General features: G+C 73.0%; 56 protein-coding genes (2 of these 56 cut by a window edge). 29 read left to right on the top strand and 27 right to left on the bottom strand.

What is annotated here, in order from left to right; translation table 11 throughout:
• The 3 genes in view from KBX26_RS13190 to KBX26_RS13200 are tightly spaced (at most 37 nt apart) and all read left to right on the top strand, a layout consistent with a single transcriptional unit that may run on beyond the window.
• A protein-coding gene (locus KBX26_RS13190; protein WP_030335052.1) for a TIGR03885 family FMN-dependent LLM class oxidoreductase crosses the window boundary here: on the top strand, positions 1–296 show its 3' portion. It extends 670 nt beyond the left edge of the window; 296 of the gene's 966 nt are visible here — the last part of the coding sequence; its start codon lies beyond the left edge, outside the window; it ends in the stop codon at positions 294–296.
• A gap of 37 nt (positions 297–333) precedes the next feature.
• On the top strand, positions 334–1,905 hold the full coding sequence (locus tag KBX26_RS13195) for a Na+/H+ antiporter (protein ID WP_030335050.1): 1,572 nt from the start codon (positions 334–336) through the stop codon (positions 1,903–1,905).
• The gene (locus KBX26_RS13200; protein WP_210864001.1) at positions 1,902–2,159 is read left to right on the top strand and encodes a UBP-type zinc finger domain-containing protein; all 258 of its coding nucleotides are present in this window, start codon (positions 1,902–1,904) and stop codon (positions 2,157–2,159) included. The genes KBX26_RS13195 and KBX26_RS13200 overlap by 4 nt, the downstream gene beginning before the upstream one ends.
• A gap of 3 nt (positions 2,160–2,162) precedes the next feature.
• Here the strand turns inward: KBX26_RS13200 and KBX26_RS13205 are convergent, their stop codons facing one another.
• From KBX26_RS13205 to KBX26_RS13215, 3 genes are all read right to left on the bottom strand, one after another.
• Positions 2,163–3,407, bottom strand: coding sequence for an MFS transporter (locus KBX26_RS13205; RefSeq protein ID WP_210865529.1), 1,245 nt, complete (start codon positions 3,405–3,407; stop codon positions 2,163–2,165).
• Positions 3,408–3,625: 218 nt separating this feature from the next.
• Positions 3,626–4,876: an HNH endonuclease signature motif containing protein gene (locus tag KBX26_RS13210; protein WP_210865530.1), complete on the bottom strand. Its 1,251-nt coding sequence runs from the start codon at positions 4,874–4,876 to the stop codon at positions 3,626–3,628.
• Between the two features lie 182 nt (positions 4,877–5,058).
• Positions 5,059–5,973, bottom strand: coding sequence for a hypothetical protein (locus KBX26_RS13215; RefSeq protein ID WP_210860170.1), 915 nt, complete (start codon positions 5,971–5,973; stop codon positions 5,059–5,061).
• 242 nt (positions 5,974–6,215) lie between these two features.
• Here KBX26_RS13215 and KBX26_RS13220 point away from each other — a divergent pair, with 242 nt between their 5' ends.
• A complete protein-coding gene (locus tag KBX26_RS13220; protein WP_210865531.1) occupies positions 6,216–6,872 on the top strand; it encodes an HAD family hydrolase in 657 nt (218 codons plus the stop codon).
• Positions 6,873–6,937: 65 nt separating this feature from the next.
• Here KBX26_RS13220 and KBX26_RS13225 read toward each other — a convergent pair whose 3' ends face one another.
• Positions 6,938–9,547 (bottom strand): glycoside hydrolase family 9 protein, encoded by a 2,610-nt coding sequence (locus KBX26_RS13225; RefSeq protein WP_210865532.1) that lies wholly within the window; start codon positions 9,545–9,547, stop codon positions 6,938–6,940.
• Between the two features lie 273 nt (positions 9,548–9,820).
• Between KBX26_RS13225 and KBX26_RS13230 the strand changes: the two genes are divergently transcribed.
• The gene (locus tag KBX26_RS13230) at positions 9,821–10,546 is read left to right on the top strand and encodes a PP2C family serine/threonine-protein phosphatase (RefSeq protein ID WP_030335040.1); all 726 of its coding nucleotides are present in this window, start codon (positions 9,821–9,823) and stop codon (positions 10,544–10,546) included.
• Positions 10,547–10,554: 8 nt separating this feature from the next.
• Here the strand turns inward: KBX26_RS13230 and hrpB are convergent, their stop codons facing one another.
• Genes hrpB through KBX26_RS13245 form a run of 3 tightly spaced genes read right to left on the bottom strand, consistent with a single transcriptional unit; the run spans position 10,555 to position 14,232 of the window.
• Positions 10,555–13,095 carry an ATP-dependent helicase HrpB gene (hrpB, locus tag KBX26_RS13235; protein WP_210865533.1) on the bottom strand — a complete coding sequence of 847 codons (2,541 nt, stop codon included), beginning with the start codon at positions 13,093–13,095 and terminating at the stop codon, positions 10,555–10,557.
• A 28-nt stretch (positions 13,096–13,123) separates the two neighbouring features.
• Positions 13,124–13,324 carry a DUF397 domain-containing protein gene (locus KBX26_RS13240; RefSeq protein WP_210865534.1) on the bottom strand — a complete coding sequence of 67 codons (201 nt, stop codon included), beginning with the start codon at positions 13,322–13,324 and terminating at the stop codon, positions 13,124–13,126.
• Between the two features lie 41 nt (positions 13,325–13,365).
• Positions 13,366–14,232: a helix-turn-helix transcriptional regulator gene (locus tag KBX26_RS13245; protein ID WP_280940610.1), complete on the bottom strand. Its 867-nt coding sequence runs from the start codon at positions 14,230–14,232 to the stop codon at positions 13,366–13,368.
• Positions 14,233–14,372: 140 nt separating this feature from the next.
• On the opposite strand from KBX26_RS13245, the gene KBX26_RS13250 reads away from it, so the two are divergent.
• From KBX26_RS13250 to KBX26_RS13260, 3 genes are read left to right on the top strand one after another with little or no spacing between them, the layout of a single operon-like run.
• Complete coding sequence (locus tag KBX26_RS13250) at positions 14,373–14,999, top strand: GPP34 family phosphoprotein (RefSeq protein WP_030335033.1); 627 nt, start codon at positions 14,373–14,375, stop codon at positions 14,997–14,999.
• A 48-nt stretch (positions 15,000–15,047) separates the two neighbouring features.
• Positions 15,048–16,559 (top strand): APC family permease, encoded by a 1,512-nt coding sequence (locus tag KBX26_RS13255; protein WP_210865535.1) that lies wholly within the window; start codon positions 15,048–15,050, stop codon positions 16,557–16,559.
• Entirely contained in the window at positions 16,556–17,146 is a 591-nt protein-coding gene (locus KBX26_RS13260) for an N-acetyltransferase (protein WP_210865536.1), read from the top strand. The genes KBX26_RS13255 and KBX26_RS13260 overlap by 4 nt, the downstream gene beginning before the upstream one ends.
• A 108-nt stretch (positions 17,147–17,254) precedes the next feature.
• On the opposite strand, the gene KBX26_RS13265 is transcribed toward KBX26_RS13260, so the two are convergent.
• Positions 17,255–18,079: a SigB/SigF/SigG family RNA polymerase sigma factor gene (locus KBX26_RS13265; protein WP_030335027.1), complete on the bottom strand. Its 825-nt coding sequence runs from the start codon at positions 18,077–18,079 to the stop codon at positions 17,255–17,257.
• Positions 18,080–18,456: 377 nt separating this feature from the next.
• Between KBX26_RS13265 and KBX26_RS13270 the strand changes: the two genes are divergently transcribed.
• Positions 18,457–19,206 (top strand): hypothetical protein, encoded by a 750-nt coding sequence (locus KBX26_RS13270; protein WP_030335025.1) that lies wholly within the window; start codon positions 18,457–18,459, stop codon positions 19,204–19,206.
• Here the strand turns inward: KBX26_RS13270 and KBX26_RS13275 are convergent.
• Positions 19,155–20,744, bottom strand: coding sequence for a phospholipase D-like domain-containing protein (locus KBX26_RS13275; RefSeq protein WP_030335024.1), 1,590 nt, complete (start codon positions 20,742–20,744; stop codon positions 19,155–19,157). The genes KBX26_RS13270 and KBX26_RS13275 overlap by 52 nt on opposite strands.
• Positions 20,745–20,878: 134 nt before the next feature.
• Here KBX26_RS13275 and KBX26_RS32740 point away from each other — a divergent pair, with 134 nt between their 5' ends.
• Entirely contained in the window at positions 20,879–21,007 is a 129-nt protein-coding gene (locus KBX26_RS32740) for a hypothetical protein (protein WP_256443318.1), read from the top strand.
• Positions 21,008–21,071: 64 nt separating this feature from the next.
• Here KBX26_RS32740 and KBX26_RS13280 read toward each other — a convergent pair whose 3' ends face one another.
• Entirely contained in the window at positions 21,072–22,058 is a 987-nt protein-coding gene (locus KBX26_RS13280; RefSeq protein ID WP_030335023.1) for a pirin family protein, read from the bottom strand.
• An 11-nt stretch (positions 22,059–22,069) separates the two neighbouring features.
• Positions 22,070–22,552 carry a MarR family winged helix-turn-helix transcriptional regulator gene (locus tag KBX26_RS13285; RefSeq protein WP_030335021.1) on the bottom strand — a complete coding sequence of 161 codons (483 nt, stop codon included), beginning with the start codon at positions 22,550–22,552 and terminating at the stop codon, positions 22,070–22,072.
• A gap of 157 nt (positions 22,553–22,709) precedes the next feature.
• Between KBX26_RS13285 and KBX26_RS13290 the strand changes: the two genes are divergently transcribed.
• Positions 22,710–23,243 (top strand): GNAT family N-acetyltransferase, encoded by a 534-nt coding sequence (locus KBX26_RS13290; RefSeq protein ID WP_030335019.1) that lies wholly within the window; start codon positions 22,710–22,712, stop codon positions 23,241–23,243.
• 61 nt (positions 23,244–23,304) lie between these two features.
• On the opposite strand, the gene KBX26_RS13295 is transcribed toward KBX26_RS13290, so the two are convergent.
• Entirely contained in the window at positions 23,305–23,793 is a 489-nt protein-coding gene (locus KBX26_RS13295) for an FBP domain-containing protein (RefSeq protein ID WP_030335017.1), read from the bottom strand.
• A gap of 48 nt (positions 23,794–23,841) precedes the next feature.
• Here KBX26_RS13295 and KBX26_RS13300 point away from each other — a divergent pair, with 48 nt between their 5' ends.
• Entirely contained in the window at positions 23,842–24,411 is a 570-nt protein-coding gene (locus KBX26_RS13300) for a TetR/AcrR family transcriptional regulator (RefSeq protein ID WP_030335014.1), read from the top strand.
• A gap of 33 nt (positions 24,412–24,444) precedes the next feature.
• On the top strand, positions 24,445–25,032 hold the full coding sequence (locus tag KBX26_RS13305) for a DUF1684 domain-containing protein (RefSeq protein WP_210865537.1): 588 nt from the start codon (positions 24,445–24,447) through the stop codon (positions 25,030–25,032).
• A 46-nt stretch (positions 25,033–25,078) separates the two neighbouring features.
• Here KBX26_RS13305 and KBX26_RS13310 read toward each other — a convergent pair whose 3' ends face one another.
• Positions 25,079–25,666 (bottom strand): general stress protein, encoded by a 588-nt coding sequence (locus KBX26_RS13310; protein ID WP_030335011.1) that lies wholly within the window; start codon positions 25,664–25,666, stop codon positions 25,079–25,081.
• A gap of 112 nt (positions 25,667–25,778) precedes the next feature.
• Between KBX26_RS13310 and KBX26_RS13315 the strand changes: the two genes are divergently transcribed.
• The gene (locus KBX26_RS13315) at positions 25,779–27,608 is read left to right on the top strand and encodes a glycoside hydrolase family 15 protein (RefSeq protein WP_210865538.1); all 1,830 of its coding nucleotides are present in this window, start codon (positions 25,779–25,781) and stop codon (positions 27,606–27,608) included.
• Between the two features lie 102 nt (positions 27,609–27,710).
• Positions 27,711–28,211, top strand: coding sequence for a metallophosphoesterase (locus KBX26_RS13320; RefSeq protein ID WP_210865539.1), 501 nt, complete (start codon positions 27,711–27,713; stop codon positions 28,209–28,211).
• A gap of 9 nt (positions 28,212–28,220) precedes the next feature.
• On the opposite strand, the gene KBX26_RS13325 is transcribed toward KBX26_RS13320, so the two are convergent.
• Positions 28,221–28,433, bottom strand: a complete 213-nt coding sequence (locus KBX26_RS13325) for a DUF3072 domain-containing protein (RefSeq protein WP_030335005.1) — start codon at positions 28,431–28,433, stop codon at positions 28,221–28,223.
• 84 nt (positions 28,434–28,517) lie between these two features.
• On the opposite strand from KBX26_RS13325, the gene KBX26_RS13330 reads away from it, so the two are divergent.
• Positions 28,518–29,471, top strand: coding sequence for an NAD(P)/FAD-dependent oxidoreductase (locus KBX26_RS13330; protein ID WP_210865540.1), 954 nt, complete (start codon positions 28,518–28,520; stop codon positions 29,469–29,471).
• A 54-nt stretch (positions 29,472–29,525) separates the two neighbouring features.
• Here KBX26_RS13330 and KBX26_RS13335 read toward each other — a convergent pair whose 3' ends face one another.
• The 3 genes from KBX26_RS13335 to KBX26_RS13345 all read right to left on the bottom strand — a co-directional run bounded on the left by KBX26_RS13335 (position 29,526) and on the right by KBX26_RS13345 (position 33,766).
• Complete coding sequence (locus KBX26_RS13335) at positions 29,526–30,821, bottom strand: cation:proton antiporter (protein ID WP_210865541.1); 1,296 nt, start codon at positions 30,819–30,821, stop codon at positions 29,526–29,528.
• 106 nt (positions 30,822–30,927) lie between these two features.
• Positions 30,928–31,605 carry an HAD family hydrolase gene (locus KBX26_RS13340; protein WP_210865542.1) on the bottom strand — a complete coding sequence of 226 codons (678 nt, stop codon included), beginning with the start codon at positions 31,603–31,605 and terminating at the stop codon, positions 30,928–30,930.
• Positions 31,606–31,636: 31 nt separating this feature from the next.
• Positions 31,637–33,766 carry a SpoIIE family protein phosphatase gene (locus tag KBX26_RS13345; RefSeq protein WP_210860688.1) on the bottom strand — a complete coding sequence of 710 codons (2,130 nt, stop codon included), beginning with the start codon at positions 33,764–33,766 and terminating at the stop codon, positions 31,637–31,639.
• A gap of 198 nt (positions 33,767–33,964) precedes the next feature.
• On the opposite strand from KBX26_RS13345, the gene KBX26_RS13350 reads away from it, so the two are divergent.
• Complete coding sequence (locus KBX26_RS13350) at positions 33,965–34,774, top strand: hypothetical protein (protein ID WP_051708712.1); 810 nt, start codon at positions 33,965–33,967, stop codon at positions 34,772–34,774.
• Positions 34,775–34,847: 73 nt separating this feature from the next.
• Here the strand turns inward: KBX26_RS13350 and KBX26_RS13355 are convergent, their stop codons facing one another.
• The gene (locus KBX26_RS13355) at positions 34,848–35,201 is read right to left on the bottom strand and encodes a DUF6401 family natural product biosynthesis protein (RefSeq protein WP_210860689.1); all 354 of its coding nucleotides are present in this window, start codon (positions 35,199–35,201) and stop codon (positions 34,848–34,850) included.
• A 163-nt stretch (positions 35,202–35,364) separates the two neighbouring features.
• Between KBX26_RS13355 and KBX26_RS13360 the strand changes: the two genes are divergently transcribed.
• Entirely contained in the window at positions 35,365–35,814 is a 450-nt protein-coding gene (locus tag KBX26_RS13360) for a hypothetical protein (RefSeq protein ID WP_210860698.1), read from the top strand.
• On the opposite strand, the gene KBX26_RS13365 is transcribed toward KBX26_RS13360, so the two are convergent.
• A complete protein-coding gene (locus KBX26_RS13365; protein ID WP_030334989.1) occupies positions 35,811–36,020 on the bottom strand; it encodes a hypothetical protein in 210 nt (69 codons plus the stop codon). The two genes, KBX26_RS13360 and KBX26_RS13365, sit on opposite strands and share 4 nt — an antisense overlap.
• Positions 36,021–36,178: 158 nt before the next feature.
• Here KBX26_RS13365 and KBX26_RS13370 point away from each other — a divergent pair, with 158 nt between their 5' ends.
• Entirely contained in the window at positions 36,179–37,477 is a 1,299-nt protein-coding gene (locus KBX26_RS13370) for a sugar MFS transporter (RefSeq protein ID WP_210865543.1), read from the top strand.
• Here the strand turns inward: KBX26_RS13370 and KBX26_RS13375 are convergent.
• From KBX26_RS13375 to KBX26_RS13390, 4 genes are all read right to left on the bottom strand, one after another.
• Entirely contained in the window at positions 37,435–37,695 is a 261-nt protein-coding gene (locus tag KBX26_RS13375; protein WP_030334986.1) for a hypothetical protein, read from the bottom strand. The two genes, KBX26_RS13370 and KBX26_RS13375, sit on opposite strands and share 43 nt — an antisense overlap.
• Positions 37,696–37,792: 97 nt before the next feature.
• Positions 37,793–38,254 (bottom strand): SRPBCC family protein, encoded by a 462-nt coding sequence (locus KBX26_RS13380; protein WP_030334984.1) that lies wholly within the window; start codon positions 38,252–38,254, stop codon positions 37,793–37,795.
• A gap of 52 nt (positions 38,255–38,306) precedes the next feature.
• Entirely contained in the window at positions 38,307–38,723 is a 417-nt protein-coding gene (locus tag KBX26_RS13385) for a DUF2795 domain-containing protein (RefSeq protein WP_030334982.1), read from the bottom strand.
• A 100-nt stretch (positions 38,724–38,823) separates the two neighbouring features.
• Positions 38,824–39,810: a YihY/virulence factor BrkB family protein gene (locus tag KBX26_RS13390; protein WP_210865544.1), complete on the bottom strand. Its 987-nt coding sequence runs from the start codon at positions 39,808–39,810 to the stop codon at positions 38,824–38,826.
• A 178-nt stretch (positions 39,811–39,988) separates the two neighbouring features.
• Here KBX26_RS13390 and KBX26_RS13395 point away from each other — a divergent pair, with 178 nt between their 5' ends.
• Positions 39,989–40,390 (top strand): ChaB family protein, encoded by a 402-nt coding sequence (locus tag KBX26_RS13395; RefSeq protein ID WP_030334978.1) that lies wholly within the window; start codon positions 39,989–39,991, stop codon positions 40,388–40,390.
• Between the two features lie 70 nt (positions 40,391–40,460).
• On the opposite strand, the gene KBX26_RS13400 is transcribed toward KBX26_RS13395, so the two are convergent.
• Positions 40,461–41,894 carry an aldehyde dehydrogenase gene (locus KBX26_RS13400; protein ID WP_210865545.1) on the bottom strand — a complete coding sequence of 478 codons (1,434 nt, stop codon included), beginning with the start codon at positions 41,892–41,894 and terminating at the stop codon, positions 40,461–40,463.
• A gap of 72 nt (positions 41,895–41,966) precedes the next feature.
• Here KBX26_RS13400 and KBX26_RS13405 point away from each other — a divergent pair, with 72 nt between their 5' ends.
• Positions 41,967–43,580 carry an NAD(P)/FAD-dependent oxidoreductase gene (locus KBX26_RS13405; protein ID WP_210865546.1) on the top strand — a complete coding sequence of 538 codons (1,614 nt, stop codon included), beginning with the start codon at positions 41,967–41,969 and terminating at the stop codon, positions 43,578–43,580.
• Positions 43,581–43,686: 106 nt separating this feature from the next.
• Here KBX26_RS13405 and KBX26_RS13410 read toward each other — a convergent pair whose 3' ends face one another.
• The 3 genes from KBX26_RS13410 to KBX26_RS13420 form a co-directional block, all read right to left on the bottom strand.
• Positions 43,687–44,454 (bottom strand): polyprenol monophosphomannose synthase, encoded by a 768-nt coding sequence (locus KBX26_RS13410; protein WP_030334974.1) that lies wholly within the window; start codon positions 44,452–44,454, stop codon positions 43,687–43,689.
• Positions 44,455–44,603: 149 nt separating this feature from the next.
• A complete protein-coding gene (locus KBX26_RS13415; protein WP_210865547.1) occupies positions 44,604–45,605 on the bottom strand; it encodes an SDR family oxidoreductase in 1,002 nt (333 codons plus the stop codon).
• Positions 45,606–45,607: 2 nt separating this feature from the next.
• Positions 45,608–46,048, bottom strand: a complete 441-nt coding sequence (locus KBX26_RS13420) for an SRPBCC family protein (RefSeq protein WP_030334971.1) — start codon at positions 46,046–46,048, stop codon at positions 45,608–45,610.
• Between the two features lie 154 nt (positions 46,049–46,202).
• On the opposite strand from KBX26_RS13420, the gene KBX26_RS13425 reads away from it, so the two are divergent.
• The 8 genes in view from KBX26_RS13425 to KBX26_RS13460 are tightly spaced (at most 16 nt apart) and all read left to right on the top strand, a layout consistent with a single transcriptional unit that may run on beyond the window.
• Positions 46,203–47,879 carry an HAD-IIIA family hydrolase gene (locus tag KBX26_RS13425; RefSeq protein ID WP_210865548.1) on the top strand — a complete coding sequence of 559 codons (1,677 nt, stop codon included), beginning with the start codon at positions 46,203–46,205 and terminating at the stop codon, positions 47,877–47,879.
• Positions 47,876–48,850, top strand: coding sequence for a glycosyltransferase (locus tag KBX26_RS13430; RefSeq protein WP_030334967.1), 975 nt, complete (start codon positions 47,876–47,878; stop codon positions 48,848–48,850). Before KBX26_RS13425 ends, KBX26_RS13430 begins: the two co-directional genes overlap by 4 nt.
• Positions 48,835–50,052 carry a glycosyltransferase gene (locus KBX26_RS13435; RefSeq protein ID WP_210865549.1) on the top strand — a complete coding sequence of 406 codons (1,218 nt, stop codon included), beginning with the start codon at positions 48,835–48,837 and terminating at the stop codon, positions 50,050–50,052. Before KBX26_RS13430 ends, KBX26_RS13435 begins: the two co-directional genes overlap by 16 nt.
• A complete protein-coding gene (locus tag KBX26_RS13440; protein ID WP_210865561.1) occupies positions 50,049–50,735 on the top strand; it encodes an SIS domain-containing protein in 687 nt (228 codons plus the stop codon). Before KBX26_RS13435 ends, KBX26_RS13440 begins: the two co-directional genes overlap by 4 nt.
• A 16-nt stretch (positions 50,736–50,751) precedes the next feature.
• On the top strand, positions 50,752–52,212 hold the full coding sequence (locus KBX26_RS13445) for a PfkB family carbohydrate kinase (RefSeq protein WP_210865550.1): 1,461 nt from the start codon (positions 50,752–50,754) through the stop codon (positions 52,210–52,212).
• The gene (locus KBX26_RS13450; protein WP_030334959.1) at positions 52,209–52,910 is read left to right on the top strand and encodes an SDR family oxidoreductase; all 702 of its coding nucleotides are present in this window, start codon (positions 52,209–52,211) and stop codon (positions 52,908–52,910) included. The genes KBX26_RS13445 and KBX26_RS13450 overlap by 4 nt, the downstream gene beginning before the upstream one ends.
• Positions 52,907–53,860: a glycosyltransferase family 9 protein gene (locus KBX26_RS13455; protein WP_210861111.1), complete on the top strand. Its 954-nt coding sequence runs from the start codon at positions 52,907–52,909 to the stop codon at positions 53,858–53,860. The genes KBX26_RS13450 and KBX26_RS13455 overlap by 4 nt, the downstream gene beginning before the upstream one ends.
• Positions 53,844–54,553, top strand: the 5' portion of a protein-coding gene (locus KBX26_RS13460) for a DNA topoisomerase IB (RefSeq protein WP_030334955.1). 274 nt of this gene lie beyond the right edge of the window; 710 of the gene's 984 nt are visible here — the first part of the coding sequence; the start codon lies at positions 53,844–53,846; its stop codon lies beyond the right edge, outside the window. Before KBX26_RS13455 ends, KBX26_RS13460 begins: the two co-directional genes overlap by 17 nt.

The following is a 54,553-nucleotide window of genomic DNA, read 5'->3' on the forward strand; positions in this document are numbered from 1 at the left end:
CACAGGCCGAGGCGATCGCGTACGACCAGTGGCGCAGCAACGTCTTCCCCCCGCCGGTCTGCTGGGACCTGGAGACCGCCGAGCACTTCGACGTGGTCTCCGCCGACGTGCCGGCGCAGCGCGTCGCCGAGGTGGTGAACGTCTCCTCCGACCTGGGCCGGCACGTCGGCTGGCTGGAGGAGTACCTGGAACTCGGCTTCGACCAGATCGCCCTGCACCACGTCGGGCAGGAGCAGCGCGGATTCATCGACGCGTTCGGCGCGGAGGTGCTGCCGAAGCTGCGCCCGGGCGGCTGAGCAGAGCGGTGTTCACGTACCCCTAGGCTCGTACCCCATGGAAAGCCTGTTCCCGGTCGTCGTCTTCCTGGCGATCGCCACCCTGGGCGCCGCGTTGGCCCGCCGGCTCGGCCTGCTCGCGCCGATCGTGCTGGTCGTCCTCGGCCTGGCGCTCTCATTCGTGCCGGGCTTCCCGCAGGTGCACCTGGAGCCGGAGCTGGTGCTGATCGGCATCCTGCCGCCGCTGCTCTACGTGGCCGCGCTGGAGACCTCGGTGCCGGCGTTCAAGAACAACATCCGGCCGATCCTGCTGCTCGCTGTCGGCCTGGTGTTGTTCACCGCGTTCGTGGTCGGGTTGGTGCTGCACCTGCTGTTGCCCCAGGTGCCGTTCGCGATCTGCCTGGCCCTCGGCGCGGTGGTCGCCCCACCGGACGCGGTGGCCGCCACGGCCGTCGCCCGCCGGGTCGGGCTGCCCCGCCGGGTCGTCACCATCCTGGAGGGCGAGAGCCTGGTCAACGACGCCACCGCCCTGGTGCTGCTGCGGGTTGCGACGATGGCCACCGTCGGCTCGGCCGTCGGCACGGCGGAGGTCGCCGTCGAGGTGCTGCGGGCCACCGGCGGCGGCATCCTGATCGGGGCGCTCGGGGCGCTGGTGTTCGGCTTCCTGCACCGGCGCATCACCGACCCGCTGCTGGACAACGCGCTGTCGCTGATCATTCCGTTCGCGGTGGTGTTCACCGCCGAACACCTGCACGCCTCCGGCGTGGTCGCGGTGGTCGTCACCGGTCTGGTGCTCGGCCACAAGCTGCCGCAGCTGCTGTCGGCGGCGTCCCGGTTGCAGATCGGCGCGTTCTGGCGACTTGTTCGGTTCCTGCTGGAGGGCCTGGTCTTCCTGCTGGTCGGGCTCCAACTGCGGGACGTGCTACGCGAACTCGACGAGCCGATCGGCTCGCTCACCCTGATCACCCTCGCGGTGCTCGCCACCGTCTTCCTGACCCGGTTCGTCTGGCTCTTCCCGGCCACCTACCTCGCCCGGTTGGTCCCCCGGGTCCGCCGCCGTGACGCCCGGCCGTCGCCGAAGGTCCCGATCATCATCGGCTGGGCCGGCATGCGCGGCGTGGTCACCCTGGCCGCCGCGCTCGCGCTGCCGCTGACCCTGGCCGGCGACGAGCCGTACCCCAGGGCGTTGTTCATCTGGCTGGCCTTCGCCGTGATTGTTTTCACCCTGGTCGGCCAGGGCGCCACCCTGCCACTCGTCGCACGCCGGTTGAAGCTGCCGCCGGACGACGCGGTGCAGGACGCGCTCTCCGCGGCCGGGGTGCAGCAGCAGGCCAGCAGGGCCGCCCAGGAACGCCTGGACGAGTTGGCCGACACCGCCCCGGACCCGGTGGTGGCCCGGCTGCGCCGAGCGGTGGAGGACCGCACCAACATGGCGTGGGAACGACTCGGCGGCGACGAGCGGGAGACCCCGTCGCAGGCGTACGGTCGGCTGCGACAGGAGATGATCGACGCCGAGCGGGAGGTGTTCCGGGCTGCCCGGGACTCCGGTCGGATCCCTGAGGAAGTGCTGGTGCAGGCCTACCGCGACCTGGACCTGGAAGAGTCGTTGCTGCGAGAGGTTGAGAAGTGAGCTGTCAGCACCTGACCGAGGCCGGTGCCGCCGCACCACGCACCCCCGACGAGTGCGCCGACTGCGTCGCCATCGGCGACACCTACTGGGTGCACCTGCGCACCTGCCTCAGCTGCGGGCAGGTCGGCTGCTGTGACTCGTCGCCCAATCAGCACGCGAGCAAGCACTACGCGTCCACCGGCCACCCGGTGATCCGCTCGGCCCAGCCGGGCGAGGCCTGGCGCTGGTGTTTCGTCGACGAGGAGATCGGCTGACGGTCAGCCTGGGTGCGGTGACCGGCTGGCCAGGGCGCGGCGGGTGAGTGGCGGCACGGCGAGGCCGGTGAGTGCGAGCAACCCCGCCAGCGCCAGCCAACCGATCGGGCCGCCGTCGATGATCAACCAGGTCAGCAGGGCAGGGCCGGCCGCGCGGGCCAGCCCGGCGAGCAGTCCGTCGACCCCCTGGTAGGCGCCGAGGGCGTCCGGGGCGGCGAGGTCGTAGGCCAGCGCCGCCCCGGCCCCGGCATGCCACAGGTCGCCCATGGTGTAGATCACCGTCGCGGCCAGCAGCAGGCCGATCGCCGCAGCGGTGGGCACGACGGCGGTCGCGGCCCAGAGCAGCATCCCGGCCGCGAGCACCAGCCCGGCCCGGCGCATCGTCGCCGCCGCCGGCACCGCGTGCCGGGAGCTTTCGCTGAGGCGTACGGCGAGCAGCACTGTGAGCAGCGTGTTGACCAGCAGCGCGGCGGCGACCGTCACCGTCGGCGCGTCGGTGCGGCTGACCACCCACAGCGGCAGGATCAGCGACAGCACCACCCCGTGCACGGAGAGCACCGCCGAAGCGCCGGCCACCGCGAGGAAGCGCCAGTCGCCCAACGCACGCGCCGGACGCGGCCGGACCGCCCGCCGCGCCGGCGGATACGACGGCAGTCGCATGATCAGCGCCGCCGAGACCAGGTAGGTCGCGACGTTGCCGAGCACCAGCAGCCGGTACGCCCACCCGGTGTCCGCCACCAACGCGAACGCGGCCAGCCCCGCGCCGAACGTCACGCCCAGGTTCGCCACAGCGCGCAGGGTGGCGAACGCGTGCACCCGGCCCTGCGGGCCAGCGACCGCGGCGACCAGCGCGGCGCGGACCGCCAGGTTGCCGGAGACCAGCAACGCGTCCAGAGTGGCCACCAGCAGGAAAACCGGGAACGAGCCGACCAGCAGGTACGCGGCGGCGACAACGGCCTGGGCCAGTTGCAGCACCGCGCGTAGCGCCCGGGGATCACGCCGGTCGGCGAGCCCACCGAGCGGCACGCTCGCGGTCAGCCCGACCAGACCCGCGATAGTGAGCCCCAGCCCCACTTCGGTCGGTGTCAGCCCCACCGAACGGGTGAAATAGAGCGCCGCGCCGGTCACCCACAGCCCGGTGCCGACCGTGTTGGCCATAGTGGCCAACGACAGGGTGCGCAGCCGACCAGGCGGCGGCAGCGGCAACAGTGATCGCCAGCGGCCGCGAACCTCCGCCGTGGTGCCCATCCACCGACCCTAGGGTCGCCGCCTGCTCATCGATGCCCCGCGCGGTGCGGTGCCCGTCACAGCCCGTGCCCAGGTCAATCTCGGGTGGGCTCAGCACAAAGATTCGTTTCGCCTCGCCTTGACCACAGCCGTCACCTGTGTTCGGTGATCGGTGCCGGCAGTCCTTCCCGCGCTGTCCTTCCCGGCCGTCCTGAGCGGAGCTGGCCGCCTTGGGGAGGTCACGTCCGCCGGTGGTACTGGTTGCGGCGAGGGAGTCGGTCCGGGTCGAGCCAGGCCGGCGGGACGAACTCCGGGTGACCGTCGCCGCCGAGCCGAACCGTCCAGTCGCCATGATGGAGATGTCGGTGATGGTGGGCACAGAGCAGTACGGAGTTGGCCAGGCTGGTGCTGCCGCCGTCGGCCCAATGGCGGATGTGGTGGGCGTCGCACCAGCGGGGCGGGCGGTCACAGCCCGGGAAGGCGCAGCCGCGGTCGCGCAGGACCAGGGCGCGTCGCAGGGGGCCGGTGACCAGTCTGCGTTGCCTGCCCACGTCGAGCGTCTGGCCGCTGCCGTCGAGGACGGCCGGCAGGATCGCCGCGTCGCAGGCGAGACGGCGTACCGCCTCCGGGGTCACCCGTGGCCCGGTGTCGAGGGTGCCGGCGTCGAGTTGCCGGGTCAACACGTCGAAGCTGGTCGTGACGACGATCTGGGCGGGCTCGCCGCCGTGCTCGGGTAGCTCACCGGTGCGCAGGGCGAGCCGACAGAGGTCGGCGAGCGCGTCGTGGCGGCGTTGCCCTGGAGAACGCGGGTCGTCCGGACCGGACGGTGCGGTCAGTGGGTCGAGCGCCGCGCGCAGCAGCCCGGCCGCCTCCGCATCTAGGTTGCCGGACAGCCGTAGCCGGCCGTCGCGCAGCTCGGACAGCGTGACGTGACGGTCCCGGTCGGCTCGACGCGCCTCGGTGTCGAGTGCCGCCCGCGCCGCGGCGTCGGCGACCTCCGGGGCGACATGGTCGAGGACTCTGCTGCCCAGCTTGCGCAGCAGCGCCGGCTCGAACTGCCCGGCCCACTCGACAAGCACGCCGACCGCCTTCTCGGCCGCCTCGGCGCCGGCGGCCGTGTGCACTGTGCGGACCGTGTCGCTGATGACCCGGGCCTGCTCCACGGTGATGGCTCCGCTGGCCAGAGCAGCCCCCACCCCGGACGTTCCGGCGTCCAACGCGCCGGCGAGATCGACCAGTCGGCGGGCGGCGGGAATGCTCAGCCGCAACCGGTCGCGCAACCACACGGCCGTCGATGACGCGCCCTGCGTCCTGACCGTGCCACGACCGTCGAGCTCGCGCACCAGGACCAGTTGCACGGCCGCCAGGCGCTGCGCGAGCCGGTGCGCGGCGTCGAGCGCCGCGACGAGGTCCTGCTCCGGAAGAGCCCACACCGGGGCGCCGAGGCAGTCGGCGACCGCCGCCTCCGCCTGCGCCAACTCCTCCACCATGGACCGAAAATAGAACAGGTGTACGACAGTTTAGCCCGACCGCACCCTGCTACTCCCCAACTCCAAGGCCCAGCTCGACCCAGCCCAGACCTACCCGCGCCGACCGGAACGGTGTCGGTCGACCAAGCGGCCAGTTCGGAGTGCGGAGGTCGGCCGGAGAATTCGAGCATCGCGCAAGCCTGTCAGCGGGCCACGTGGTCGGCGAGGCGCTCGGTGGCGAGGCAGGAGACGAGGCAGCGTTCCTTCGCGTCGCCGGTCAGCCGGGCGGTCCAGTCGGTGAGGCCACCATCACCGATCTCCAGGTCGCCACCGAGGAGGCTGATCCGTAGGGCGCACCCGGTGTAGTAGCCACGACCACGGGTGCGCTCCGGCTCGTCCACGAGCGGCACCGCACCCCCGGCGAGCGCCGGTCGGACGGTGTCGGCCAGCCGTTCCCGGACGGCCTGGTCGTCGAAGTGGGTGACGTGCAACTGCGGGACGGCCGCCGGGGCCAGCTCGGCGAGGACGGTCCGCCAGTAGGTGAGGTGCCGGACCAGCAGCCGGGCCTCGGTGCCGCCGGCGCCGGTGTCCCGGGCGCTGGACACGAGGGCGAAGAGCCGGAAATGTGCCGACGCGTCGCTGCCGAAATCCTGGGCCCGCAGCACCCGGTGGGCGGCGGCCAGGTGCACCTCGTCCTGCCGACGGCGACGCACGGCTGCCTCAACGGCGAGGGCGTTGGTGGGATCGCTCAGCACCTCGCTGGCGCGCATCGTGGTGAGGATCCTGTTCTGGCTGACCGGTGCGACGACCGAGCAGGTGCCGACCGGTACGACCGGCGACAGCTCCACCCCGGCCACGTCGGCGGGCAGCAGCTGCCACATCCGGGCCTCCACCTGAGCGAGCAGGCGCGGGTCGGCACGGGCCGGACGGACGAAGCGGTCCTCGCGCCAGCGGCGTACCACCTCGGGCGGACGTACGGTCGCCGCCCGGTCGCGGGCCACACCCAGCAGAAGAGTACGTAGGTCTGCCCCGGACAGCCCGGCCAGAGCGGCCCGCGTCCCCGTCGGCATCGCCGTCCACACCCGACGCTCCGCGCCGGCCAGATCGTCGCCATCCATGGGCCTCACCTTGGCTGACGCGGCACTACCGCTCCACCGCTTTTGCCGCCGGTGCCAGTAATTCGTCCACGTCATCAGCTCGACAGCGTTGCCGGGAGGGACGCCGACTGCCGGCAACCCCACCTAGGCTCCAGCGACACCGCGGCGACACGACAGCGGCGGCGGCGACACGACAGCGACAGCGGCGACCGACAGCGACAGCGGCCGCGCCTCAGCGACCGCGACGAGGAACGGGGACAGAGATGATCAGCGCAGTCTTCTTCGATGTGGGCGGCACCATTCTCGACGAGTCCCGCGAGTTCGCCGACTGGGCCGACTGGCTCGGCGTGCCCCGGCACACGTTCTCGGCGGTCTTCGGCACGGTGATCGCCAGGGGTCTGGACTATCAGGAGGTGTTCCGGGTCTTCCGGCCCGACTTCGATCTCACCACCGAGCTGGCCCGTCGGGAGGCCGCCGGCCGGCCGGAGTCGTTCGCCGAGGAGGACCTGTACCCGGACGCGCGTGAGTGCCTGACGTCCTTGAAGGACCAGGGCCTGTTCGTGGGCCTGGCCGGCAACCAGCCGGCTCACGCGGAGGCGACCCTGCGCGATCTCGACCTTCCCGTGGACGTGATCGGCACGTCGCACGGGTGGGGCGTGGCGAAGCCGGCATCGGCGTTCTTCGAGCGGGTCGTCGACGCGGGCGGCGGGGTCGCGTCGTCGATCCTGTACGTCGGGGACCGACCCGACAACGACGTCCGCCCGGCCCTGGAGGTTGGCATGAAGGCGTGCCTGATCCGGCGGGGTCCGTGGGGGTACATCCTCGACCCCTCCGAGGTGGCCGAGCGGTGCCTGTTCCGGATCGACTCGCTTGTCGAGTTGCCGAGCCTCGTCGCGACGCACAACGCGGTCGGCGGTTGACCCGCCGACCGCGTGTTCGTGCCGTCCTGGTGGCCGCCTTCCCCGGGCGGCCACCAGGACGGGGATCAGGTCAGCGAGCAGGCCGCGCCGTTGACGGTGATCAGGCCAGGGCTCGGGTTGGCGCCGCCGCTGGTCGTCGCATTGAAGCCGAACATCACCGAGCCGCCAGGCGCGATCTTGGCGTTGTGCGACTCGTTGCGCGCGGTCACCGTCGCGCCGGACTGGGTGACCTTCGCCAGCCACGCCTCGCGGACCCGCTGACTGCCGGTGAACGCGAAGCGCACGTTCCAGCCGTTGACGGCGGTGGACCCGGTGTTGCGGATGGTCAGCTGGGCGGTGAACCCGGTGCCGCCCTGCCAGGCGCCGTAGTTGGTGTACGCCACCGAGCAGGTGGTGGCCGGTACCGCGCCGGCGTCACCCTGGTCGGCCAGGAACGAGGCGATCCAGGTCAGCGCCGAGTTCCAGTTGATCGCCACCTCGTTGGTCGAGTACGAGTTGATGTCGTCGACGTAGCAGAACATCGGCTCGCAGCCAGCCAGCAACTGCGCCACGAACGGGTCCTGGAGGGCCGCGTTCGGGCCACCGGCGAGGGAACCGGCCGGCGGTCGGGGCAGGCTCGGGTCGAGCTGGTGGCCGAAGATCCGGCTGTGCTGGTTCTCCGCGGCGTGCTCGCCCCACCCGGTGACGTAGGAGATGTTCAGGGCGTTGCGACCGAGGATGTAGTCCATCGCCTGCACGGCACCGTCGCGGTAGGCGGCGTTGCGGGTCAGGTCGAACGCGGTGGCCAGCACCACGGCGTTGTTGATGACGTTGCTGTTGCCGCCCCAGAAGTAGCTGTTGGCGTCACCGGGCATCGGCAGCCCGTACGCCTGGCGGCGCAGCTCGGCCAGGTACGTGTCGGCCGCGGCCGTGACCGACGCGCGGACCCGGGCCAGATCGGCGGCGGGCAGCCCGTTCGGCACGGTGGCCAGGTCGAGGCGGCCCAGCGCGGCGACGCTCTGCCAGCCGAAGCCCCGCGGGTCGAACACGTTGCCGGTGTGGTGCGGTGAGGCGGTCAGGTCGGCCAGGTAGGTCTGCGCGCCGGTGGTCAGGTACAGCTCGGCCGTCGCCCAGTAGAACTCGTCGGTGACGTTGCTGTCGTCGTACGCGCCGCCGCCGGTGCCGTCGGTCGGGCTGGCGTACACCGCGGGGTGGGCCTTGGCGGCGGCGTAGGCCGTCTTCGCGGCGGTGTCGCAGCGGGCCGCGAAGGTCGCGTCGTACGGGGCGAAGAGCCGGGCGCACTGGGCGGCGGTGGCGGCGAGGTTGAGGGTTGCCGCCGTCGACGGTGCGTGCAGCTCGCGCGGCTGCGGGTCGTCCTGCGGGGCGAGTGGCAGCCCGGTCCAGTTCTGGTCGTGGATCTTGTGGTGGACCATGCCGGCGAGCGGCTTGCCGGCGGGCACCTGCATGCGCAGCAGGAACTCCAGCTCCCAGCGGGCCTCGTCGAGGATGTCCGGCACCCCGTTGTCGCGCTCGGGCACCCGCAGCGTGCCGTCGGCGAGTTCGGCGCCGCCGTTGGCGGTGGCCGCCGTCTTGGTCCGCTCGAAGGTGTTCAACAGCTGGTAGGTGGCGATGCCGCCGTTGACCACGTACTTGCCGTGGTCGCCGGCGTCGTACCAGCCGCCGCGCACGTCCAGCGAGTAGTCGCAGACCCCCGGCTGGCAGGGCACGTTGGTGTCGCCCTGGTTGGGTGCGACGCCGAGGTGGCCGGCGGGTCGGGCGTACTCGTCGCCGATCAGGTCGCCGTCGATGGCGATGCCGCTGCGCTGGGCGTAGAAGAACTGCAACGAGTCGGAGCGCAGCTGGTCGTAGAGGGCGCCGGAGACGTCGAACGGGTGGCTGGTCTCGCCGTCCACGGTGAGCGTGAGCCCGGTGCCCGGGGTGCGGTAGCTGGAGAAGTCGACGGTGTGCACGTTCTGCCCGGAGGCGGCGTCGACACCGCGAGCGGTGGTGGTGCCACTGGCCACGACGGCGCCGGCGGCGCTGCGCAGCTGCCAGGGCAGCGCTTCGGTGGCCTCGGTGACGACTGTGGCGTTCTTCGGGCCGCCCGGCAGGTAGCCGACCTGGTTGACGCGCACCCGTGGCCCGGTGTCCGGCACGTACGGCTCGGGCGGCTCGCCGCCGCGCAGCGAGACGTCGTCCAGGCAGATGGTCTGCGCCTGGGCGGCACCGCCGACCTGGAAGATCAGTTGGGCGTTGGGGTTGGTGTCCGGGACGGTGAAGGTCTGCTCGACCCGCTGGGCGGTGCCGGTCGCCGTGGCGTCCACCGCCGCGTACGTGGTGTAGGGGGCGCTGCCGAGCTGCAACACGGCCTTGACCGCGGCGCCGGGGGTGGCGGAGACATCGAAGCCGAGGGTGTATTCGGCGCCGGCGATCAGCGGTACGCCGTCCTGGCCGATGCCGGCGTCCCACGGGTTGGCCAGCCCGCCCGCCACGGTGGTGCAGAGCCGGCCGTCGGTGACCGCCAGCGGGCCGGTGCCGAAGGAGAACCAGGGGCTCACCCCGGCGCTGAAGTCGCCGTTGTCGATCTGCTCGGGGGCGTCCGGTGGTGGGTCGGCGTGGGCCGCGCCGGCGCCCGCGCCGGTGAGGGCCAGAGTGGTCGCCGCAGCCAACAGGAGGCGGCGTCGGGATGGCGTCACGGGGAGTCCTTCCGGGACGGGAAGTGGGACGTGGTGGTGGCACTGTGGGGCGACGAATTCTGGGAGCGCTCCCAGTTGTCGGCTCGATGTTTCCAGCGTCGGTACCTCATGTCAATTGATCTGATTGGATGGGTTCCGGCGTGCGACGAGGGCGGTCACCCCGGCGGGTGCTCCGCGACGCGCCGCCACCCGAACGTGAGATTGGCCGCGCCACGCGCCGTCGTCCTGATCTCCTAGAGACAACTGCGCCCTTCGCCTGGCAGGCTGCCTCCCATGACCCTGAAGCTGCGTTCCGTAGGAACGAGCGACCGTGGGCTGATCCGCAGCGGAAACCAGGACGCCCTGCACGCCGGCACCTGGCTCGTCGCCGTCGCCGACGGCATGGGCGGGATGGCCGCCGGCGACCTGGCCAGCGCCCTCACCATCGACGCGGTCGCCCCGCTGGACGTCGAGACACCCGAGGACGCCCTGGTGGCCGCGCTGGAAGGCGGCATCGCGCTGGCCACCTCCCGGATCCGGCAGGCGGTCGCCGAGGATCCTGAGCGCCAGGGCATGGGCACCACGCTGACCGCCCTGCTCTTCGCCCGTACCGGCAGCTGCCTGGCCCTCGCGCACGTCGGCGACTCCCGCGCCTACCTGTTCCGTGAGGGCGTGCTCAAGCAGGTGACCCGGGACGACACGTTCGTCCAGATGCTGGTGGACCAGGGTGTGATCACCGCCGACCAGGCCAGCAGCCACCCGCGCCGCGCCGTGGTCACCCAGGCCCTGCAGGGTGACGAGGTCTCCCCGTCGTACGCGACGATGGTGCCCCGGGCCGGCGACCGGTGGCTGTTGTGCAGTGACGGCCTCTCCAACGTGGTCCGCCCGGACACCCTCACCGAGGTGCTCGGCGGCTATCCGGACCGGGGCGCCTGCGCCAGCAAACTGATCGACCTGGCCCTGCACGCCGGCGCGCCGGACAACGTCACCGTCGTGGTGGCCGACGTGGTCGAGGAGTAGGCCGGCGCTCAGCGTCGACGTGGCGTGGCGTGCCGGGTGGGCGTCGCCGTGGCCGGGTCCTCCGGCCACGGGTGCCGGGGATAGCGCCCGCGCAGCTCCGAGCGGACCTGCGGGTAGCCGGTGCGCCAGAACGACGCCAGATCGGCGGTGACCGCCACCGGCCGGCCGGCGGGGGAGAGCAGGTGCAGCAGCACCGGCACCCGACCGTCGGCGATGCGGGGGGCCGCCGGCCAGCCGAACGTCTCCTGCAGTTTCACGGCGAGCACCGGCGCGGCCGGGTCGCCGTAGTCCAGCCGGATCCGGGAGCCGCTGGGCACGTCGATCCGTTCCGGGGCCAGCTCGTCCAGGCGGGCGGCCTGCGCCCAGGGCAGCAGCCGGCGCAGCGCCGACGGCACGTCCACCCGGGCCAGGTCGGCCCGGCGTCGCGCGGCGGCCAGCTCCGGGCCCAGCCAGCTCGGCGCGGCGTCGAGCAGCGAGGTGTCGTCGACCTCCGGCCACGGATCACCCAGGTGGTGCCGCAGGAACGCGAGCCGCTCCCGCAGCGCCCGCGTCGCCGGCGTCCACTGCAGCAGCCCGAGGCCGTCCTGACGTAGGCCGGCGAGCAGCGCGGCGGCCACCTCCGCCCGGTCCGGCCGGTCCAGCCGTTTCTGGACCAGCTCGATCGCGCCCAGCCGGGTCACCTCCCGGGCCACCACGTCCCCGTCGAACCAGCCGACCTCCCGGTCGGTGCGCAGCAGCGGGCCGGCCGCCTCCCGGGCCGTCGCCTCGTCCACCGGGCAGGCCCGGCGGACGCGGGCCGACGGCGCGCCGGGGGTGCGGTCCGCGACCGCCACCGCCAGCCAGTCGGACCCGGTCAGCCCCGAGCCGGCGGCCAGCTCCGCGGCGGTCCCGCCGGTCATCAGGTACGCCGAACCGCCCGGCCGCCGCACCCGGGCCAACCGTTCCGGGTACGCCAGACCGACGAGCAGCCCGGCGGCGAGATCGTCGCTCAGCCCACCCGCGCCGCGGTGACCGGTGGCGTCGACGCGACCCGTCGCCGGGGCACCGGTCGGCAGCGCGGCGCGCAGCCGGCGTACCTCGGCACGCCAGCGGGCCGTCGCGCCCGCGTCCACGCCGGTGCGCAGCCGACGCCAACCGGCGACCAGATCGTCACCGGGGCCGGCCGCGCTCTCCTCGGCGAGCACCGCCACCACCTCGGCGGCCCGGTCGGCGCCGACCCGGCCGGCACCGTCGAGCAGCGCCCGGGCCAGCCGCGGATGCGCCCCGGCGGCGGCGATCGACCGCCCCCGTGCCGTGATCCGACCGTCGGTGTCGACGGCGCCCAGGGTCCGCAGGGTGTCCCGGGCGACAGTCATCGCGGCGGCCGGCGGCGCGTCGGGCCGCGCGAGCCCGACGCCGTCCGGTCGGCCCCAGGCGGCCAGCTCCAGCGCGAAACCGGTCAGGTCGGCGGTGGCGATCTCCGGTTCGGCGCGGGCGGGCAGCCGCTCGTGGGTCGCCGCCGACCAGCAGCGGTAGACGTACCCGGGGGCCTCCCGGCCGGCCCGGCCGGCCCGTTGGGTGGCGGCGGCCCGGGAGACCGGCACGGTGACCAGCGCGCCCAACCCACGGGCCAGGTCGATCCGGGGCACCCGGGAGAGCCCGGCGTCCACCACGATCCGCACGCCCGGGACGGTCAGACTGGTCTCGGCCAACGCGGTGGCCAGGACGACCCGCCGTCGGTCCGCGCGGCGCAGGGCGGCGTCCTGCTCGGCGCCGCGTTGACGGCCGTGCAGGGGCAGGAGCGCGACAGTGTCCCGCAGGTCGGTCAGTCGGCCGGTGACCGCCGCGATCTCGCCGGCCCCGGGCAGGAAGACCAGCACGTCGCCGTCGTGCTCGCGCAGCGCCCGCCGGACGGTGGCGGCGACGTGGTCGAGCAGGGCCCGGTCCACCGGCCCGGCCCCGGGCGCGGCGATCGGGCGGGTCGGGGGCGCCCAGACCCGCTGCACCGGATGCGATGCTGAGTCGGCGCGGACCACCGGGGCCGGGGTGGGCCCGCCCAGCAGCGCGGCGAACCGGTCGGTGTCCGGAGTCGCCGACATCGCCAGCAGCCACAGATCCGGCCGGAGGGTGGCGCGCGCCTCCACGGTGAAGGCCAGCGCGAGGTCGGCGTCGAGTTGGCGTTCGTGGCACTCGTCGAGCAGCACGGCACCCGTGCCGGGCAACTCCGGGTCGTGGTGCAGCCGGCGGACCAGCAGGCCGGTGGTGACCACCTCGATCCGGGTGGCCGGGCCGACCCGGCGTTCGCCGCGTACCGCGTAGCCGACCCGCTCACCGACCCGTTCGCCGAGCAGCTCGGCCATCCGCCGGGCAGCGGCCCGCGCCGCCACCCGGCGGGGCTGGGCGATCACCACCCGACCGGTCACCCGGTCGGCCATCGCCAGTGGCGCGAGGGTGGTCTTGCCGGTGCCCGGCGGGGCCACCAGCACGCCGGCGCCGGCCTCGTCCAGTGCCGCGACCAGCGCCGGCAGCACCGGACGGACCGGCAGATCGAGGGTTACGTCGGAGAGCACGGCCCAGTCTCGCACCGGCCCGGGTGGGTCAGGGGCGACGGACCTCGCCGACGCCGCGTACGAACGCCTGCCAGGGCGCCGCACCGAAGGCGAGCACCGGGCCGGAGCGGTCCTTGCTGTCCCGGACGGCGACCTGACCGTCGACTGTCGCGACCTCCACGCAGTTGCCGTTGCCGCTGCTGCGCGTGCTGGTGCGCCAGTCCACTCGGGTCAGGTCGTACGCCGTCATCCGCGGTACCTCTCGTCTGCGTCGGCGTGCCGCAGGAGCGGTCACGCAAAGTTACGAGAAGCATGCTCAAGACGGGTCAACGACGCCGCCGGATCGAGCGCCATCCGGCACAGCTCCTCGTGCAGAAGGCTATACCCGAGCACATGATCGGCTTCCTCCAGAGCCAGCCCCATCGTGAGGTTATCCAGGTAAACCACTGACGCGTCGCCGGCGTCGGCAAAGTGGAGGATCACGTACGGGGTGCTCATCGCCGGATGTCCGCCGGCCGCGAACGGAAGTACCTGAATTGTCACGTTGGGTAGTTGCGCGATCCGGCTCATGTGGATCAGTTGTTCGGCCATCACCGCGGTGCCGCCGACCGGGCGCAGCAGCACCGCCTCATTGATCACCACCGACAGGTCGACCGGGTCGTCGCGGCGCAGCACCTCCTGCCGGCGCAGTCGGGCGGCGACCTTGCGCTCCAACCCGTCCTCACCAGCGGTACGCCGGAAGATCTCCCGGGCGTACGCCTCGGTCTGCAGCAGTCCGGGCACCGACTCGGCCTCGTACGTGCGCAGCGTCGCCGCCTCGGCCTCCAGCCCGACGTAGAACTCGAACCACTCGGGGAGCACGTCGCTGTAGTTCTGCCACCAGCCCCGCTGTTGGGCACCTCGGGCGATCTCGATGAGCGCCTCGGCATCCGAACCGGTCACCTCGTAGAGCGCGAGGGCGGCCCGGACATCGCGTGGCTTGATGCCGATCTGCGCGGTTTCGATCCGGGAGAGGTTGCTCTTCGACATGTCGAGCTGACGGGCGGCCACATCGAGGGTCATGCCCGCGCGTTCCCGAAGTTGGCGGAGTTCCCGCGCGATGCGGCGTCGCCGGACGGTCGGGCTGGCAGCGGGTCGGATGGCGGGGGTGGCGGTCACCGTCCGAGTCTGCCACGACAGATTCGCAGGTCGCGCCTGCACGGAGTGCAACTTTCAAATCTGGGAGTTGCGTTGCAGTAGCTGTCGGTGCATCCTTTCCCGGTCGCGATCACTGTGGACACACCTGTGCGGGAGGACCGTTGCTCATCGCCGACGAGTTCTTCCTGATCGCACACAACGACAGTCGCGGCAAGGCCAAACTGCACCCGGCGGCGACGGGGCTCGGGCTCGCCGGCGGGCTGCTCGGCGAGCTGATCCTGTATGGACACATCACCGTGCTGGGCGGGCAGGTCACCGTCATCGACCGTCGCCCGCCGGCCGACGCGCTGGCGCACACCGTGCTGGACCAGCTGGTCGGCGAGTCGCAGCACCGGGAACTGAACACCTGGCTGAGCTTCCTGGCGCAGAGCGCGACGACCTCGGTGGGGGAGCGGCTGGCCCGCTCCGGGGTGCTGCGCCGGCAGGAGAGCCGCCGGCTGCTGCGTACCACAGTCACCTACCTGCCGATCGACCTCAACGCGGTGGCCTGGCCGGCCACCCGGCTGCGGGCCCTGCTGGACCGGCCGGACCCGCCGGGCGTGCCGGACGCGCTGCTGCTCGGCCTGGTCGTGGCCGCCGGGCTGACCCGCGAGGTGCTGTGGAGCGCCGGCCCCCGGGCCCACCACCGGTTGAACGTCCTCATCCCCGCGCTGCCGGCCCCGCTCAAGGAACTCGTCGGGCACACCGAGGCCGCCGTCGGCGCCGCCGTGCTGCGCGGCATCCCCTGACCCGTCCCGGTAACCCCCAACCCTCCCCTCGACAACCGGAGTAGTCGTATGCCCCCGACATCGACAGTCGACCGACCCAGCAACGTCTCCGAAGCCCTGGCCCGAGGTCGCCTCGGCATCCCGTCGGTCATCTTCTTCGTCCTCTCCGCCGCGGCGCCGCTGACCGTGGTGGCCGGCGTCGTCACCACCGGCTACGGCGTCATCGGGGTGACCGGAATCCCGCTGGCCTTCCTGCTGATCGCCGCGGTGCTCGCGCTCTTCTCGGTGGGTTACGTGGCGATGTCGCGCCGGGTGGAGAACGCCGGCGCCTTCTACGCCTACATCTCCCGGGGTCTCGGCCGACCGGCCGGCGTGGGCGCCGCCTGGGTCGCGCTGATCGCGTACAACGCGTTGCAGGTCGGGCTGTACGGCACCATCGGGGCGGCGGCCCAGCCGGTGCTGGACCGGCTCTTCGGGGGGCACCCGCACTGGGCCGTCGTGGCCCTGGTGGCCTGGGCGTTGGTCGGCCTGCTCGGCCTGCTCCGGGTCGACCTCAACGGCATGGTCCTGGCCGCGCTGCTGGTCGCCGAGATCGTGGTGGTCCTCGTCTTCGACCTCGGACAGATCAGCAACCCGGCCGACGGTCAGGTCGGCTTCGCCTCGTTCTCGCCGGACAACCTCTTCGTGCCCGGCGTCGGCGCGGTGCTGGTGCTGGCCATCCTCGGCTTCGTCGGCTTCGAGTCGGCGGTGGTCTTCAGCGAGGAGAGCAAGGACCCGAAGCGGACGGTGCCGCTGGCCACCTACCTCTCGGTGGCGATCATCGCCGGGCTGTACGCGCTGTCGTCCTGGACCATGACGGTCGCCGTCGGGCAGGACCAGATCGTCGCCGCGGCCGGCGAGCAGAGCATCGAGCTGATCTTCAACCTGGCCGCCGCGCAGCTCGGCGACACCGTGGTCACCATCGGGCAGGTGCTCTTCCTGACCTCGGTCCTGGCCGCGATGATCTCGTTCCACAACACCACGGCCCGCTACACGTTCGCACTCGGTCGGGAGCGGGTGCTGCCGGCGGTGTTCGGGCAGACCTCGGCCCGGACCGGGGCACCGCGGGCCGCCTCGGTGGCGCAGAGCGTCCTCGGGCTGCTGGTCATCCTGCTGTACGCGATCAACGACTGGGACCCGGTGGTCCAGTTGTTCTTCTGGGTCGGCACCACTGGCGGTTTCGGCGTCCTGCTGTTGATCGCCACCACCTCGGTGGCGGTGATCGCCTACTTCGCCCGCTCGGCCAGCGGTGAGAACCTCTGGCGGCGGGCCATCGCGCCCGGCCTGGCCACCATCGCGCTCTTCGTGATCATCTGGTTGGCCGTGTCGAACTTCGCCAACCTGCTCGGCGTCTCTCCGGACTCCACCCTGCGCTGGGCGCTGCCCGCCGCGTACCCGGTGGCGGCCCTGCTGGGCATCGGCTGGGCCCTGCTACTGCGCAGCAACCGTCCGGACACGTACGCCCGGATCGGCCTGGGTGCGGCGAGCGCCGCCGCCGCCGTCACGTCGCCGCCGCCGGCCGCCGTGGAGGTGACCCGATGAGCGTGGTCATCGAGCGGCTCGGACCGGAGGAGACCAGCCTCGTGGCGGGTCGGATCGCCGAGGCGTTCACCGTCCTGGAGGTGACGACGTGGCTGGTCCCGGACGCGAGTAAGCGGGAGGCCGTGCTGGCCGGGGACTTCGAGATCCTGGTCGGGCACGCGATGCGGCACGGCATGGTGCACGCCACGGCGGATCGCGCCTCGGTCGCCGTCTGGTTTCCGTCGGTCGGCGAGCCGGCGCCGCCGCCGGCGGACTACGACGCCCGACTGGCTGCCGCCTGCGGCGAGTGGACCGACCGGTTCCAGCACCTCGACGAGCTGTTCGCGGCGAACCATCCGCATCCGGATCACCACCACCTCGCCTTCCTGGCGACCCGGCCGGACCGGCAGGGGCAGGGGTTGGGTAGCGCGTTGATGCGCCACCACCACGCCTGGCTGGACGCCAACGGGATGCCGGCGTACCTGGAGGCGAGCAGCCCGCGCAGCCGGGACCTGTACGCGAAGCACGGCTATCTGGCCGGCGAGCCGTTCCGGGTGCCCGACGGCACGCCGTTCTGGCCGATGTGGCGGGAGCCGGTCACGCCCTGACGGGGTTCACCGCTACGCCCCGCGGTCGAACTGTCACGCACGCGTGACAGGAGCGGGCAGAAAGGAGGGCCGGGTCCACGGACCCGGCCCTCCCTTTCCGTCAGCTGGTCAGTACGTGCCGTCGAGCTGGCCGCGCAGCTTGGTCAGCGCCCGGGTCAGCAGCCGCGAGACGTGCATCTGCGAGACGCCGATCTGGTCGGCGATCTGCGACTGGGTCAGGTTGCCGTAGAAGCGCAGGGTGAGGATCTTCTGCTCGCGCTCGTCGAGGGTGGCCAGTGCCGGGCCGAGGGCGACCCGCAGCTCAGCCAGCTCGAACTCGCTGTCCTCGCCGCCGAGCATGTCGCCCAGCTCGGTGGCGCGCTCGCCGTCGCCGGTCGGGGTGGACAGCGACACCGCGTTGTACGCGCGGGCGCCCTCCAGGCCCTCCAGCACCTCTTCCTCGGTGAGCTTGAGGTGCGCGGCGATGTCGGCGACCGTCGGCGAGCGGCCGAGGGTCTGCAGGAGCGAGCTGTTGGCGTCGGAGATGGCCAGCCGCAGCTCCTGGAGCCGGCGGGGCACCCGGATGTCCCAGGTGCGGTCGCGGAAGTGGCGCTTGAGCTCGCCGATGATGGTGGGGATCGCGTAACCGGCGAAGTCGACACCGCGCGAGGGGTCGAACTTGTCGATGGCCTTGATCAGGCCGATCGCGGCGGTCTGCGCCAGGTCGTCGTTCGGCTCGCCGCGCCCGCTGTAGCGGTGGGCCAGGTGGTTGGCGAGCGGCAGCCACGCCTCGATCGCCCGGTCTCGCAGCGCGGGGCGCGACGGGTGGTTGGCGGGCAGCGCCGCCATCGCGTTGAGCACGTCGGCAGCGCTGTCGGTGAGAGCGCGCGGGTCGAGCTTGGCGCTCGCCTTGGCGGCGGTGCTCGGCTGCTCGGTGATCGTTGGCGCGGTCATGGGTGGTCCTCCCTGCACCTCGTCCACGGACAAAGAGACGTGACGCTTTGGTTTAAGTTCCAATGGGCCGTTCGGGAGTCACCTTAACCTGATCGTCTCCCCGAAATCTAGCCGAAAGGTTGATGTACTTAGGGGATGTCGAGCAGCAAAACGGGCAAACAGGCAGGAAGTTGAGGTCGCTGTGAGAAGCCTTACCCGCTTTCTCGCCCGCAGAAGCGCTGCCCGGTCGTCCGACCGGCTCCACCGATCGGCCCCCGGGTTATGGCGACTGGTCAACACGAAATCCGACAAGTCGGCCGGAGTGTCGACTATCCGTCCTTGTCCCGCTGGCGGGACCGGCCGTAGCGTCGCCTGTACACACCCGGTTCGGAGGCACCGTGCTCGATCCAACCGCTCCCCAGCTCGTCGTGAACAGCCGCACCCTCTACTTCAGCTGGCTGCCGGCGGATCCCGACGCCGTCGCCGCCCTGGTCCCGCCGGGGCTCAGCCCCCGCCCCGACCGGCAGGTCTTCCTCAATCAGTACGTCGTCGACGACGAGACGCAGACCTCCGGCTTCGGCGCGTACTCGCTGACCTACCTCGGTGTCTCGCTGCTGGGCGTCGACGCGCCCGGCGGCCTCAACGCGGGTGGCTGGTGGACCCACTACGTGGCCTCCAGCCGACTGGTCCGTGAGTACGCCGTCGCCCGCGGCGCGCCGGTGTTCGCCGGGCGCACCCGGATCGAGGTGACCGGCGAGGACCTGCTCGCCGAGACGGAGATCGACGGCACGACGGTGATCCAGGCGCGGTGCCGGGTGGGGGAGACCGGGCACGCGATCAGCAGTGGGCACCACCGCTACTTCACCCGACGCGACGGCCAACTGCTCAGCTCGGCCTACCCGTTCGTCGCCGAGCCGGTCGCCCCGTTCGAGATCGAGTCGGTGGAGTTCCTCCAGCGCGGCCACCCGATGTACGCGCTGCGCCCGGCCAACCCGCTGACCATCGGCTTCGGCTACTACTCACCCCGCTCGTCGTTCGCCTACCCCGGTGGGTTGAACGTGTACCGGGCCCCCGCGCCCGAGCCCACCCGGCCGCTTCACCAGGTGCCGGCCAGTCTCGCGCGCAGCGGCCTGCCGTCCGGGTCGTAGACCAACCGGTACATTGGCAGCGCCCACGCCCTGGTGTACCACGGCAGCCGTTCGGGGCGGTGCGGGCGTAGTCGCCCGGGCGGCCGGTCACCCACCTGGCCGTCGTCGTACCACTGCTGTAGCGCGTCGGCGGCGGCGGTGACAGCCGCGACGGCGTCCGCCGGGTCCAGCAGGTCCGCGTCGTCCCGGCCGTCCGGGTCACGGTCCAGGTGCTCGCGCCACAGCCGCAGTCGCAGGTCCCGGGCGAAGCTGCGCGCGCCGTCGCCCCGCCCCGCCGGGTCGGTGGGCTCCCGCTGGTCCGGCGTCTCGTCGAGCACCGCACAGGACAACTCACTGTCGTGCGTCCAGGACCGCCGGTTGAAGTTGTCGCTGCCGACACTGGCCCACACGTCGTCGACCACACACACCTTCGCGTGCACGTAGACCGGGCCGCCGGCCTGGTTCTCCACGTCGAACACGTGCACCCGGTCCGGTGCGGCCCGTTCACACAGCGACAGCGCCTGCTCGCGCCCGACCATGTTCGGTGGCAACGCCAGTTTGCCGTCCACGTCCGGGTGGCGGGGAACGACGGCGATCAGGTGCAGTTCCGGGTTGTCCCGCAGCGCGTGCGCGAACAGGTCGGCGACCTCGGCCGACCAGAGGTACTGGTCCTCCAGGTAGATGAGTCGGCGGGCACGACGGACCGCCTTGGTGTAACCCCGGGCCACGGTCCGCTCCCCGTCCGGTGCGAACGAGTAGCGGGGACGGACGGCCGGATAGGTGCGCAGCACCTGGATCTGGTGCGGACCGCAGGGCGGCGGATCCGCCGGCTGCTCGGGCAGCGGGTCGGGGCGCAGGTCTGAGCCGCGCAGCCGATCCCGCAGGTAGGCCATCGGGTTCTCCGAGTCCAGCGGCATCGGGTCGGTCCAGCGTTCCCGGAACAGGGTGTCCAACGCGCCGACCACCGGACCGCGCACCGCGAGCTGCACGTCGTGCCAGGGCGGATTGGGCCCGTACCGCTGGGACATCTGCACCGGCTGCGGATCCCCGTGGTGCGCGGCGTCATCGCGGCGGCTGTGGCACAGGTCGATCCCGCCGGCAAAGGCGATGTCCCGCTCGGGTGCGCCCGGGTGTCGCAGCACCACGAGCTTCTGGTGGTGCGAGCCGCCGCGCCGGACCCGTTGGTCCAGCAGCACCTCCCCGCCGGCGGCCGAGATCGTCTCGCTGAGGTCGCGGTTCTCCGCCTCGCTGTACGCCAGGACATCGAGGTGCGACCGCCAGATCAACCCCTTGACCACCACGCCGCGTTGGGCGGCCTGCGCGAAGAGCTGGGCCACGGTCGGGCCGTCCGGGCGCAGCCGCTGGTCCGGGTCACCCCGCCAGTCGGTGAAGAACAGGTGGTCCCCGGCGCCCAGCGCCTCGACCTCGTCGACCAGCCGGTCGAAGTAGGCGGCACCGTGAATCAACGGCTCAGCGAGGTTTCCCGTGGTCCACACGGGTATGCCAGAGACCGGGTTGGCGCGTTCCTCAGCGGTGAGAAACCAGTCCTGCAACGGCACCGTCCAGCCCTCCTGGAGGTCGGCAACGTCCTCACGGTAGGACCCCCGCCGCGGGTCCGCACGCCAGGCGAACCGAGCGGTGACCTGGCCAACGCCATCGCAAGTGACGCGACAACAGCCGAGGAGGCCACACGATGCCCCGCGACACGACGAACCCCATGACCGAGAACCGCGAGCCGGCGGTGGAGAGCGAGCGGGGTGCGCTGGTAGCGGTGTTGGTGATGGTGATTCTGGGTGTCGCCGGGATTTTTGCGGTCTCCTGAGGCGGCGCCGACGCCCCCGGGGTGAACCGGAGGCGTCGGCGCCGATCTCAGTGGTCGATCGTGGTCAGGGCCGGGCGCCCTGGCCGCCGGTGTGCGGGAGCCGCTCGGTGGGGATAACGCCGAGGCGGCCGGCCTGGAAGTCCTCGAACGCCTTGAGCAGCTCGTCGCGGGTGTTCATCACGAACGGGCCGTACTGTGCCACCGGCTCCCGGATCGGCTGACCACCCATGATGTAGAGGTCCAGCGCCGGGGTGTTGCTGTCCTGCGTGGTGTTGGCGCCGAACCGCAGCGCGTCACCCGGGCCGTGCACCGCGAGCTGGCCGGTACGCACCGGCCGCCGGTCGGCGCCGACGGTGCCGCGACCGCCCAGCACGTACACCAGGGCGTTGAAGTCGGGGCGCCAGGGCAGGTCGACCTGCGCGCCCGGCTGCACGGTGACGTGCGTGATGGTGATCGGGGTGAAGGTCGAACCCGGGCCGCGGTGCCCGGCGACCTCGCCGGCGATGACCCGGATCAGCGCGCCGCCGTCAGGCGTGGTGAGCAGCGCCGACTCGCGCCCCCGGATGTCCTGGTAGCGGGGCGGGTTCATCTTGGCCGAGCGGGGCAGGTTGACCCACAGCTGGGTGCCGTGGAAGAGCCCGCCGCTGACCACCAGGTGCTCCGGTGGGGCCTCGATGTGCAGCAGGCCGCTGCCCGCCGTCATCCACTGGGTGTCGCCGTCGGTGATGGTGCCGCCACCGCCGTTGGAGTCCTGGTGGTCGAAGACGCCGTCGATGATGTACGTGACGGTTTCGAAGCCGCGGTGCGGGTGCCACGGTGTTCCCTTGGGCTCGCCCGGCGCGTAGTCGACCTCGCCCATCTGGTCGAGGTGGATGAACGGGTCCAGGTCGGCGGTCGACACCCCGGCGAAGGCACGGCGGACCGGGAAGCCCTCACCCTCGAAGCCGCTGGGCGCGGTGGTCACCGTGCGGACCGGTCGGATCGTGGTGGCCTCGTCGAGTCGAGGCAGGCGGGGCAGGACGAGAACATTGTCAACGGTGATCGCGGGCATGTCGAAGGCTCCTAACGTGGGGCAGGGGTGGTCGAGCCGTCCCGCGATGCCCGCAGGCGCTCGCCGAGCCGATCGAAGACCCGGGTGAGGCAGGCGACCTCGGCGTCGTCGAGGTCGTCCATCAGATGGGTGCGCACCGACGCCAGATGGTGGGGTGCGGCTTCCCGTAGCGCGAGCAGCCCGGCCGCGGTGAGCACCGCCTCGCTGCCGCGCCGGTCGTCCGGGCAGGGCTCCTTGCTGACCAGGCCACGACGCTGCATGGAGGAGACCTGATAGGTGAGGCGGCTGGGCGAGAAGATCAACCGGCTGGCCAGCTCGCCCATCCGGAGCCGCTGCGCCGGTGCCTCGGAGAGCAGGACCAGCACGTGGTAGTCGGCGAAGCTGAGGTCGCAGTCGGCCCGCAGCTCCTCTTCCAACTGGGTGTAGAGACGCTGGCTGGCCTCGATGTAGGCCCGCCAGGCGGCCTCTCGGGTGCTGTCCAGGCTCTCGGTCATGCCCACGACGATAGCACTACTTCAAAACTTAACTACTGCGGTTGGGCGTTGTCTGGGTCACTTTCCTCGCGTCCCACGGGTGGCTCGTGCAGTTTTGAAGAAAAGGTGGGGTAATCCGGCGGCGCGAAGGCGGTGCGATGTGCCAGACTCCGGCCTCGTGGAACACGTGGAACTCGCTGCCGGCGAGCTGTTGCTGCGGCCCTGGCGGGACGAGGACGCTCCGGCGGTGCGTGACGCCCTTCGTGACCCGGCCATCGCCCAGTGGAACCCGCAGGGTGACGGCCTGATCGACGACGAGGTGGCGCTGCTCTGGGTACGCCGCCGCGCCGACTGGTCCGCCGGGGACCACGCCTCCCTGGCGGTGACCTCGGCGGTCGACGGCGGCCTGCTGGGTTCGGTGTCGCTGCACCACATCCGGCACGGCGACGCCTCCATCGGCTACTGGACGACGCCGGCGGCGCGCGGGCGTCACGTGGCGCTGCGCGCCGTCGTCCGGCTCACCGACTGGGCGTTCGCGGACCTCGGGCTGCACCGGGTGGAGCTCTGCCACGCGGTGGCCAACCCGGCGTCCTGCCGGGTCGCGGAGCGGGCCGGCTACCCGGCCGAGGGGACCCTGCGCGAGTCGTACCGGTACGGCGACGGCCGCCGCTACGACGAGCACCTGCACGCCCGCCTCGCCACCGACCGCTAACCGGGACGGACGGCCGCCGACCGCTAGCCGGGGACGGGCGAGCGCCGTCGGCGCGAAACCGTCACTCGGTGACCTTGCGAAGGAACGCCGTGAGGGTGGCAGTGGTGCGGTCGATCTTCTCCGCCACTGTCAGCGTCTCGTGCATGCGGGGCCCGGCGTGCTTCTTGCCCCGCAGGTAGAGCGAGCAGGCCAGGTCGGAGCAGACGTACACGCCCACCGAGTTGCCCTGCCGTCCGCCGGAACCGGCCTTGCGCGCGGTCATCAGCGAGACGCCGTCGCCGGTGTGCGTGGTCAGGCAGAGCGAGCACATGCTGCGTCGCACCCGCCCGGTCTGCTGCGGTGCGACCCGCAGCGCGACGCCGACCAGCTCGCCGTCGGTCTCGGTGACGAGATAGGCCCGCTGCGGCGCGGCGGGGTCCCGCCAGCCGAGGAAGTCGAGGTCGCTCCAGGATCGCGCGTCAAGATCATGTGGTAGGGCCAGCCGCTTCGCCTCGCCCTGGGTGGTGTTGACGAAGGACGCGCGGATGGCGGACTCGGTTGGGGCTAACATAGGTGCCAGCCTAGTCCTACTAGGCAAAAAACTAGAGGGGTGTGTTGGATGGCACGTGCCGGAGTGACCGCCGAGCGCCTGACGCTGGCCGCAGCCGAACTGGCCGACGAGGTGGGCGTGGAGAACGTGACTGTCGCCGCGCTCGCCCGCCAGTTCGGGGTGAAGGACGCCAGCCTGTACTTCCACCTGAGGAACGCGCACGAGCTGCGGGTCAGGATCGCTCTGCTGGCGCTGGCGGAGCTGGCCGACCGGGTCGCCGACGCGCTCGCCGGCCGGGCCGGCAAGGACGCGCTGGTGGCCTTCGCCAACGCGTACCGCGACTATGCGCGCGAGCACCCGGGCCGGTACGCCGCCATGCAGATCGACCTCGACCCGGAGACCGCCGCCGCGAGCGCGGGCGTCCGGCACGCCGAGATGACCCGGGCGATCCTGCGCGGCTACCGACTCTCCGAGCCCGACCAGACCGACGCGGTGCGGATGATGCACAGCACGTTCCACGGGTTCGTGAGCCTGGAGCGGACCGGCGGGTTCCGGCACACCCCGCGCCCCACCGACGACTCGTGGTCGCGCGCCCTGGACGCCCTCGACGCCGTGCTCACCAACTGGCCACCGCGCTGAGCTGCCGTGGCGGCACGGCATAGGCTCGGTGCTGTGGGTGATCTGGAGTTGGCCGACTGGCGGGAGCGGGTCGCCCGGCTGTACCTGTCCGACGTCGACCTGATCGGCTTCCGGGCCGGCCGCGACGAACTCTTCGCCACCCACCCGCAGAGCCCGATCCCCGTGGCGCAGCGGCCCGGCTTTCCCGGGGTGCGTTACTTCCCACCCAATCCCGAGGCCGTGGTCGAGGCGCCGCTGCGCCCGGCCAGCGGCGAGCTGCGCATCGACACCGGCGGCCCGGACGGGGTGGTCGCGTACCGGCGGGTCGCGGTGGCCGAGACGACGTGGGGGTCGCTGACCCTCTGGTGGATCGAGGCGTACGGGGGTGGGCTGTTCGTTCCGCTGCGCGACGGCACCTGCGGGCGGGAGAGCTACGGGGGTGGGCGGTACCTCACCGACACGGTGAAGGGCACCTTCGGCCGGGGTGTCGAGCTGCTGCCCGGCGACCGGGTCCGGCTCGACGCGAACTACCTCTACAACCCCAGCTGCGCCTACGACGACCGTTGGGCCTGTCCGCTGGCGCCCCCGGAGAACCGGGTCGACGTGCCACTGCGCGCCGGCGAGATGGCGTACCACGACTGACCGGCCGCCCCCGGCGTGCTGCCGGGACGGCCGGTCGATCGTTCGCTCAGCGGGCGTTCGCCGCCGAACCGGGCATCTGCATCCGACCGAGCAGCTGTCGCGCCTGGTCGGCGAGCTGGGCGTCGACGGTCACCGCGTACTGGCCGGCCCGCAGTGAGCTGGCCGAGGTGAAGTCCCGCTGCCCGCCCGTCATGGCATGCGCGACAGCGCCGAACACGGCACCCCAGATCGCACCGATGACCAGCCCGACCAGGATCACCGCCAGCCAGTTGCCGACGGTGAAGATGCCGAACAACAGGCCGATGAAGAGCCCGAACCAGGCGCCGGTGCCCGCGCCGAGCAGAGCGGCCCGACCGGTGGTCATCCGCCCGAGCACCGTCTCCACCAGGGTGAGGTTGGTGCCGACGATGGCGCTGTGCTCCACCGGAAAGCGGTTGTCGGCCAGATAGTCGACGACCCGCTGCGCGCTCGGATAGTCCGGGTACGAGCCGATCGTCACGGTCGGCGGGCCGGTCTGCGGCCCGTGGCCGTCCCCGGCCGGTGTCGACAGGCGGCCGGCCGGCCCGGATGGAAGCAGGTCGCCACCCTGTGTGCCGGGCCGCCAGGCGGCGGCCGGCCCCGAAGCTGACGTCATGAGCATCCTCCCTCGTCAGCTCCCCGGGTTCCCCGCCAGGCCGACCGGTAACGCGGCCGGCGCCGTCCCGGCGGCAGGGGAATGCCACCTGACTGCCCGGGTAGGCAGTCAGGTGGAGAGCGGACAGATCAGCGACTACGGTTTCCTCGCCGACGGGCGCAGCGCGGCGCTGGTGGACCCCACGGGCTCGGTGAACTGGTGGTGCCCGGGCCGGTTCGACGCCCCGTCGGTGTTCGCGCGGCTGCTCGACGACAACGCCGGGCACTGGTCCATCCAGCCCGAGGGCGACTACCGCGTCGACCGCAGCTACCTCGACGACACCCTGGTCCTGCGAACGGTCTTCCGCACCACGAAGGGGGAAGTCGCGCTCACCGACGCGCTGGCCTTCGAGCCCGGCTCGCGCGGTCACGACATCGGCCTGCACTCGCCGCAGGTGCTGGTCCGTTCGGTGGAGGGGCTGTCCGGTTCGGTGCCGATGCGGGTGCACTACCGGCCGCGCTTCGAGTACGGCCGCACCGTCGCGTACCTGATCGAGCGGGAGGACATGCTGGAGGCCATCGCCGGGGCCGCCCGACTCACCCTGCGCGGCAGCGTGCGGTTGACCGCCGGCGACGGCGAGGCCACCGGGACGTTCACCGCCCGCGCCGGCACGAAACACACCTTCACCCTCGGGTACGCCCCGACCTACGACGCCCCGCTGCCCGAGGTGCCGGATGCCGACCAGACCATCGCCGACACCGTCGCCGGCTGGCGCTCCTGGTCGGACGAGCACCCGTACGACGGGCTCTACGCCGACCAGGTGCGGCGCAGCCGGCTGGTGGTGCAGGGCATGACGTACCGGCCCAGCGGCGCGGTGGTGGCCTCGGTGACCACGTCGCTGCCGGAGAAGCTCGGCGGGGACCGCAACTACGACTACCGCTACGTCTGGGTGCGGGACTTCAGCCTGACCCTGCGGGCGCTGTGGCGGACCGCGTGCCTGGACGAGGTGCAGCGGCAGTTCGCCTGGTTGGGCCGGGCGATGGGTCGCGTCGACGACCGGCCGGTGCCCATCATGTACGGGGTGCTGGGGGAGCGGGACCTCACCGAGCACCGACTGGAACAGCTCGGCGGCTACCGCGACAGCCCACCGGTGGTGATCGGCAACGACGCGTGGCAACAGCGGCAGACCGACATCTTCGGCGAGGCGATGGACGCCGCCTGGTTGATGCGCGACAAGCTGGAGCCGTTCGACCCGGAGGTGCGGCACGTGCTCCGGGTGCTCGCCGACCAGGCCGAGCGGGACTGGTCGTTGCCCGACGCGGGCATGTGGGAGGAGCGTGGCATCCAGCACCACCACGTGTCCTCGAAGGTGCAGTGCTGGGTCGCCCTGGATCGGGCGGTCCGCTTCGGTGACACGCTCGGCGAGCCGCAGGACGTGGCCCGCTGGGCGGCCGCCCGTGACGCGGTGCGCGCGGAGGTGCTCGAGCGGGGCTGGAACGAGCGGCTCCAGTCGTACACCGGGAGTTTCGAGACCGACGACCTGGACGCGTCGGTGTTGGTGATGCCGCTGGTCGGGTTTCTGCGGGCCGACGACCCGCGGATGCGCTCGACGATCCGCGCGGTGGAGCGGCGGCTGTCCCACGACGGCCTGCTGCGGCGCTGGGACGGCGACCCGGCGGGGTTTCTGATCTGCTCGTTCTGGCTGGTGTGCTGCCTGGCGCTGGCCGGTGAGCGGGACCGGGCGCACGAGTTGTTCCGGCGGCTGGCGGAGCGGGTCAACGACCTCGGCCTGTTCGCCGAGCAGATCGACCCGTTGACCGGGGAGCAGCTGGGCAACTTCCCCCAGGCGTTCTCGCACATCGGCCTGATCAACGCGGCCGGTGTGCTGACCGACGTCGAGCGGGACCCGACGGTGCGGCAGACCGGCATGCCCCCGGCGTACTTCTCCCCGGTGGACCGCTGAGCCGCGCCGTCACCGGTCTGTCGCTGCTGCCCGGCGCTCCTGGTGGCGCCGGTGCGTCCGTGTCGCCGGGTGGACGGTCAGGGCCCGGGGGACAATGCGGGTATGCGGCTGGTGCTCACGGCGGACACCCACGTACCGAAGCGGGCCCGGGACCTACCCGGTCCCCTCTGGGCGGCCATCGAGGCGGCCGACGTGGTGGTGCACGCCGGTGACTGGGTGGACGAGACACTGCTCGACGCCATGACCGCGCGCTCGCGCCGACTGATCGGGGTGTACGGCAACAACGACGGCCCGGCGCTGCGCGCCCGGCTGCCCGAGGTGGCCCGGGTCGAGCTCGACGGTCTGCGGGTCGCGGTGGTGCACGAGACCGGGCCACGGACCGGCCGGGAGAAGCGGTGCGCGGCCCGCTTTCCCGACATCGATCTGCTGGTCTTCGGGCATTCGCACATCCCCTGGGACAGCGTGGCGCCCGGTGGGCTGCGCCTGCTCAACCCGGGCTCACCCACCGACCGCCGCGCCCAACCCCAGGCCACCTACCTGACGGCCACCGTGCACAGGGGCGAGCTGAGCGAGGTGCAGCTCCACCCGCTGCCCCGCCCCTGACCGCCCCGGTTACCGGCCCCGGCCCGTCTCGGCCTGGAGTTCGTCGATGCGCTTGGACGCCTCGGCCTTGGTCAGGTCGTCCGGGAGGTCGGCATGGGCCTCCCGGGCCAGCGTGCTCAGGTAGGACTCCTGGGCGGCGGTTGGCGGTTCGTCGCCGGTGACCCACTCGTCCGGGTCCTTGATCGCGGCGTTCTGGTCGGCCTCGCTACGGCGGTCGGTCATCATCATCACCCTTTCTTCGAACAGGTGTGCCAGTACCCCGATCGCCGTGGTTCATGCCCGTCGGTCACCGCCTACGATCATCGGATGGACCGGTCGGGCGTCGTGGTGGTCGGGGCGGGCATCGCCGGGGTGGCCTGTGCTGTCGAGTTGACCCGGGCCGGCGTGCCCGTGCGGGTCAGGGAGCGGGGGCACGTCCGCGGCGGCCGGATGGCCAGCAAACGCTTCCAGGGGCGTCCCGCGGACATCGGCGCCGCCTACTTCACCGCCACCGACCCGGACTTCGTCGCACTGGTCGAGCGGTGGCGCGCCGCCGGGCTGGTCCGCGAGTGGACCGACACCTTCCGGGCGTACGACCGGAGCGGGAACCACGAGGTGACCGGGCCGATGCGCTTCGCCGCCCCCGGTGGGCTGCGGTCGCTGGTCGAGCACCTGGCCGGCGCGGTGCCGGTGACCGTCGACCGGTTGGTGCTCGGTGTGGAGCCCGGCCCGGTCGTGGACGGCGAGTCGTGCGCGGCGGTCGTCCTGGCCATGCCGGGCCCGCAGGCCGCACTGCTGCTCGACCCGGCCCTGACCGACGCCACCCGGGTGGTGCAGGCGCAGCGGTGGTCGCCGACCCTGGCCGCGGTGCTGCGGTTCCCGCACCGGCGCTGGCCGGACTTCCGGGGGGCGTTCGTCAACGAGCACCCGGTCCTCAACCTTGTCTGCGACGACGGCGACCGACGAGGTGACGGCGCGCCGGTGCTGGTCGCGCACACGGTGCCGGAGTTCGCGGCCGGGCATTTGGCCCAACCCACCGGGGCCGGGCCGGCGATCGAGCAGGCCGTCCGGGACCTGCTCGGGCTGCCCGAACAGGCCGTCGACGTGCACGTGCACCGCTGGACGTACGCGAAGCCGACCCACGCCGCCGCCGACGCCACCTACCACCTCGACGCCGACGGGATCGGCCTGGCCGGTGACGCGTTCGGCAAGCCCCGGGTGCAGAGCGCCTGGCGCTCCGGCCGGGACCTCGGCCGCGCGCTGGCCGCCCGGCTGGGCTGAAGGAGCGCTCAGGCTGGGCTGAGCCGGCGTGGGCGGCGGGCCTGAGGTGCCTGCTCAGGCGTGCCCGGCCGCGGCGACCGGCCGGGCGTCGGCGTCCCGCTCGGCCGGGTCGGAGGTCCGCTCTCCCTCCCGGTCGAGCAGTTGCATGACCGGGGTCGCCGTCACGCCGTGCACCACGACGGAGACGAGCACCACCAGCCCGACGGTCGCCCAGAGCAGCTCGGCCTGCGGGAAGTCGGCCTTGGTGGTGGCGTACGCGAGGTAGTAGAACGAGCCGACGCCACGAATGCCGAACAACGAGATGACCCAGTGCTCGGCCGGGCGTCCCGGGGCGCCGCGCAGCGACAACCAACCGATCAGCGGCCGCACCAGGAACACCAGGGCCAGCCCGACGGCGGCCGCCGGCCAGGTCAGCGGGCCCAGCAGACCACCCACGATCGCGCCGCCCAGCAGCAGCAACAGCACCAGGGTGAGCAGCCGTTCGACCTGCTCGGCGAAGTCGTGCAGGACCGAGTGGAACTCGTGGGTCCGCTCGGCGGCCCGGATCGCCCGGGCGGCCACGAACACCGCCAGGAAGCCGTACCCACCGACCACCTCCACCAGCCCGTACGCCAGAAACGTGGCAGCCAGCGCCAGGAAGCCCTCGGCGTGCCGGGCCAACCGCAGCTCGCTGGGCGCGCGGAAGAACAGCTTGCCGAGCAGCCAGCCGATCAGCAGCCCACCGCCGACGCCGATGCCGACCTTCCAGAGGACGTCCACCGTGAACCATTCGGCCAACCAGTCACCCGGGGCGAGACTGGTCGAGGCGATGGCGATGGCGGCGTAGACGAACGGGAACGCCAGACCGTCGTTGAGGCCGGCCTCGGAGGTCAACGCGAAGCGGACCTCGTCCTCGGAATCCTCCACATCGGTCGGCTCGCCGACCTGCACATCGGCGGCGAGCACCGGATCGGTGGGGGCCAGCGCGGCACCCAGCAGCAGCGCGGCGGCCGGCACCAGCCCCGCCCACCACCAGCCGAGCACCGCCACCGCCGCGATGCACAGCGGCATCGCGATCACCAGCAGCCGCCAGGTGGACGACCACCGCCGCCAACTCAACGGCCGGTCGATCTTCAAGCCGGCGCCCATCAGCGCGACGATCACCCCGATCTCGGTGAGGTGGGTGGCCAGCTCCGGGTGGGCCAGCGGGTCCGGTGACGGCAGCCCGACAGGCAGCAGGAACACCAGCATGCCCAGGGCGAGAAAGGCGATCGGCATGGACAGTGGGCGGCGCTCCAGCACCCGCGGCAGGACGCCCGCGAGCAGAGCGCCCACACCCACCAGCGCGAACGCCACATCAACCGGCTCCACGGCACCACCCCTCCGCCGCACCCGCGGGGCGCGGGCAGGTGGTGACACACCTTGCCCCCCAAGGGCTCCGGCTATGCGCGTCGGTGCCGGTGAACCGGAACGATCCTCACCGGGGTCGGGTGAGCGGCGAGTCCGCCAGTTCGGACAGCAGCGCGGCCGGGTCGTCGTACACCGCCACGGCACCCGCGCCGGCCAGCTCGCCGCGGCTGGTGCCGCCGCAGGTCAACCCGACACAGGGGATGTTCAACTTGCCGGCCGCGGCGACGTCCCAGACCGAGTCGCCGACGAAGACCACCCGCTCGGCGGTCAACCCGGACTGCGCCAGCGCCGCCTCCAGAATGTCTGGTGCCGGCTTGCTCTCCCGCGCGTCCGCCGAGGAGGTGACGGTGTCCACCACGTCGTCGGCGTTCAGCGCCCGGCGCAACGCCGTCACCTCGTGCTCGGCGGCGGAGGTGGTCAGCACCACCCGCAACCCCCGCTCGGCGCAGGCCCGCAACAGGTCGGCCGCCCGGGGCAGCGGCGTGAGCCGTTCCCAGTACTCGGCGTAGAGGGTGTCGTGCGCGTCGCGCAGCTTCTGGTCGGCGTCGCGGTCCCGCTCCGGGCCGAGGAGGTGGTCGAGGAGTTTGTCCGAACCCAAACCGATCGAGCGGTGCACCACCGCCATCGGCACCGGCTGGTCGGTCTGCCGTAACGCCTCCCACCAGCTCACCGTGTGCAGGTAGGTGGTGTCGACCAGGGTGCCGTCGACATCGAAGAGGACTCCGGCGAGGCGATCGGTGGCCATGGGCGTCCTCCTGCCCCTCCCGGGGCTGGTCTCAGGGCTGCGGCGTGAGGATCTCGAACCAGACGGTGGAACCGCGCACCGACGGGTCGGTGCCCCAGGCGTCGCTGAGCTCCTCGATCAGGCCGAGGCCGCGGCCACGACTGCTCAACGTGTCGGTACGGGCCCGGGTCACGGTGCCCCGGGTGCCGGAGTCGGCGACCGAGACGAGCAACCGCTCGGCGCTGAGGTCGATCTCCACCCGGGCGGCAGTGCCGGCGTGCAGCAACGCGTTGGTGGTCAGCTCGCTGGTGCAGAGCACCGCCGCCCCGATCACCGACTCGGGCACCTGCCACTCGGTGAGCTGGCCGGTCAGCCAGTGCCGCACCCGGCTGGGCGCGGTCGGTTCGGCCGGCACCTCCATGCTCGCCGAACGACTCGGCTTGAGGGCGTGTTCGACAGCCAGGACGGCCACGTCGTCCTCGGTGCCACCGGGGAGGGCAGCGGTGGCCACCGCGCAGAGCGCGCGCGGGTCACCACTGCCGGCCTTGGCGACGGCGTCGCTCAGCGTGGTCAGCCCGACGGTCAGGCTCTGCCGGCGACGCTCCACCACCCCGTCGCTGAACAGCAGCAGAGTGTCACCGGGACGGAACGCCACGGTCGTGGTGCCCGGCCGACCGCCCAGCCCCAGCGGCGGCCCGGCGGGCACGTCGACGTACTCGGCGTGGAACCGGCCGTCCGGATCGCCGCGGCGGATCAGCGGGGCGGGATGACCGGCGCTGGACAGCGTCAGCTCCCGCCGCTCCGCGTCGATCACCCCGAACGCCACCGTCACGAACAGCTCGTGGGTGCCGGCCTCCGCGCCGAGGCTGGTCACCAGCCGGTCCAGGCCGGCCAGGACCACGTCGGGCGCCGGGTCGGCCAGGGCCAGGGCGCGCAGCGCGGCCCGGACCTGGCCCATCCGCGCGGCGGCCTGCACGTCGTGCCCGGCGACGTCGCCCAGCACCACGCCGAGCGAGCCGTTGGGCAGCAGGAACGCGTCGTAGAAGTCGCCGCCGGCCGCGTTGCCGTCCACGCCCGGGTCGTAGCGGGCCGCGATCCGCAGCCGAGGCAGATCCGGCAGGTGCTCCGGCAACATGCTGCGCTGCAACAGTTGGGCCGTGCCGTGCTGGGTCTCGAACCGGCGGGCCCGCTCCGCGGCCTGGCCGATCAGCTCGGCCGAGGCGGCCAGCAGCGCCCGCTCGGCCGGTGACCAGGTGTGCGGAACCTGGTAGCCGACCGCCAGCCCGCCGCGAACCACCGAGGTGCCCAGCGGCAGGGCCGCCATCGCGCGGATCTTCTGGTCGTGGCGGTCCACGGCGGTGTCGCGCAGCGGTTGCCCGTCGCCGGTGAACGACGGGCCGCCGGAGCGGGCCGCCTGCACCACGGGGGCCGGCCAGTCCGCCGGCGCGCGCCGCCAGAGTGGGGGAAGTCGCTCGTCGGCCTCGTCCAGCAACTCGCCACGGACCCGACGCACCATGCGCCAGCCGCCGCCGCCCTCGTCGACAGCGAACGCGGCCTGGTCGGGGTCGAACGTGGTGATCGCGTACCGCAGCGCCACCCGGGCCACGTCGTCGAGGGTGAGGGTGCCGGCGAGCGCGGCGGCCACCTCACTGAGGCTCTGCAACTGCCCGGTGACGTGGGTGGTCTCGGCCGCCACCGTCAACACGCCGACGATCTGCCCGGCGCTGTCGCGGACCGGCGAGTAACCCCTGGTGAAGACCGCCTGTTCCACCGTCGCGGAGTGCCCACGCACCAGTGGCAGGGTGGACTCCTTCTCCAGGAAGGGCACGCCCTGCCGGTAGCAGCGCTCGATCACCGCACCGACGCCGGGCAGGGCCCAGATCTCCGCGAACACCTCGGCGGCCGGGCGGCCGAAGGCGCTCGGGTGTTTGCTGCCCAGCAACTCGGCGTAACCGGCGTTGTAGAGCAGGACGAAATCGTCGCCGTACGCCAGGGCCATCGGCATCGGCGAGGCGAGGATCATCTCCCCCACGGCCCGCACCGCGACGTCCCACTCGTCGGGTGGGCCCAGCGGGGTGTCGGCCCAGTCGTGGGCCAGCAGGCCGACAGCCGGGCCGGGCCCGGTGGGTGCGTCCGGGCCCGGAGTCGCTGGCGAGGGGACCCGTCCGACCGTTCCTGGCATGTTCGCAGCCTAGTCGGCCGGACGGAAAAGGCATCCGACCACGGCGGCGGGCCGTCGCCGCGTCGGTCGAGGTGGCCGTTCGGGCAGTTCAGGGCCCCTGTCCGGAGGTCTGTCGCAAAAAACGCGGCGCGCTGCGCGGACTGCCGGACCGGTTGCCGGGTATGCGCCCGGCGCAGTCCATGCGACAGGAGGGACATCATGCTGAAAACCCTCGCGGTCCGGCAGGCCGACATCGGCGATGCCATCGCCGACACCTGGAGGTCGGTGCTGCTCTTCATCCCGAAGGCAGTGGCCTTCATCGTCATCCTCGTGGTCGGCTGGCTCATCGCCAGAGCCGTCCTCAAGATCGTGGATACGGTGCTGGAACGGGTGCGCTTCGACCAGGCGGTCGAACGCGGTGGCATCAAACGGGCCCTGGAGAGAACGAAGTACGACGCCAGCGACATTCTGGCCAGACTGGCGTACTACGCCGTACTGCTGTTCACGCTGCAGTTCGCCTTCGGAGTCTGGGGGCCCAACGCGATCAGTGACCTGATCAGCGGCGTGGTGGCCTGGCTGCCGCGTGCGTTCATCGCGATCGTCATCGTGGTGGTGGCGGCGGCGATCGCCAACGCGGTGCGGGATCTGGTCACCGGGGCGCTGGGCGGGCTCTCGTACGGCAAGGTCCTGGCCGATCTGACGGCGATCTTCATCATCGCGCTCGGCGTGATCGCCGCCCTGAACCAGGTGGGTATCGCCACCACGGTGACCACTCCGGTGCTGATCGCGGTGCTCGCCACGGTGGCCGGCATCCTGATCGTCGGCGTCGGCGGTGGTCTCGTGAAGCCGATGCAGAACCGCTGGGACGGCTGGCTGCACCGGGCGGCCCAGGAGGCCCGGGCGGTGCAACAGCAGCGTCAGGCCGCGTCGGCCGGGCGTAGTGACGTGGAGCGGCAGATGGCCGACCGCGGGGGTGACCGCACCCAGGCCATGCCTCGGGTGGACGAAGCCCAGCAGTACCGTTCGTAACGGGGCGTAACGGCACGACGGTGGGGAGGGTGTTCCGCGTACGACGCGGGACGCCCTCCCTTCGCGGGTCGGGTCAGTCCCGGTCGAGTGCGCGCGCCAGCGCGCAGACCGCGAGCAGGCGGGTGAGCAGCCACTCCGGGTGGCTCCAGTCCACCGGCCCGCTGGGCGGCGTCCACCCGTGCTCCAGGGCGGCGGCGCGCACGCCCTCGGCGTAGCCGGCGAGCGCCGCCGAGGTCAGCGGCGTACGGTCACCGTCGAGGCTGTCCCGAACGGCCGCCGCGTGCTGGTCGACCTGGGCCAGCAGCCCCGGTCGCGTGGCGGCGGCGGCGAGCCCGACAGTGCCCACGGAGACGGTGAGGGCGGCCAGGGTGGACCGCGCCGAGTCGACGGCGGTACGGGAGGCGACCCGGTTGAACGGCACACGCATGGTGACCGAGGCTAACCGACCGGTCACCACGTCGGCCTCGTCCGCTCGGTGGATGTCGCCTGCGCCACTGGGGCGATCGCCGCTGACCTGGGGGGTTGATCCGGCACAGACGGGGCAGCAGGAGAACCACCCACAGACAGCGGCACACGGCACGGAGGCACGGATGGGACAGCGGACGGACGGACCCGACGAGCGGCACCAGCGGCCGGACGGGGTCAGCGACGCCACCGTCGCGGCGCTCGGCAAGCTGAGTGAGGCGTTGGAGTGTGTGGAGCGGGCCCGGGGGCACCTCTACTCGATGCACCAGTTGATCGGCCATGCCGACCTGATGCTCGACGACGCGGTGGAGCAGTTCCGCGCCGCCGGTCACCCGCACCTCGCCGACCGGATCGGCACGGAACTGCGCGGCCGCAACGTCATCGCCGGACGGTGGACGTTCCAGATCGTCGAGGACTTCGACGACGGCTACCACGCGTTGTTCCGGGAGCTGGATCAGCAGGCCCGCGACGAACTGGTGGGCGGGCGGCGCCACCTGTACGAGGCGGAGATGAAGGAACGCCGCCGCAGCCGGGGCCAGCCAGGCCACGAGGCCCGGCCGGGCGGTGGGACCTAGTCGCTGGTCGCGTCGGCGGGGCGTCGCCGCGCCGCGTCGTCGGCGATGATCACGGTGGCCACCATCAGCGCGACGCAGAGGCTGAACAGCCACGACTCGTCGGTGACGAGCCAGGCGGACACGGGGGCCTGGAGCGCGGCGAGCAGGAAGCCGAGCCAGGCGAGCCGGCGCTGACGCGTGGAGAGGATTCCGGAGCCTTGATGCATCCCGAAATTCTTACGCGAACCCGCCGGTTTGCCGTCCTCCGATCGGCCGATTCTGGATGAGCTGTCCGTTTTCCCAACCGTACGGACACGACTTCTTTGCGCCACGAGCGGTCGGGTGCCGACAGCGCTAGGGTGCCCCTGCGGCAGGATGGTGAGTCGTGTCCACCCCGCCCGCGCGCCCCCGCGCCGCACTGCTCCTGCTCGCGTACCTCGCGTTCGTCAGTCTCGGCCTGCCCGACGGTCTGCTCGGCGTCGGTTGGCCCTCGATCCGGGCCGACTTCGACGTGCCGACGGAGGCGGTCGGGTGGGTGCTCACCGCCGGCACCGTCGGCTACCTCACCTCCAGCGTGCTGGCCGGCTTCACGCTGGCCCGGGTCGGCGTGGGCGCGCTGCTCGCGGGCAGCACCCTGCTGGCCAGCCTGGCGCTGACCGGCTATGCGACCAGCCCCGTGCTGGTGGTGCTGGTGGGCTGTGCGCTGCTGCTCGGGCTCGGCTCCGGCGCTGTCGACTCCGGGCTCAACGCGTACGCCGCCGGGGCCTTCGGGGCGCGCCACATGAACTGGTTGCACGCCTTCTTCGGCCTGGGCGTGGCGATCGGTCCGCTGATCATGACCGCGGTGTTGAGCACCGGGCTCGGCTGGCGCTGGGGGTACGGCATCATCGCCGCCGCCCAACTCGTCCTCGCCGCCGCGTTCGCGCTCACCGTGCGGGCCTGGCACCGTGGCGTCCCGGCCGGCACCGAGGCGGGCACGACCGTCCAGGCCGGGCTCTCCGCCACCGATGGCGGGTCGGCACCGGTCGTCCGGGTTCCGATCGGGGAGACGCTGCGGCTGCCGGCGGTCTGGTCCGGGACGCTCGCCTTCGTGCTGTACGTGGCGATCGAGGTGTCCGCCGGGCTGTGGGCGTTCCTGCTGCTCACCGAGGGACGCGGGCTGAGCGCGGCGGTGGCCGGCGGCTGCGTCTCCGCGTACTGGGGCAGTCTCTTCGTCGGCCGGGTCGTGCAGGGTCTGGTCGCCGAGCGCCTGGGGGCGGGGCTGGTGCTGCGCGTCAGCCTGGCCGGAATGGCGGTCGGCGCGGCGCTGATCGCGGTACCCGGGCCGGCTGTCCTGGCGGTGCTCGGCCTGGTCGTTGTCGGTTTCGCCGCCGCGCCGGTGTTTCCGCTGCTCACCCTCACCACCGCCGAACGGGTCGGGGTGGCGCACGCGGACCGGGCCATCGGGCTGCAGATCGGTGCCGCTGGCGTCGGCGCGGCGCTCGTCCCGGCCGGGCTGGGCGTGCTGATCGGCAACACGTCGGTGCAGGTGCTGGGCTCGGCGCTGCTGGTGCTCGCGCTGGCACTGATCGCGCTGCACGAGTGGGGTACGCGCCGACCCGCCGTCGAGCCGCCCGCGCCCGACCGGCCCGGGAACGCGGGTCAGACGTCCGGCCCGGTCCTGCCGGTGGTGGACGGGCGGTAGGCGCGCTGCGGGTCGGTGGCCTCCCGGCTGTTGCCCCGGGCCTGTCCCTCGCGGTCCGACGCGGCCGCCCCGTGCCCGAACGCGGCCTCCTCGCCGGCGTCGTTGCCCGTCACGTCGTCGGCCTGCCCGTCGAGGCTGGAGCCCGACACGGCGCGCTCCAACTCCTCCAACGGAAGCCGCTCCTCGTCCCGCCACACCCTGATGCTGTCGTCGGTCATACCTCCAGCCGTACCCGGGCACGATGATCGCAAACAGGCTCGGACACGGCGATGGCCGCCGGGAACCCCGACGGCCATCTGCGGTCACCGCTCAGTGTCACGGCTGCGGACGGTCCACCTGCCCGCGCCAGGCACCGGTCTCCTGACCACGCCGTTCGATGTAGGTCTTGAACCGTTCCAGGTCGCCCTTGGCCCGCCGGTCGACGATGCCGAGCTTGTCGCCGGCCTGCTCGACGACACCGTGCGGCTCGAACTCGAGTTGCAGGGTGACCCGGGTCTTGTCCTCGTCCAGGCGGTGGAAGGTCACCACGCCGGCCTGCTGGGTGCCGCCGGTGGACCGCCAGGCGACCCGCTCGTCGGGGAGCTGCTCGGTGATCTCCGCGTCGAACTCGCGCTTCACCCCGGCGATGTCCACGGTCCAGTGGGTCATCGTGTCGGAGAGCTGCCGGACCTCCTGCACGCCCTCCATGAACTCGGGAAACTCCTCGAACTGCGTCCACTGGTCGTACGCGGTGCGGACGGGCACGGAAACGTCTACGTGTTCGGTAACGCCACTCATCGGGGAACCTCCTTCAGCCGCTGGTGGGTTGGTGGATCGGGGGCGATCCGTCTCACCAGCGAGTCGTCTCGTTCTTGTTGCCGAGCGCGGCCCACACCTCGGAGACCGTCTGGTAGACGGTGCCCTCGGGCAGCCGTTCCAGCGCCGCCACGATGTCGTCGGGCGCCTCGTTCTCGCGGGCGCTGGCGATGAGCACCAGGCGGTCGCCCGGCAGCGCGCTCATTGAGATGAACCGGCCGAGCCGGCTGCGCTGCTCGACGTCCGTCGAGCTCATCCCCTGTGGGGCGCCGGTGCGCGTATCGCCGGCCGGGGCGGTGGTCGCCTCCGGCTGGTCCTCACCGGCCGGTTCCGGAACCCGGAACTCGTCGACTCGAGAGCCACCGGTCCCCGGCCCCTGTACCAGGCCGCTGACCTCCTGACTCATCTGTTCGTCGATCCTCGGTCCGTGCTTGCTGTTGCCACGCTCCATGCCTTCTGCGCTACCCGGCACCCCGCCCGCTAAACCGGCACCGGGCCACGAACCGGCCCTCGGTCCGGCGCCGAACCGGACGTCATTGCCGAACGGGACCTCACTCGTCGGCCGGTCGGCGCGGCGGCAGCACCGGCTCGTCCGGGTCCGGGTCGCCGCCCTGCAACTGACGCCCGCGCTGCACCTCGGCGTTGATCTGCACGCCCAGCATCAGCGCCGAGTTCGACAGGTAGAGCCAGACCAGGAACGCGATGGCCGCGCCGAGGCTGCCGTAGGTGGTGTCGTACGAGCCGAAGTTGGCCACGTAGAGGCCGAAGCCGAAGGAGGCCGCCGCCCAGGAGAGCAGGGCCACCGCGCCGCCCGGGGTGAGCCAGCGGAACCGGGGCTGGCGCACGTTCGGCGCGATCCAGAACAGCAGGGACAGCAGCACCATCATGATCATGGCGAGGACCGGCCACTTCGCCACGCTCCACGTGGTGCGGGCCAGGCCGCCGGCGTTGATCAGGTCGCCGACCGCGTCGGTGACCGGCCCGCTGACGATCAGGCCGAGAGCGACCACCGCGAGCAGCACCAGCGTGATCGCCGCCAGGCCGATCTGCAGCGGCCGGAGCTTCCAGACCGGGCGACCCTCGGTCACCCCGTACACCGCGTTCGAGGCCCTGGTGAACGCGCCGATGAAACCCGACGCGGACCAGAGCGCGCCGAGCAGACCGAAACTCAGCAGCAGCTTGGGGTTGCTCTGGTCGAGCACCACGGCGCGGATCACCCCGATCACGCCGTCCTTGTCGTCGGTCAGCACCGCCCCGGCGCCCACCTGGTTGGCCAGGTCGACAACGGTGTCGACGGTCTGCTCGCCGCTGGAGACCAGGCCGACCAGCGCCACCACCACGATGGCGGACGGGAACAACGCCAGGACGCCGTAGTAGGTGAGCGCGGCGGCCCAGTCGGAGCAGTTGTCGGTGACGAAGTTCTGCACACTGCGGACCAGCACCCCACGCCAGGTTCGCCAGCTCAGCTGCCGTATCCGTCGCGGCACCCGGCGGCCCGCTGTGCCGTCGAGGGTGGTACCGGGCTCCGTGGTCGTCATTGCCCGCTCCCTGCGCCCCGGCCGCCGGATGACCGGTCGTCCGGTCTGGCCTGGCCCGGCGGTACCCGGATGGGTAAATCGACAAACCCCACCCCCGGGCCGGCCGACGCCGCTATGGTTTGCCGCCGCGTCACCGGGGAACGGTCACAGTGACCCTGTCGACACGGAGGAGGACGAGATGCCCGGGCGCGAAGACCTGCCCAGCACGCTGCGGCGCTCCCCGGATAAGGCGCAGCGCACCTGGGAGAAGACGCACGACTCGGCGGTCGAGACCTACGGTGAGGGGGAGCGGGCGCACCGCACCGCCTTCGCCGCGGTGAAGCACCAGTTCGAGAAGGTGGGCGACCACTGGGAGCCGAAGGGCCGCAAGGGCCCCAGCGACCAGCAGGCCGCCGGTGGCGGGCCGGAACGACGGGCCCCCACGGCGGGTGGCGTGGACGCCAACGCCACCAAGGACCACCTGATGTCGGTGGCCCGCAAACTCGACGTACCCGGCCGGTCGGGCATGACCAAGCCGGAGCTGGTCACGGCCATCGAGAAAGCCAACGACCGCGCCACCCGCAAGGCCCGCGGGAACTGACCGCGCCGCACCGGAGCACCACCGACGCGGTACGGGCGGACGCGCCACCCCTGCGTCCGCCCGTGCTGTCCTACCAGTGCCCGCCGCCCGGCGCCTCGATGTGCACGGCCTTGGTGGCGGTGAACTCGTCCAGCAGCTCCGGGCCGTACCCGAAGCCCTGCCCACTGGCCCGGCGCGGATGCGCGGCACCGCCCGGCGCGCCCCCGAACACCGCGTTGATCTTGACGGTGCCGACCGGCAGCTCTCGCCAGGCCCGCTGCGCGTGACTCATCGACGGGGTCAACACGGTGGCCGCCAACCCGTACGGGGAGTCCGCCGCGCAACGCAACGCCTCGTCGAACGAGTCGACCACCACCACCGGTGCGACCGGCCCGAACGTCTCCTCGCGGACCAGCGCCGTGTCGTGCCGGCAGTCCGTGACGACGGTCGCCGGATAGAACGCCCCCGGGCCGGGCGGCACCTCGCCGCCGGTGCGCACCCGCGCCCCGTCGGCCACCGCCGCCGCCACCTGCCCGTGCACGTGGTCCCGGTGCCGTCGGTCGACCAGCGGGCCCAGCTCGGTGCCCGGGTCCCGGCCCGGCCCGACCCGCAGCGCCTCGGCGCGTCGTACCAGCGCGGCCACGAAGTCGTCGGCCACCTCCCGGTGCACGTAGAGCCGCTCGACCGCCACGCAGATCTGCCCGGCGTTGGCGAACGCGCCGAGCGCGGCCTGCTCCGCCGCCCACTGCGGGTCGACGCCCGCGTCCACCACCAACGGGTCACTGCCCCCGTTCTCCAGGAGCACCTTCGCGCCGGTGCGGGCCGCGGCGGTGGCGATCGCCCGGCCGGTCGCTGTCGCGCCGACGTGGGCCACCACGTCGACCTCCTGCGCCGCCAGCGCCGCACCCACCTCCGGGCCGCCGGTGAGCAGCGACAACACCCCGGCCGGCAGCGCCTGGTCCAGTGCGCGGGCCAGCAGCCAACCCGTCGCCGGGGTCCGTTCGCTCGGCTTGTAGAGCACCACGTTCCCGGTCACCAGAGCCGCGCCGAGCAGCCCACAGGAGACCGCCACCGGGTCGTTCCAGGGGGTGATCGCCGCGACCACCCCCCGGGGCTGCGGGGTCAGGAAGTCCAGCGCGTCGGGGTCGCCATTGAGGGTGCGCCCGCCGCGCAGCGGCGCCAGCTCCGCATACTGTCGCAGGGTGCCGATCCCCGCCTCGACGCCGCCACGGGCGTCCGCCAACGGCTTGCCCATCTCCGCGGTGACCGCCGCCGACAACTCCTCGACGACCGCCTCCACCGCGTCCGCGGCCCGGTGCAGCGCCGCCGCCCGTTCCGCCGGCGCGGTCGCCGCCCACTGGGCCGCCACGTTGCGGGCCGCCTGGGTCGCCTTGCCCACCTCGTCGGCGGTGGCCACCGGCACCGTGCTCACCGGCTGGTCGTCCGCCGGATCACGCACGACCAGTTCGCCGCCGTCGCCGCCCGCACCCCACACCCCGCCCACCAGCTGCGCAACCGTGTACATGCGGCGCTGGATGCCCCGGCCCCGGCGAGGCAAACGCGTTTCGCCCGGTTGCGCGCCGGGTAGGCGGATCCGATGACAACCACCGTCGCGCAGAGCGCGGACGCCGTCATCATCGGTGCCGGGCACAACGGCCTGGTGGCGGCCAACCTGCTGGCCGACGCCGGCTGGGACGTGGTGGTGCTGGAGGCGACCGCGACGCCCGGCGGCGCCGTCCGCTCCGCCGAGGTCACCGCGCCCGGCTACCTGAGCGACCTCTACAGCTCGTTCTACCCCCTCGGGTACGCCTCACCGGTGCTGGGCGCCCTCGGCCTGGATCGACACGGGTTGTCGTGGCGACACGCCCCGGACGTGCTGGCCCACCTGCTGCCCGACGGTCGGGCCGCGGTGATCAACCGGGACCCGGACGTCACCGCCGCGTCGCTGGAGCAGTTCGCCCCCGGTGACGGCAAGCGGTGGCTGAACGCGTACGCCGAGTGGCTCGACGTGGCCGAGCCGATGCTGGACGCGATCACCGCGCCGTTCCCCCCGGTACGCGGAGGGCTCGGCCTGCTGCGGCGGTTGCGGGTCGCTGGCGCGCTGCGACTCGCCCGCCGGCTTGTCGTGCCGGTCCGCAAGCTTGGCGACGAACTCTTCGACGGTCCCGGCGGGCCGGCCCTGCTGGCCGGCTGCGCCCTGCACACCGACCTCTCCCCGGAGGAGGCCGGCTCCGGGGTCTACGGCTGGCTGCTGGCCATGCTCGGCCAGCAGGTCGGCTGGCCGGTGCCCGACGGCGGCGCGCAGCGGATCACCGACGCGCTGGTGGATCGGCTACAGGGGCGCGGCGGGACGATCATCTACGGCGCGCGGGCCGAACGGGTGCTCACCGCCCGGGGCCGCGCGATGGGAGTCCGCACCGTCGGTGGCGTGCTGTGGCGGGCCCGGCGGGCCGTGCTCGCCGACGTTCCGGCGCCGGCGCTCTACCTCGACCTGGTCGGCCCGGCGGCGCTGCCGTCGCGGCTGGTGGAGGACCTGGCGCACTTCCGGTGGGACGGCTCCACGCTGAAGGTGGACTGGGCGCTCTCCGCGCCGGTGCCGTGGACGAACCGGCAGGTGGCCGGCGCCGGCACCGTGCACCTCGGCGCGGACCTGAACGGGCTCACCCACTACGCCAGCGAGTTGGCCCGTGGTGAGCTGCCCCGCGACCCGTTCCTGCTGGTCGGGCAGATGTCGGTGGCGGACCCGAGCCACTCCCCGCCGGGCACCGAGTCGCTCTGGTCGTACACCCATCTGCCGTTCCGGCGGACCTGGCGGGCCGACGACGTGGCCGGGCACGTGCAGCGGATGGAGGACGTGCTGGAGGCCGCGGCACCGGGTTTCCGGCGCCTGATCGTGGGCCGGCACGTGGCCTCGCCGGTCGATCTGGAGGAGGGCAACCCCAGCCTGGTCGGCGGCGCGCTCGGCGGCGGGACCGCTGCCGCGTACCAGCAGCTCTTCCTGCGCCCGATCCCTGGGCTGGGTCGGGCGGACACCCCGGTGGACCGGCTCTTCCTGGCCAGCTCGTCGGCGCACCCGGGCGGCGGGGTGCACGGCGCGCCGGGTGCGAACGCGGCCCGCGCGGCGCTGGCGCGCGACCGTGCGCTCACCGGCCGCGCCTACGCCGCAGCCATCGCCACCGCCCACAACGCCATCTACCCCACCGCCCCCTGACCGCCACCCTTCCCGCGTCCCGGTGATCAAGAGGTTCGCGTCAGATTCGCCACCGTCGGCGACGCGAACCCCCTGATCACCCAGCAGGACGGGGTGGGGGTGGGGGTCAGCGGGTTACGTTGCGGTGTTTGCTGCGGAGGCGGAAGGGCATGAGGGCGCTCTCCACCTTGGTCGCGGTGGTCATCTTGGAGACGCCGTCGCGCCGCTCCTCGAAGCGGATCGGCACCTCCAGAATGGTGTGCCCCAGCTTGGTGGCGAGGTAGTGCATCTCCACCTGGAAGCTGTAGCCGTTGGACTGCACCCGCTCCAGGTCGATGTCGCGCAGGGCGTCGGCCCGCCAGATCTTGAAGCCGGCGGTGAGGTCCCGGATGCGCACCCGCAGCAGCGTGTGCACGTAGAGGTTCGCCCAGCCGCTGAGCGCCCGGCGGTAGAGCGGCCAGTTCTCGTCCAGCTCGCCACCGGGCACGTACCGGGAACCGATCACCACGCTGGCCTGGGTGGACAGCAGCGCGCCCAGCATCCCCGGCAGCGCCTCCGGCGGGTGCGAGAGGTCGGCGTCCATCTGCGCCACGTACTCGGCGCCGCCCGCGACCGCCCGGCTCATCCCGTCCACGTACGCCCGGCCGAGGCCTTCCTTGCCAGCGCGGTGCACGACCTCGATCCGGTCGGGGTTCTCGATGGCCAGCTTGTCGGCCACCTCCCCGGTGCCGTCGGGGGAGTTGTCGTCGGCGACGAGGATGCGCAACCCCGGCAGCGGCAGCGCGAGCAGCCGCTCGACCAGCGCCGGGAGGTTGCCCGCCTCGTTGTACGTGGGCACGACGACGGTCAGGCGTGCGTCCCGCCACGGCGACGGCAACTGCACCGGCTGGATCATGTCGGTCATCCTCGGTTTGCGGACATGGGTCATGGAAAGGGTATCCAGTTGCCGCATTCGCACCGAGGGGGCACCCCTCCCGGGCGTTGCGGACCGTCGTCGTCCACCGCGCTCCGGGGTAACAGCCCTGGTCAAGGGGCTTGTGTTGGTCAGCGCCGACGGCGAGCGACAGCGCCGAGGGCGAGCGTCGCGACGGCGAGCGCGACACCGGAGAGTGCCGGCTTGTGCGTGCTCACCCACAACGCTGCGGAACGGTCACGTGCCTGGTGGCGGAACACCCCGGCCGCGCCCCGGTCGGTGTCCGCGTCGCCGGGGTGGTCCAGATTGTCACGCCAGGTCGCCGGATCGATAGTGGCGCCGGTCTGCTGGCTGTCGTACCCGTCGCGGGCCAGCTTCCGGTCGAGCAGGCCGGGGAACAGCGCGTCGGCCAGCCGGGCCTGCCAGGTCGGGCCACCCACGTTCAACTCCCGGGTGCCGTGGTCCGCCGCCCACACGATGGCCCGGGCGGCCAGCTCCGGAGTGAAGATCGGCGGCACCGGCTGCGGATGCCGGGGCAGCCGGGTACGGACCCAGGAGAACTGCGGCGTGTTGATCGCCGGCAGTTGCACCATCGACACCTTCACCCCCGGGCAGTCGTGCAGCAGCTCGGCGCGCAGCGAGTCGTTGAACCCCTGCACGGCGTGCTTGCTCGCGCAGTACGCCGACTGCAGCGGGATGCCCCGGTAGGCCAACGCCGAGCCCACCTGCACGATCGTGCCCCGCCCGTGCGCCCGCATGTGCCGCAGCGCGGCGAGCGTGCCGTGCACAGTGCCCAGGTAGGTGACAGCGGTGACCCGGTGGAACTCCCGCGCCGGAATCTCCCAGGCGGACGCGAACACCGACACCATCGCGTTGTTGACCCACACGTCGATGCCGCCCCACCGGTGCACCACGTCGTCGGCGGCCTGCTGCACCGCGCCCGCGTCGGACACGTCGACCCGGTACACGCGCACGTCGGTCGCGCCGCGCAGCCGGCACTCCCGCTCGGCGGCGGCCAGGCCCGCCTCGCCCCGGGCCAGCAGCGCCAGCCGGGCGCCGCGCGCCGCGTACGCGTGGGCGACGGCCCGGCCGACGCCGGCGCTCGCGCCGGTCACCACCACGCTCCGCGTCACGCTCACCCCTTCTGCCGGGTGGCGATGTCGGAGAGCCGGGCCAACGTCTCCCGGTTGCGCCGGTGCAACACCAGATCGTTGATCTTGTTGTGGACCCAGCGCAGCGGTCCGGCGGCGAAGTCCTCCCCGAGGCGGACCCGGGTGGCTCCCCCGCCCACCGGCTCCAGGGTGAAGGCCACGATCGCCTCGCCCGCCGGCCAGAGACCCGCCTTGAGCACGAGCCGGTGCGGCGGTTCGCAGACCAGCACCGTCGAGGCGTCCTGCAGGGAGAACGGCCAGGGCCCGGCACGGTGGTGCAGTTGGCTGCCGACCCGGGGCCAGGCGTCGTCGACGTCGCGCATGTGCGCGGTGCCGACCACCCAGTCGCTGTACGTCCATCCGTCAGCGAGCACGTCGAACACCCGCTGCGGGGGAGCGTCGATCACTTTCTCCACAATCGCCACCGGGATTCCATACCCGGGGCACGGCACTGGCTAACGGCCGGCGGGGTTAGCTTCTCCGGCACGGCGGGTAAGGCCGACCCGGGGCACCGCGGCGCGCTGGCCCACCGCCTCGACGACGACGTTTACTCCTCGGGGCGCAGGGAACCCGCCGCCTGTGCGACAGGACCAGGAGGATCCGTATCAGCGCAGGTCAGCCCAGGTGTACGCCGCTGCTGACCGCGCCGGTTCCGGGTCTGTCGCAAGCCCCCGGCCCGTCCTGTACGACGCGGTGCTGCTGGACCGGGACGGCACCCTGATCGAGGACGTGCCGTACAACGGCGACCCGGAGAAGGTGCGCCCGGTGCCGGGCGCCCGGGCGGCGCTGGACCGGCTGCGCGCGGCCGGGCTGCGGCTGGCGGTCGTCACGAACCAGTCGGGTCTGGCCCGGGGTTACTTCACCGGGGAGCAGATGCGGGCGGTGCACGCCCGCGTCGAGGAGCTGCTGGGCCGGTTCGACGCGTGGCTGGTCTGCCCGCACGACGACGCCGACGGTTGTGACTGCCGCAAGCCGGCACCCGGTCTGGTGCACGCCGCCGCCCGCGAGCTGGGAACCACCACGTCCCGGTGCGTGCTGGTGGGCGACATCGGCCGGGACGTCGCCGCGGCGCTGGCCGCCGGGGCGGCGGGCGTGCTGGTGCCCACCCCGGTGACCCGACCGGAGGAGATCGCCGCCGCCGGGTGGGTGGCCTCCGACCTGCCGTCGGCGGTGCACGAGATCCTGCGCCGGCAACAGGCCGTGCAGCCGGCGACCCCGCCCACCGAACCGGTACGGACGGCGCTGGTGGTCCGCTCGGACTCGGCGGGTGACGTGCTGGTCACCGGCCCGGCGATCCGCGCCGTGGCGGCCGGAGCGCAGCGGGTGGTGCTGTTGTGCGGGCCGCGCGGTCGCGCCGCCGCCAACCTGCTGCCCGGCGTCGACGAGATCATCGAGCACCCGCTGCCGTGGATCGACCCCACGCCGGGGCCGGTCGATCCGCAGGCCATCCGGGACCTGACCGCGCGGCTGGGCGCGATCGGCGCGGACCAGGCGGTGGTGTTCACCTCGTTCCACCAGTCCGCCCTGCCGTTGGCGCTGCTGCTGCGGATGGCCGGGATCGACCGGATCGCGGCGATCAGCGACGACTACCCGGGCTCGCTGCTGGATGTCCGGCACCGGGTGCCGGTCGGCGTCCCCGAACCCGAACGCGCCCTCTCCCTGGCCGCCGCCGCCGGCCACCGGCTGCCCGACGGCGACGAACCCGTGCTCCGGCTGCGCCGGGACGCCGTGCCGCCGCGCCCGGCCGACCTCGGCGACCCGGGATACGTGGTGCTGCACCCCGGGTCGGCCGCGTCGAGCCGGGCCTGCCCGCCCGAGCTGGCGACCCGGATCGCCGGGGCGTTGACCGACGCCGGGCACCGGGTGCTGGTCACCGGCGGCCCGGACGAACGCGCTGTCACCGCCCGGGTCGCCGCGGCCGGCGGCACCGACCTGGGCGGTCGCACCGACCTGGCCGGGCTGGCCGCGATCGTCGCGGACGCCAGCGCGGTCGTGGTCGGCAACACCGGGCCCGCGCACCTGGCGGCCGCCACCGGAGTGCCGGTGGTGAGTCTCTTCGCGCCGACGGTTCCGTTCGGACAGTGGGGGCCCTACCGGGTGCCCGCCGTCCGGCTCGGCGACGCCGCCGGGCCCTGCCGGGACACCCGGGCGGCCAGCTGCCCGGTCCCCGGGCACCCCTGCCTCAGCGGCATCGACCCGGAGCAGGTGGTCGACGCGCTCCGGACGCTCACGGTCAGCGGTGGTGGCGGCCGATGAACATCCTGCTCTGGCACGTGCACGGCTCCTGGACCACGTCGTTCGTGCACGGCAGCCACCGCTACCTGATTCCCACCACACCCGACCGCGGCCCGTACGGCCTCGGCCGGGCCCGCACCTACCCGTGGCCGGACAACGCGGTCGAGGTCAGCCCGCAGGAACTGCCGGGCGCCGACGTGGACCTGGTGATCCTGCAACGCCCCGAGGAGCTCGACCGGGCCGAGGAGTGGCTTCGGCGCCGCCCGGGCCGCGACCTTCCGGCGATCTACGTCGAACACAACACACCCAAGGGCGACGTGCCCAACACCCGCCACCCGATGGCCGACCGCGACGACCTGCTCATCGCCCACGTCACCGGGTTCAACCAGATCTTCTGGGACACCGGCGCCACCCGCACCACTGTTGTCGACCACGGCATCGTCGCCCCCTCGGCGTCCTACACGGGCGAGTTGGACCGGCTCGCCGTGGTGATCAACGAGCCGGTACGCCGAGGCCGGGTCACCGGCACCGACCTGCTGCCCCAGTTCGCCGAGATCGCGCCGCTGGACGTGTTCGGCATGGGGGTCGCCGGCCTGGCCGACCACCTGGGGCTGCCCGCCGACCGGCTCACCAGCCACGACGACGTGCCCCAGGAGCGGATGCACGTCGAACTGGCCCGGCGGCGGGCGTACCTGCACCTGTGCCGGTGGACCTCCCTCGGGCTGAGCCTCATCGAGGCGATGGCGATCGGCATGCCGGTCGTCGCGCTCGCCACCACCGAGGCGGTGATGGCGGTGCCCCCGCAGGCGGGGGCGCTGGCCACCCGGACCGACACCCTGCTCGACGCCGCCCGCCGGTTCATCACCGAACCGGCGACCGCGCGCCAGGCCGGGGCGGCGGCGCGAACCGCCGCACGCGACAGGTACGGCCTCGACCGTTTCCTCGCTGACTGGGACCGGCTGCTGGAGGAGGAAGTATGCGGATCGCGATGATCTCGGAGCACGCCAGCCCGCTCGCCGTCCTCGGAGGGGAGGATGCCGGCGGCCAGAACACGCACGTCGCGGAGCTGTCCGCCGCGCTCGCCGCCGCCGGGCACGAGGTGCGGGTCTACACCCGCCGCGACGCGCCCGACCTGCCGGTGACCGTCCGCAGCCCGGACGGGTACGACGTGGTGCACGTGCCGGCCGGCCCGGCCGAGCCGGTGGCCAAGGACGCGCTGCTGCCGCACATGCGGGAGTTCAGCGCCTGGCTGATCGAACGCTGGCGCGGCGGCGACTGGGTGCCCGAGGTGATCCACGCGCACTTCTGGATGAGTGGTCTGGCCGGGCTGACCGCCGGCCGGCAGACCGGGGTGCCGGTGGTGCAGACGTACCACGCGTTGGGCACCGTGAAGCGCCGCTACCAGGGGGTGCAGGACACCAGCCCGGCCCGACGGATCTCCTACGAGCGGGAGCTGGGCCGCTCGGTCGACCGGGTCGTCGCGCAGTGCCGCGACGAGGTGGGCGAGCTGGTCCGGATGGGGGTGCCCCGGTCCCGGATGACGGTGGTGCCCTCCGGGGTCAACCTCGCCACCTTCGCCCCGCTCGGACCGGCCGCCGAGAGGGAACCGGGACGGGCCCGGATCCTCACCGTGGGCCGGTTGGTCGAGCGCAAGGGCTTCCAGACGGTGGTCCGTGCGATGGCGTTGGTGCCGGACGCCGAGTGCGTGGTCGTCGGCGGCCCACCCGAGGGGCTGTTGGAGACCGACCCGTACGCCCGCCGGCTGCGCGCCCTCGCCGAGTCGTGCGGGGTGGCCGACCGGGTGCACCTGGTCGGGGCGGTGCCCCGGGAGGAGATGGGCCGCTGGTACCGCTCGGCGGACCTGCTGGTCGCGGCGCCCTGGTACGAGCCGTTCGGGTTGACCCCGTTGGAGGCGATGGCGTGCGGGGTGCCGGTCGTCGGCACGGCCGTGGGTGGCATCCGGGACACCGTTGTCGACGGGACGACCGGTGATCTCGTGCCGGCCCGGGATCCGCAGGCCCTGGCCACCGCGATCCAGGGGTTGCTCGACGACCGGATCAGGCGCTTCGCGTACGCGACGGCGGCCCGCGAGCGGGCCCGGGAGCGGTACTCGTGGGCGGCGACCGCCGAGCGGCTGGTCGAGGTCTACAGCGAGGTGGCCGCCGTGCGCCGGCCGACCCGGGTGGTGGCCTGATGCCGACGGGCAGCCTGCTCGACACCCACCTGACGAATCTCGCGGCGGCGCTGGTGCCGTACCGGCGGTGTGAGCGGCAGCTGACGCGCTGGGGCGCGGACCTGGCCCACCGGCTGGCCGCCGGGGGTCGCCTGCTGGTCGCCGGCAACGGCGGCAGCGCCGCCGAGGCCCAGCACCTCACCGCCGAGCTGGTCGGCAAGCTGCGCGACGATCGTCGGCCGCTGTCGGCGATCGCGCTGCACGCCGAGACGAGCGCGCTCACCGCCATCGCCAACGACTACGGCTACACCGACGTGTACGCCCGCCAGGTGCGCGCCCACGGCCGCCCCGGCGACATCCTGCTGCTGCTGAGCACCAGTGGGACCAGCGCCAACCTGGTGGCCGCCGCGCGGGCCGCCCGCGACGTCGGGGTGACCTCCTGGGCGCTCACCGGCGTCGCTCCCAATCCGCTCGCCGACGCCTGCGACGACGTGCTGGCCGTCGCGTCCCCGGACACCCAGGTCGTCCAGGAGCTGCACCTCGTGACCAGTCATCTGCTCTGCGAGTACCTCGAACAGGAGTTGCCGGCCGCGCTGGCCGCAGTCGGCGACCCGGCGGTCGTCCACCCCGGGCCCGGGGAGCCGGCACCGGTGGGGGTCGAGGTGGTGCTCGACGGCGGGACCGGACAGCAGGTCGACGCGTGAGGATGAGGAGGCAGGCGTGAGGGGACCGGTGGTGGTGCTGGGGGACACCCTGCTCGACCGGGACGTGGAAGGCGTGGTGAACCGGCTCTGCCCGGACTCCCCGGTGCCGGTGCTCGACGAGACAGCGGCCACCGACCGGCCGGGGGGCGCCGGGCTGGCGGCGGTGTTCGCCGCCGCGCAGGGCGCCGAGGTGGTGCTGGTGACCGCGCTCGCCGACGACGCCGGTGGGGCTCGGCTGAGCGCCCTGCTCACCGCCGCCGGCGTGCAGGTGTACCCCCTGGCCCTCTCCGGCGCGACGCCGGAAAAGATCCGGCTGCGGGCCCGGGGACGGGTGCTGCTGCGTCACGACCGGGGCGGCACGTCCGGGGAGCCGGGTCAGCCCTCCGACGAGGTGCTGCGGGTGATTGCGTCGGCGTCGGCGGTGCTGGTCAGCGACTACGGCCGGGGGGTGGCCCGGCAGCTCGCCTTGCGCGACGCGTTGGCCGCCACCCGCGCGCCGGTGGTGTGGGACCCGCATCCGCGCGGCCCGGCGGCGGTGCCCGGCGTCCACCTGGCCACCCCGAACGAGTCCGAGGTGCGCGAGCTGGTCCCCGCGCTGCCCGGCGCCTCCCGACTGGCCACCGCGTCGCGCGGCGCACAGGGGCTGCGGCGACGCTGGCGGGCCGGCGCGGTCGCGGTGACGTTGGGCGGTGACGGCGCGCTGCTCTGCCACGCGGGGTCGACGCCGCTGGTGGTGCCGACGCCGGGTAGCGCCGAGGGGGACACCTGCGGTGCCGGCGACCGGTTCGCGGCGGCCGCCAGCCTCGCGTTGGCCCAGGGGGCGCTGGTCTCCGAGGCGGTGCAGGTGGCGGTCGCCGAGGCGTCCGCGTACGTGGCGGGTGGGGGGGTGGCGGCGGCGCTGCCGCCGTCGGGGCCCGAGGTGCGGGCCGGGAGCACGTCGGGGCCGCGCGTTCTCCAGAGCGGACCACGAGGTGGTGCGGTGGCCGACCGGGTGGGGGTCGCCGCCGTCGCCACGCTCCTCAACGAGGTACGCGCCGCTGGCGGCACCGTGGTGGCCACCGGCGGGTGCTTCGACCTGCTGCACGCCGGGCACGTGGCCACCCTGGAGGCCGCCCGGCAGCTCGGTGACTGCCTGATCGTCTGCCTGAACTCCGACGCCAGCGTGACCGGGTTGAAGGGGCCGGACCGGCCGGTGCAGTCCGAAGGTGACCGCGGCCGGCTGCTGGCCGCGCTGAGCTGCGTCGACGCGGTCCTCATCTTCGACGAGCCGACCCCGGACGCGGCGCTGTCCTGGATACGCCCCGACGTCTGGGTCAAGGGCGGCGACTACGCCACCGGTGGTGGGGACGCCTCCGCCGTCCTGCCCGAGGCGCAGGTCGTACGCCGGTGGGGCGGGAACACGGTGGTGGTGCCCTACCTGGACGGTCGGTCCACCACCGACCTGATCGTCCGCACCCTCGTGGAGCGGACCCGATGACCGGCACGCGGCCCGGTGCCGGGCCCACCGTCCTGGTCACCGGCGGGTCCAGCGGGCTCGGTGCCGCCGTGGTCGCCGCGGTGGCCGCCTCCGGTGGCCGACCGCTCGTGCTGGACCGGCAGCCGCCGGTCGACGGGGTGTCCTGGACCGAGTGCGACCTGGCCGACACGCGCGCCGCCGAGGCGGCCACCCGGCATCTCGCCGAGCAGGCCGGGGGCCTGGACGCCGTGGTCACCGCCGCCGGCACCGACGTGCCGGGCCGGCTCGCCGACCTGCCGGGCGAGACCTGGGACCGGATCGTCGCCGTGGACCTGCTGGCCACCGCGGCGGTGATCCGGGCCGCGCTGCCGTTCCTGCTGACCTCTCGGGGGCGCGTCGTCACCGTCGCCTCCACCCTGGGCGTCAAGGCGGTCAGCGACGCCACCGCGTACTGCGCGGCGAAGTTCGGGGTGGTGGGGTTCACCCGAGCCCTCGCCGCCGAGCTGGCCGGTCAGGTCGGCGTCACCCTGCTCATCCCGGGTGGGATGCGCACCGCGTTCTTCGACGAACGTGACCCGCAGTACAAGCCGGGGCCGGACGCGATCCTCAACGAGCCCGCCGACACCGCCGCCGCGATCATGTTCGCGCTCAGCCAGCCGGCCGGTTGCGCGGTGCGCGAGATGGTGGTCTGCGCCGAGCAGGAGACCTCGTACCCGTGATCCTCGTGCTGCGCGCCCTCGGCGTCGGCGATCTGGTGACCGCGGTGCCCGCGCTGCGGGCGCTGCGGGCCGCGTACCCCTCGCGGGAGCTGGCGCTCGCCGCGCCGGCCTGGCTGGCTCCGCTGGTCGACCTGGTCGGCGGGGTGGACCGGCTGGTGGACACCACCGGGCTGGACCGACCCCTGCGGGTCGGGTCGGCCCCGCGGGTCGCGGTCAACCTGCACGGCCGCGGTCCGCAGTCGCACCGGCTGCTCGCGGCCACCCGACCCGGTCGGCTGCTCGCCTTCGCCAACGCGGACGCCGGCTGTGCCGACGGCCCGCGTTGGGCCGCCGACGAGCACGAGGTGGACCGGTGGTGCCGGCTGCTGTCCTGGTACGACATCCCGACCGACCGGGCCGACCTCAGCCTGCGCCGACCCGGGTCGGCGGGGCTGCCCAGCGGTGCCACGGTGCTGCACCCGGGCAGCAAGATCCCGGCCAAACGGTGGCCGGCCGAGCGGTTCGCCGCGCTGGCCCGGACGCTCACCGACCAGGGGCACCGGGTGCTGCTCACCGGCTCGGCCGACGAACGGGAGTTGGCAACCCGGGTGGCCGAGGCGGCCGGCCTGACCTCGGACGCGGTTCTGGCCGGCCGGACCGACCTCGGCGGGCTCGCCGCGCTGGTGGCCGACGCCCGGTTGGTGGTCAGCGGGGACACCGGCGTCGCCCATCTGGCCACCGGGTACGGCACCGCGTCGGTGGTTCTCTTCGGGCCGGTGCCACCGGCGCACTGGGGGCCACCACCGGACCGGCCACGGCACCGGGTGTTGTGGGCCGGTGCGGGGGATTGGCCCAGGTGGGACGGGGTAGGAAGCCACCCGACGATGGCGGCTCTGCACCTCGACGAGGTGCTGGCCGCGGTGGCCGAGGTGGAGAGGGTGGTGCGGGTCTCCGGTGCGGTTGCGGCGTAGCGACCCGGGTCGACCGGGGTACGGACGGCGTCGTCGCGGACGGGGCTGGCTGTTCGTCGATCCGTCCGGGGCGCCGGTGCGGGATCCGGAGGTGCTGGCCCGGCTGCGGGAGCTGGTCATCCCGCCGGCCTGGCAGGACGTCTGGATCGCGCCGCATCCCAACGGGCACATCCAGGCGATCGGGATCGACGCGGCCGGGCGCAAGCAGTACGTCTACCACCCCCGGTGGCGGGAGAAGCAGGACGAGGCGAAGTTCGACCACATGCTGGAGGTGGCCCGGCGGTTGCCGGCGCTGCGGGAGCGGGTGGGGCGCGACCTGGACGGCCGTGGACTGGGCCGGGACCGGGTGCTGGCGACGGTGGCCCGGCTGCTCGACATGGGGATGTTCCGGGTCGGCAGCGACCAGTACGCGAACGGCGACGACCCGACCTACGGGGTGTCCACCCTGCGCCCCGAGCACGCCCGGTCCCGGCGCGGCTGCGTGGTGTTCGTGTTTCCCGCGAAGGGGGGCATCGAGCAGGTACGCCGGATCGAGGACCCGGAGCTGTGCCAGGTGCTCGTCAATCTGCGCCGTCGCCGGCGCCGGGCGGAGCGGCTGTTCGGCTACTGGGACGGCCGGGAGTGGCGCGACGTGCGCAGCGACGAGGTCAACGGTTACCTGCGCGACGCCAGCGGTGGGGAGATGACCGCGAA

It is taken from the genome of Micromonospora sp. C97, from assembly GCF_018070385.1.
Taxonomy (GTDB): Bacteria; Actinomycetota; Actinomycetes; order Mycobacteriales; family Micromonosporaceae; genus Micromonospora; species Micromonospora parva.

Excerpts from the sequence above, each read along its gene's own strand:
- KBX26_RS13330 (WP_210865540.1), top strand. The coding sequence starts at position 28,518 with ATGGACCGGTCGGGCGTCGTGGTGGTCGGGGCGGGCATCGCCGGGGTG.
- KBX26_RS32740 (WP_256443318.1), top strand. The coding sequence starts at position 20,879 with ATGCCCCGCGACACGACGAACCCCATGACCGAGAACCGCGAGCCGGCG.
- KBX26_RS13405 (WP_210865546.1), top strand. The coding sequence starts at position 41,967 with ATGACAACCACCGTCGCGCAGAGCGCGGACGCCGTCATCATCGGTGCC.
- KBX26_RS13385 (WP_030334982.1), bottom strand. The coding sequence starts at position 38,723 with ATGGAGCGTGGCAACAGCAAGCACGGACCGAGGATCGACGAACAGATG.
- KBX26_RS13355 (WP_210860689.1), bottom strand. The coding sequence starts at position 35,201 with ATGCGTGTGCCGTTCAACCGGGTCGCCTCCCGTACCGCCGTCGACTCG.
- KBX26_RS13285 (WP_030335021.1), bottom strand. The coding sequence starts at position 22,552 with ATGACCGAGAGCCTGGACAGCACCCGAGAGGCCGCCTGGCGGGCCTAC.
- KBX26_RS13365 (WP_030334989.1), bottom strand. The coding sequence starts at position 36,020 with ATGCATCAAGGCTCCGGAATCCTCTCCACGCGTCAGCGCCGGCTCGCC.
- KBX26_RS13360 (WP_210860698.1), top strand. The coding sequence starts at position 35,365 with ATGGGACAGCGGACGGACGGACCCGACGAGCGGCACCAGCGGCCGGAC.
- KBX26_RS13195 (WP_030335050.1), top strand. The coding sequence starts at position 334 with ATGGAAAGCCTGTTCCCGGTCGTCGTCTTCCTGGCGATCGCCACCCTG.
- KBX26_RS13265 (WP_030335027.1), bottom strand. The coding sequence starts at position 18,079 with ATGACCGCGCCAACGATCACCGAGCAGCCGAGCACCGCCGCCAAGGCG.
- KBX26_RS13380 (WP_030334984.1), bottom strand. The coding sequence starts at position 38,254 with ATGAGTGGCGTTACCGAACACGTAGACGTTTCCGTGCCCGTCCGCACC.
- KBX26_RS13255 (WP_210865535.1), top strand. The coding sequence starts at position 15,048 with ATGCCCCCGACATCGACAGTCGACCGACCCAGCAACGTCTCCGAAGCC.
- KBX26_RS13340 (WP_210865542.1), bottom strand. The coding sequence starts at position 31,605 with ATGGCCACCGATCGCCTCGCCGGAGTCCTCTTCGATGTCGACGGCACC.
- KBX26_RS13210 (WP_210865530.1), bottom strand. The coding sequence starts at position 4,876 with ATGGTGGAGGAGTTGGCGCAGGCGGAGGCGGCGGTCGCCGACTGCCTC.
- KBX26_RS13410 (WP_030334974.1), bottom strand. The coding sequence starts at position 44,454 with ATGATCCAGCCGGTGCAGTTGCCGTCGCCGTGGCGGGACGCACGCCTG.
- KBX26_RS13295 (WP_030335017.1), bottom strand. The coding sequence starts at position 23,793 with ATGTTAGCCCCAACCGAGTCCGCCATCCGCGCGTCCTTCGTCAACACC.
- KBX26_RS13260 (WP_210865536.1), top strand. The coding sequence starts at position 16,556 with ATGAGCGTGGTCATCGAGCGGCTCGGACCGGAGGAGACCAGCCTCGTG.
- KBX26_RS13230 (WP_030335040.1), top strand. The coding sequence starts at position 9,821 with ATGACCCTGAAGCTGCGTTCCGTAGGAACGAGCGACCGTGGGCTGATC.
- KBX26_RS13450 (WP_030334959.1), top strand. The coding sequence starts at position 52,209 with ATGACCGGCACGCGGCCCGGTGCCGGGCCCACCGTCCTGGTCACCGGC.
- KBX26_RS13345 (WP_210860688.1), bottom strand. The coding sequence starts at position 33,766 with ATGCCAGGAACGGTCGGACGGGTCCCCTCGCCAGCGACTCCGGGCCCG.
- KBX26_RS13350 (WP_051708712.1), top strand. The coding sequence starts at position 33,965 with ATGCTGAAAACCCTCGCGGTCCGGCAGGCCGACATCGGCGATGCCATC.
- KBX26_RS13430 (WP_030334967.1), top strand. The coding sequence starts at position 47,876 with ATGAACATCCTGCTCTGGCACGTGCACGGCTCCTGGACCACGTCGTTC.
- KBX26_RS13435 (WP_210865549.1), top strand. The coding sequence starts at position 48,835 with ATGCGGATCGCGATGATCTCGGAGCACGCCAGCCCGCTCGCCGTCCTC.
- KBX26_RS13320 (WP_210865539.1), top strand. The coding sequence starts at position 27,711 with ATGCGGCTGGTGCTCACGGCGGACACCCACGTACCGAAGCGGGCCCGG.
- KBX26_RS13400 (WP_210865545.1), bottom strand. The coding sequence starts at position 41,894 with ATGTACACGGTTGCGCAGCTGGTGGGCGGGGTGTGGGGTGCGGGCGGC.
- KBX26_RS13300 (WP_030335014.1), top strand. The coding sequence starts at position 23,842 with ATGGCACGTGCCGGAGTGACCGCCGAGCGCCTGACGCTGGCCGCAGCC.
- KBX26_RS13215 (WP_210860170.1), bottom strand. The coding sequence starts at position 5,973 with ATGGATGGCGACGATCTGGCCGGCGCGGAGCGTCGGGTGTGGACGGCG.
- KBX26_RS13325 (WP_030335005.1), bottom strand. The coding sequence starts at position 28,433 with ATGACCGACCGCCGTAGCGAGGCCGACCAGAACGCCGCGATCAAGGAC.
- KBX26_RS13220 (WP_210865531.1), top strand. The coding sequence starts at position 6,216 with ATGATCAGCGCAGTCTTCTTCGATGTGGGCGGCACCATTCTCGACGAG.
- KBX26_RS13280 (WP_030335023.1), bottom strand. The coding sequence starts at position 22,058 with ATGCCCGCGATCACCGTTGACAATGTTCTCGTCCTGCCCCGCCTGCCT.
- KBX26_RS13240 (WP_210865534.1), bottom strand. The coding sequence starts at position 13,324 with ATGACGGCGTACGACCTGACCCGAGTGGACTGGCGCACCAGCACGCGC.
- KBX26_RS13390 (WP_210865544.1), bottom strand. The coding sequence starts at position 39,810 with ATGACGACCACGGAGCCCGGTACCACCCTCGACGGCACAGCGGGCCGC.
- KBX26_RS13375 (WP_030334986.1), bottom strand. The coding sequence starts at position 37,695 with ATGACCGACGACAGCATCAGGGTGTGGCGGGACGAGGAGCGGCTTCCG.
- KBX26_RS13205 (WP_210865529.1), bottom strand. The coding sequence starts at position 3,407 with ATGGGCACCACGGCGGAGGTTCGCGGCCGCTGGCGATCACTGTTGCCG.
- KBX26_RS13395 (WP_030334978.1), top strand. The coding sequence starts at position 39,989 with ATGCCCGGGCGCGAAGACCTGCCCAGCACGCTGCGGCGCTCCCCGGAT.
- KBX26_RS13310 (WP_030335011.1), bottom strand. The coding sequence starts at position 25,666 with ATGACGTCAGCTTCGGGGCCGGCCGCCGCCTGGCGGCCCGGCACACAG.